The 54,811-nt window shown below is 71.4% G+C and carries 54 protein-coding genes and 2 pseudogenes (3 of these 56 cut by a window edge); 30 read left to right on the forward strand and 26 right to left on the reverse strand.

What is annotated here, in order from left to right; all coding sequences use genetic code 11:
- Nucleotides 1-69, reverse strand: the beginning of a protein-coding gene (locus tag AB0M59_RS14955; RefSeq protein ID WP_364614373.1) for a hypothetical protein. The gene continues 93 nt to the left of window position 1, outside the view; only the first 69 of its 162 coding nucleotides appear in the window; the start codon lies at nt 67-69; the stop codon falls past the left edge of the window.
- Nucleotides 1-302: the 5' portion of a hypothetical protein gene (locus tag AB0M59_RS14960; protein ID WP_364614376.1), read on the reverse strand. It extends 4 nt beyond the left edge of the window; the window shows 302 of its 306 coding nt (coding positions 1-302); its start codon is at nt 300-302; its stop codon lies beyond the left edge, outside the window. The genes AB0M59_RS14955 and AB0M59_RS14960 overlap by 73 nt, the downstream gene beginning before the upstream one ends.
- Nucleotides 303-361: 59 nt before the next feature.
- Nucleotides 362-412: pseudogene (locus AB0M59_RS14965) on the reverse strand (hypothetical protein); the annotation flags it as partial.
- On the opposite strand from AB0M59_RS14965, the gene mftA reads away from it, so the two are divergent.
- From mftA to mftD, 7 genes are read left to right on the forward strand one after another with little or no spacing between them, the layout of a single operon-like run.
- On the forward strand, nt 389-727 hold the full coding sequence (gene mftA, locus AB0M59_RS14970; protein WP_364614379.1) for a mycofactocin precursor MftA: 339 nt from the start codon (nt 389-391) through the stop codon (nt 725-727). The pseudogene AB0M59_RS14965 and the gene mftA sit on opposite strands and share 24 nt — an antisense overlap.
- Nucleotides 717-998 carry a mycofactocin biosynthesis chaperone MftB gene (gene mftB, locus AB0M59_RS14975; RefSeq protein ID WP_364614382.1) on the forward strand — a complete coding sequence of 94 codons (282 nt, stop codon included), beginning with the start codon at nt 717-719 and terminating at the stop codon, nt 996-998. The genes mftA and mftB overlap by 11 nt, the downstream gene beginning before the upstream one ends.
- The gene (gene mftC / locus AB0M59_RS14980) at nt 998-2,164 is read left to right on the forward strand and encodes a mycofactocin radical SAM maturase (protein WP_364614385.1); all 1,167 of its coding nucleotides are present in this window, start codon (nt 998-1,000) and stop codon (nt 2,162-2,164) included. The genes mftB and mftC overlap by 1 nt, the downstream gene beginning before the upstream one ends.
- A gap of 2 nt (nt 2,165-2,166) precedes the next feature.
- The gene (gene mftE / locus AB0M59_RS14985) at nt 2,167-2,856 is read left to right on the forward strand and encodes a mycofactocin biosynthesis peptidyl-dipeptidase MftE (RefSeq protein ID WP_364614388.1); all 690 of its coding nucleotides are present in this window, start codon (nt 2,167-2,169) and stop codon (nt 2,854-2,856) included.
- Nucleotides 2,853-3,647 (forward strand): mycofactocin-coupled SDR family oxidoreductase, encoded by a 795-nt coding sequence (locus tag AB0M59_RS14990; RefSeq protein ID WP_364614390.1) that lies wholly within the window; start codon nt 2,853-2,855, stop codon nt 3,645-3,647. Before mftE ends, AB0M59_RS14990 begins: the two co-directional genes overlap by 4 nt.
- The gene (mftF, locus tag AB0M59_RS14995; RefSeq protein ID WP_364614393.1) at nt 3,644-5,071 is read left to right on the forward strand and encodes a mycofactocin biosynthesis glycosyltransferase MftF; all 1,428 of its coding nucleotides are present in this window, start codon (nt 3,644-3,646) and stop codon (nt 5,069-5,071) included. Before AB0M59_RS14990 ends, mftF begins: the two co-directional genes overlap by 4 nt.
- Nucleotides 5,068-6,264 carry a pre-mycofactocin synthase MftD gene (gene mftD, locus AB0M59_RS15000; RefSeq protein WP_364614396.1) on the forward strand — a complete coding sequence of 399 codons (1,197 nt, stop codon included), beginning with the start codon at nt 5,068-5,070 and terminating at the stop codon, nt 6,262-6,264. The genes mftF and mftD overlap by 4 nt, the downstream gene beginning before the upstream one ends.
- A 43-nt stretch (nt 6,265-6,307) precedes the next feature.
- Here mftD and AB0M59_RS15005 read toward each other — a convergent pair whose 3' ends face one another.
- Nucleotides 6,308-6,937 carry a TetR/AcrR family transcriptional regulator gene (locus AB0M59_RS15005; protein ID WP_364614399.1) on the reverse strand — a complete coding sequence of 210 codons (630 nt, stop codon included), beginning with the start codon at nt 6,935-6,937 and terminating at the stop codon, nt 6,308-6,310.
- Nucleotides 6,938-7,053: 116 nt separating this feature from the next.
- On the opposite strand from AB0M59_RS15005, the gene AB0M59_RS15010 reads away from it, so the two are divergent.
- Together AB0M59_RS15010 and AB0M59_RS15015 are read left to right on the forward strand one after the other, a co-directional pair.
- Nucleotides 7,054-7,971 carry an NADP-dependent oxidoreductase gene (locus tag AB0M59_RS15010; protein WP_364614402.1) on the forward strand — a complete coding sequence of 306 codons (918 nt, stop codon included), beginning with the start codon at nt 7,054-7,056 and terminating at the stop codon, nt 7,969-7,971.
- Nucleotides 7,972-8,084: 113 nt separating this feature from the next.
- Nucleotides 8,085-11,183, forward strand: a complete 3,099-nt coding sequence (locus AB0M59_RS15015) for a DUF4132 domain-containing protein (RefSeq protein WP_364614405.1) — start codon at nt 8,085-8,087, stop codon at nt 11,181-11,183.
- Between the two features lie 59 nt (nt 11,184-11,242).
- Here the strand turns inward: AB0M59_RS15015 and AB0M59_RS15020 are convergent, their stop codons facing one another.
- Complete coding sequence (locus AB0M59_RS15020; protein ID WP_364614408.1) at nt 11,243-12,949, reverse strand: SpoIIE family protein phosphatase; 1,707 nt, start codon at nt 12,947-12,949, stop codon at nt 11,243-11,245.
- Between the two features lie 88 nt (nt 12,950-13,037).
- Entirely contained in the window at nt 13,038-13,454 is a 417-nt protein-coding gene (locus AB0M59_RS15025; protein ID WP_364614411.1) for a DUF6640 family protein, read from the reverse strand.
- Between the two features lie 215 nt (nt 13,455-13,669).
- Here AB0M59_RS15025 and AB0M59_RS15030 point away from each other — a divergent pair, with 215 nt between their 5' ends.
- The 3 genes from AB0M59_RS15030 to AB0M59_RS15040 are packed head-to-tail and all read left to right on the forward strand — an operon-like array spanning nt 13,670 to nt 17,171.
- Nucleotides 13,670-14,191 (forward strand): PadR family transcriptional regulator, encoded by a 522-nt coding sequence (locus AB0M59_RS15030; RefSeq protein ID WP_364614413.1) that lies wholly within the window; start codon nt 13,670-13,672, stop codon nt 14,189-14,191.
- Nucleotides 14,191-14,880, forward strand: coding sequence for an ABC transporter ATP-binding protein (locus tag AB0M59_RS15035; protein WP_364614415.1), 690 nt, complete (start codon nt 14,191-14,193; stop codon nt 14,878-14,880). Before AB0M59_RS15030 ends, AB0M59_RS15035 begins: the two co-directional genes overlap by 1 nt.
- A complete protein-coding gene (locus AB0M59_RS15040) occupies nt 14,877-17,171 on the forward strand; it encodes an FtsX-like permease family protein (protein ID WP_364614418.1) in 2,295 nt (764 codons plus the stop codon). Before AB0M59_RS15035 ends, AB0M59_RS15040 begins: the two co-directional genes overlap by 4 nt.
- A gap of 61 nt (nt 17,172-17,232) precedes the next feature.
- Here the strand turns inward: AB0M59_RS15040 and AB0M59_RS15045 are convergent, their stop codons facing one another.
- Together AB0M59_RS15045 and AB0M59_RS15050 are read right to left on the reverse strand one after the other, a co-directional pair.
- Nucleotides 17,233-18,267, reverse strand: coding sequence for an amidohydrolase family protein (locus tag AB0M59_RS15045; RefSeq protein WP_364614421.1), 1,035 nt, complete (start codon nt 18,265-18,267; stop codon nt 17,233-17,235).
- Nucleotides 18,268-18,298: 31 nt separating this feature from the next.
- On the reverse strand, nt 18,299-19,174 hold the full coding sequence (locus AB0M59_RS15050) for an NAD(P)H-binding protein (protein ID WP_364614423.1): 876 nt from the start codon (nt 19,172-19,174) through the stop codon (nt 18,299-18,301).
- Between the two features lie 5 nt (nt 19,175-19,179).
- On the opposite strand from AB0M59_RS15050, the gene AB0M59_RS15055 reads away from it, so the two are divergent.
- Nucleotides 19,180-19,866, forward strand: a complete 687-nt coding sequence (locus tag AB0M59_RS15055) for a TetR/AcrR family transcriptional regulator (RefSeq protein WP_364614426.1) — start codon at nt 19,180-19,182, stop codon at nt 19,864-19,866.
- Between the two features lie 111 nt (nt 19,867-19,977).
- Here the strand turns inward: AB0M59_RS15055 and AB0M59_RS15060 are convergent, their stop codons facing one another.
- Nucleotides 19,978-20,535 carry a copper resistance CopC family protein gene (locus AB0M59_RS15060; RefSeq protein ID WP_364614429.1) on the reverse strand — a complete coding sequence of 186 codons (558 nt, stop codon included), beginning with the start codon at nt 20,533-20,535 and terminating at the stop codon, nt 19,978-19,980.
- A 393-nt stretch (nt 20,536-20,928) separates the two neighbouring features.
- On the opposite strand from AB0M59_RS15060, the gene AB0M59_RS15065 reads away from it, so the two are divergent.
- From AB0M59_RS15065 to AB0M59_RS15085, 5 genes are all read left to right on the forward strand, one after another.
- Nucleotides 20,929-21,528, forward strand: a complete 600-nt coding sequence (locus tag AB0M59_RS15065) for a hypothetical protein (protein WP_364614432.1) — start codon at nt 20,929-20,931, stop codon at nt 21,526-21,528.
- Nucleotides 21,529-21,531: 3 nt separating this feature from the next.
- Nucleotides 21,532-22,440 (forward strand): CopD family protein, encoded by a 909-nt coding sequence (locus tag AB0M59_RS15070; protein ID WP_364614435.1) that lies wholly within the window; start codon nt 21,532-21,534, stop codon nt 22,438-22,440.
- Nucleotides 22,441-22,470: 30 nt separating this feature from the next.
- Nucleotides 22,471-23,439: a cupredoxin family copper-binding protein gene (locus tag AB0M59_RS15075; RefSeq protein ID WP_364614438.1), complete on the forward strand. Its 969-nt coding sequence runs from the start codon at nt 22,471-22,473 to the stop codon at nt 23,437-23,439.
- 71 nt (nt 23,440-23,510) lie between these two features.
- Nucleotides 23,511-24,077 carry a YceI family protein gene (locus AB0M59_RS15080; RefSeq protein WP_364614441.1) on the forward strand — a complete coding sequence of 189 codons (567 nt, stop codon included), beginning with the start codon at nt 23,511-23,513 and terminating at the stop codon, nt 24,075-24,077.
- Entirely contained in the window at nt 24,074-24,706 is a 633-nt protein-coding gene (locus tag AB0M59_RS15085; RefSeq protein WP_364614444.1) for a cupredoxin family copper-binding protein, read from the forward strand. Before AB0M59_RS15080 ends, AB0M59_RS15085 begins: the two co-directional genes overlap by 4 nt.
- Before the next feature lie 76 nt (nt 24,707-24,782).
- Here the strand turns inward: AB0M59_RS15085 and AB0M59_RS15090 are convergent.
- Nucleotides 24,783-25,208, reverse strand: a pseudogene (locus AB0M59_RS15090) (hypothetical protein); the annotation flags it as partial.
- 785 nt (nt 25,209-25,993) lie between these two features.
- Here AB0M59_RS15090 and AB0M59_RS15095 point away from each other — a divergent pair.
- A complete protein-coding gene (locus tag AB0M59_RS15095; protein ID WP_364614447.1) occupies nt 25,994-28,792 on the forward strand; it encodes a BTAD domain-containing putative transcriptional regulator in 2,799 nt (932 codons plus the stop codon).
- Here AB0M59_RS15095 and AB0M59_RS15100 read toward each other — a convergent pair.
- From AB0M59_RS15100 to AB0M59_RS15125, 6 genes are all read right to left on the reverse strand, one after another.
- A complete protein-coding gene (locus AB0M59_RS15100) occupies nt 28,765-29,181 on the reverse strand; it encodes a S26 family signal peptidase (protein WP_364614450.1) in 417 nt (138 codons plus the stop codon). The two genes, AB0M59_RS15095 and AB0M59_RS15100, sit on opposite strands and share 28 nt — an antisense overlap.
- The gene (locus AB0M59_RS15105) at nt 29,181-30,971 is read right to left on the reverse strand and encodes an ABC transporter ATP-binding protein (RefSeq protein ID WP_364614453.1); all 1,791 of its coding nucleotides are present in this window, start codon (nt 30,969-30,971) and stop codon (nt 29,181-29,183) included. The genes AB0M59_RS15100 and AB0M59_RS15105 overlap by 1 nt, the downstream gene beginning before the upstream one ends.
- Nucleotides 30,971-31,459 carry a hypothetical protein gene (locus tag AB0M59_RS15110; protein ID WP_364614455.1) on the reverse strand — a complete coding sequence of 163 codons (489 nt, stop codon included), beginning with the start codon at nt 31,457-31,459 and terminating at the stop codon, nt 30,971-30,973. The genes AB0M59_RS15105 and AB0M59_RS15110 overlap by 1 nt, the downstream gene beginning before the upstream one ends.
- Nucleotides 31,460-31,471: 12 nt before the next feature.
- Nucleotides 31,472-32,005, reverse strand: coding sequence for a MauE/DoxX family redox-associated membrane protein (locus AB0M59_RS15115; RefSeq protein WP_364614458.1), 534 nt, complete (start codon nt 32,003-32,005; stop codon nt 31,472-31,474).
- A gap of 73 nt (nt 32,006-32,078) precedes the next feature.
- Nucleotides 32,079-32,216: a hypothetical protein gene (locus tag AB0M59_RS15120; protein WP_364614461.1), complete on the reverse strand. Its 138-nt coding sequence runs from the start codon at nt 32,214-32,216 to the stop codon at nt 32,079-32,081.
- Nucleotides 32,217-32,452: 236 nt separating this feature from the next.
- The gene (locus tag AB0M59_RS15125) at nt 32,453-33,106 is read right to left on the reverse strand and encodes a helix-turn-helix domain-containing protein (protein WP_364614464.1); all 654 of its coding nucleotides are present in this window, start codon (nt 33,104-33,106) and stop codon (nt 32,453-32,455) included.
- 50 nt (nt 33,107-33,156) lie between these two features.
- On the opposite strand from AB0M59_RS15125, the gene AB0M59_RS15130 reads away from it, so the two are divergent.
- Nucleotides 33,157-34,284 (forward strand): glycosyltransferase, encoded by a 1,128-nt coding sequence (locus AB0M59_RS15130; RefSeq protein ID WP_364614467.1) that lies wholly within the window; start codon nt 33,157-33,159, stop codon nt 34,282-34,284.
- Complete coding sequence (locus AB0M59_RS15135; RefSeq protein ID WP_364614470.1) at nt 34,284-34,721, forward strand: nitroreductase family deazaflavin-dependent oxidoreductase; 438 nt, start codon at nt 34,284-34,286, stop codon at nt 34,719-34,721. The genes AB0M59_RS15130 and AB0M59_RS15135 overlap by 1 nt, the downstream gene beginning before the upstream one ends.
- Before the next feature lie 404 nt (nt 34,722-35,125).
- Here AB0M59_RS15135 and AB0M59_RS15140 read toward each other — a convergent pair whose 3' ends face one another.
- Complete coding sequence (locus tag AB0M59_RS15140; RefSeq protein ID WP_364614473.1) at nt 35,126-36,073, reverse strand: NADP-dependent oxidoreductase; 948 nt, start codon at nt 36,071-36,073, stop codon at nt 35,126-35,128.
- Nucleotides 36,074-36,166: 93 nt separating this feature from the next.
- Between AB0M59_RS15140 and AB0M59_RS15145 the strand changes: the two genes are divergently transcribed.
- Nucleotides 36,167-36,742, forward strand: a complete 576-nt coding sequence (locus tag AB0M59_RS15145) for a helix-turn-helix domain-containing protein (RefSeq protein WP_364614476.1) — start codon at nt 36,167-36,169, stop codon at nt 36,740-36,742.
- 43 nt (nt 36,743-36,785) lie between these two features.
- On the opposite strand, the gene AB0M59_RS15150 is transcribed toward AB0M59_RS15145, so the two are convergent.
- Nucleotides 36,786-37,343 carry an SRPBCC family protein gene (locus AB0M59_RS15150; RefSeq protein ID WP_364614479.1) on the reverse strand — a complete coding sequence of 186 codons (558 nt, stop codon included), beginning with the start codon at nt 37,341-37,343 and terminating at the stop codon, nt 36,786-36,788.
- A 92-nt stretch (nt 37,344-37,435) separates the two neighbouring features.
- Here AB0M59_RS15150 and AB0M59_RS15155 point away from each other — a divergent pair, with 92 nt between their 5' ends.
- Nucleotides 37,436-38,323, forward strand: coding sequence for a helix-turn-helix transcriptional regulator (locus AB0M59_RS15155; protein WP_364614482.1), 888 nt, complete (start codon nt 37,436-37,438; stop codon nt 38,321-38,323).
- Nucleotides 38,324-38,416: 93 nt separating this feature from the next.
- Nucleotides 38,417-39,379 carry a hypothetical protein gene (locus AB0M59_RS15160; protein WP_364614485.1) on the forward strand — a complete coding sequence of 321 codons (963 nt, stop codon included), beginning with the start codon at nt 38,417-38,419 and terminating at the stop codon, nt 39,377-39,379.
- A 77-nt stretch (nt 39,380-39,456) separates the two neighbouring features.
- Here the strand turns inward: AB0M59_RS15160 and AB0M59_RS15165 are convergent, their stop codons facing one another.
- Nucleotides 39,457-41,049 carry a beta-1,3-glucanase family protein gene (locus tag AB0M59_RS15165; RefSeq protein WP_364614488.1) on the reverse strand — a complete coding sequence of 531 codons (1,593 nt, stop codon included), beginning with the start codon at nt 41,047-41,049 and terminating at the stop codon, nt 39,457-39,459.
- Nucleotides 41,050-41,334: 285 nt separating this feature from the next.
- Between AB0M59_RS15165 and AB0M59_RS15170 the strand changes: the two genes are divergently transcribed.
- Nucleotides 41,335-42,285, forward strand: coding sequence for a helix-turn-helix domain-containing protein (locus AB0M59_RS15170; RefSeq protein ID WP_364614491.1), 951 nt, complete (start codon nt 41,335-41,337; stop codon nt 42,283-42,285).
- Nucleotides 42,286-42,360: 75 nt separating this feature from the next.
- Nucleotides 42,361-43,707 carry an alpha/beta fold hydrolase gene (locus tag AB0M59_RS15175; protein WP_364614494.1) on the forward strand — a complete coding sequence of 449 codons (1,347 nt, stop codon included), beginning with the start codon at nt 42,361-42,363 and terminating at the stop codon, nt 43,705-43,707.
- A gap of 91 nt (nt 43,708-43,798) precedes the next feature.
- Here the strand turns inward: AB0M59_RS15175 and AB0M59_RS15180 are convergent, their stop codons facing one another.
- Complete coding sequence (locus tag AB0M59_RS15180) at nt 43,799-44,386, reverse strand: TetR family transcriptional regulator (RefSeq protein WP_364614497.1); 588 nt, start codon at nt 44,384-44,386, stop codon at nt 43,799-43,801.
- Between the two features lie 96 nt (nt 44,387-44,482).
- On the opposite strand from AB0M59_RS15180, the gene AB0M59_RS15185 reads away from it, so the two are divergent.
- Complete coding sequence (locus AB0M59_RS15185) at nt 44,483-45,517, forward strand: NAD(P)-dependent alcohol dehydrogenase (protein WP_364614500.1); 1,035 nt, start codon at nt 44,483-44,485, stop codon at nt 45,515-45,517.
- A 3-nt stretch (nt 45,518-45,520) separates the two neighbouring features.
- Here AB0M59_RS15185 and AB0M59_RS15190 read toward each other — a convergent pair whose 3' ends face one another.
- Together AB0M59_RS15190 and AB0M59_RS15195 are read right to left on the reverse strand one after the other, a co-directional pair.
- A complete protein-coding gene (locus AB0M59_RS15190) occupies nt 45,521-48,967 on the reverse strand; it encodes a ricin-type beta-trefoil lectin domain protein (RefSeq protein WP_364614503.1) in 3,447 nt (1,148 codons plus the stop codon).
- Between the two features lie 92 nt (nt 48,968-49,059).
- Nucleotides 49,060-49,899, reverse strand: a complete 840-nt coding sequence (locus AB0M59_RS15195; RefSeq protein ID WP_364614506.1) for a helix-turn-helix transcriptional regulator — start codon at nt 49,897-49,899, stop codon at nt 49,060-49,062.
- 123 nt (nt 49,900-50,022) lie between these two features.
- On the opposite strand from AB0M59_RS15195, the gene AB0M59_RS15200 reads away from it, so the two are divergent.
- Nucleotides 50,023-50,868 (forward strand): oxidoreductase, encoded by an 846-nt coding sequence (locus AB0M59_RS15200; protein WP_364614509.1) that lies wholly within the window; start codon nt 50,023-50,025, stop codon nt 50,866-50,868.
- Between the two features lie 31 nt (nt 50,869-50,899).
- Here AB0M59_RS15200 and AB0M59_RS15205 read toward each other — a convergent pair whose 3' ends face one another.
- The 3 genes from AB0M59_RS15205 to AB0M59_RS15215 form a co-directional block, all read right to left on the reverse strand.
- Complete coding sequence (locus AB0M59_RS15205; RefSeq protein WP_364614512.1) at nt 50,900-51,232, reverse strand: helix-turn-helix domain-containing protein; 333 nt, start codon at nt 51,230-51,232, stop codon at nt 50,900-50,902.
- Between the two features lie 830 nt (nt 51,233-52,062).
- Nucleotides 52,063-52,485: a DUF6292 family protein gene (locus AB0M59_RS15210; protein WP_364614515.1), complete on the reverse strand. Its 423-nt coding sequence runs from the start codon at nt 52,483-52,485 to the stop codon at nt 52,063-52,065.
- Nucleotides 52,486-52,565: 80 nt separating this feature from the next.
- Complete coding sequence (locus AB0M59_RS15215; RefSeq protein ID WP_364614518.1) at nt 52,566-53,168, reverse strand: TetR/AcrR family transcriptional regulator; 603 nt, start codon at nt 53,166-53,168, stop codon at nt 52,566-52,568.
- 85 nt (nt 53,169-53,253) lie between these two features.
- Between AB0M59_RS15215 and AB0M59_RS15220 the strand changes: the two genes are divergently transcribed.
- Nucleotides 53,254-53,622, forward strand: coding sequence for a DUF1330 domain-containing protein (locus AB0M59_RS15220; protein ID WP_364614521.1), 369 nt, complete (start codon nt 53,254-53,256; stop codon nt 53,620-53,622).
- The gene (locus AB0M59_RS15225; protein WP_364614524.1) at nt 53,622-54,374 is read left to right on the forward strand and encodes an alpha/beta hydrolase; all 753 of its coding nucleotides are present in this window, start codon (nt 53,622-53,624) and stop codon (nt 54,372-54,374) included. Before AB0M59_RS15220 ends, AB0M59_RS15225 begins: the two co-directional genes overlap by 1 nt.
- Nucleotides 54,375-54,384: 10 nt before the next feature.
- On the opposite strand, the gene AB0M59_RS15230 is transcribed toward AB0M59_RS15225, so the two are convergent.
- Nucleotides 54,385-54,811: the 3' end of a LysR family transcriptional regulator gene (locus AB0M59_RS15230; RefSeq protein ID WP_364614527.1), read on the reverse strand. It continues 506 nt past the right edge of the window; only the last 427 of its 933 coding nucleotides appear in the window; its start codon lies beyond the right edge, outside the window; its stop codon occupies nt 54,385-54,387.

Below are 54,811 nucleotides of genomic sequence, written 5' to 3' on the forward strand. Positions count from 1 at the left end.
GTTCGCGTCGGCTCGCGCTGACCAGCGCTCGTATGCTGCCCGGCAAACCGCGAGTACCGAACGGCCCACGGCCCGCGGGTACAACGAGTCCGCGGGTTGGCCGGTCCGCCGGCCCACGGGCCCACGTATGCGCTGACCGCACGTTCCCACGCGTCGTAGTGGACTGCCGCGCTCGCGCCGAGTTCGGTGACCGTGTTGATGAGGTGCATGCGCATCCGCAGTTCGGGCACGTCCTCCGCCCGGTAGTGGTTCGCGGCCAGCACTGCCTCGCGGACCGCGTCGAGGACGGCCAGGTCGTCCACAGCACGTCGGACTTCGCGTCGTAGTACCGGAAGAAGGTCCGGCGGCTGACCCTTGCGGCCGCGGTGATGTCGTCGACCGTCGTCTGGTGGAAGCCGCGCTCGCTGAACAGGTGGAGAGCTGCGACTTCCAGCTCGCGAGCGCTGGTGCCGGGCGGCCGGCCGCGACGGCGGCTGTGGGTTTTGGTCCGGTCATGCCAGTGCGTTCTCCTGAGCCTTGTTTCTGGCACGGCGTGCCGTTACTGTCATCGATATTCGACACGCTGTGCCGAAACCCGCTACGTGCCAAAGGAGTCACGATGAGTGAGCAGATCGTCGAGCTGTCCGATCGTACCGATGTCACCGCCGCGGCCGGCGAGGAAGCCTTGGTGGCCGAGGATCTGCTGGTCGAGGAGGTCTCGATCGACGGGATGTGCGGTGTCTACTGAGTCCTTCGACCTCGACGCCGGCTGGCGCCTGGACGAGCGGGTCTCGATCCGCCCCGAGCGGTTCGGGGCGCTGCTGTACCACTTCGGCACCCGTCGCCTGTCGTTCCTCAAGAGCCCGGCGCTGCTGACCGTCGTCCGATCGCTGGCCGAGCACCCGACGGCCCGCGCCGCGTGTGCCGGCGCGGGCGTCGAGCCACCCGAGCTGCCGCGCTACCGCGCTGCGCTGGCCGCGCTGGCGGCGTCGCGGATGATCCAGCCGAGGAGTCTCTGATGTCCCTTGTGGACGAATTCCAGTACGGGCTCGACGCCCCCATCTGCCTCACCTGGGAACTCACCTACGCCTGCAACCTTTCGTGCGTGCACTGCCTTTCCTCCTCGGGGCGGCGGGATCCGCGCGAGCTGAGCACCGCGGAGTGCAAGGCGCTGATCGATGAGTTCGAGCGCATGCAGGTCTTCTACGTCAACATCGGCGGCGGCGAGCCGACCGTGCGCCCGGACTTCTGGGAACTGGTCGACTACGCGACCGAGCACCACGTCGGGGTCAAGTTCTCCACCAACGGCGTCAAGATCACCCCCGAAGTGGCGCGTCGGCTGGCCGGGAGCGACTACGTCGACGTCCAGATCTCCCTCGACGGCGCCACCGCCGAGGTCAACGACCACGTCCGCGGCCCCGGCTCCTACGACACCGCGATCCGCGCCATGGAGCACCTGGCCGACGCGGGCTTCGAGAACTTCAAGATCTCCGTGGTGATGACCCGCCACAACGTCGGCCAGCTCGACGAGTTCAAGGCCATCGCCGACCGCTACAACGCCCAGCTGCGCATCACGCGGCTGCGCCCGTCCGGCCGCGGCGCCGACACCTGGGACGAGCTGCACCCGACCGCCGCGCAGCAGCGGGAGTTGTACGACTGGCTGGTGGCCCACGGCGAGAACGTGCTGACCGGGGACTCGTTCTTCCACCTCGCGGGCTACGGCGAGGGCGACCTGCCGGGGCTGAACCTGTGCGGCGCCGGGCGGGTGGTGTGCCTGGTCGACCCGGTCGGCGACGTCTACGCCTGCCCGTTCGCCATCCACGACACGTTCCTCGCCGGCAACGTCCGCGACGCCGGCTTCACCAGCGTGTGGCGGGAATCCGAGCTGTTCACGTCGTTGCGGAGCCCGCAGGGCGGTGGTGCGTGCGAGTCGTGTTCGGCGTTCGACGCCTGCCGCGGCGGGTGCATGGCGGCGAAGTTCTTCACCGGCCTCCCGCTCGACGGGCCCGACCCGGAATGCGTGCGTGGCCACGGCGAACTGGCGCTCGCGGGCGTCACGAGCGCCCCGAAGCCGTCGCTGGACCACTCGCATCGCAAGCGCAAGCCGGTGCCCGTCACGATCGGCATGCGCCGGCCGCCCGACCGGGCCTGCGATGAAAACCCCCTCGCCGGGTTCAGGAACTGACCGTGCGGCTCGCGGACCTGTCCTGGCCGGACGTCGCCGAGCGCGCGGCGGCCGGTGCGATCCTGGCCGTGCCGATCGGGGCCACCGAACAGCACGGCCCGCACCTGCCGCTGTCGACCGACACCGACATCGCGCTCGCGCTGTGCGACCGGCTCTCGGAGAAGCGCCGGGACGTCCTGGTGGCGCCCGCCGTGGCCTTCGGGTCCAGCGGCGAGCACGCCGGGTTCGCCGGAACGTTGTCGATCGGGCAGGAGGCGACCGAGCTCCTGCTGGTGGAGCTGGGCCGTTCGGCAGCGGAGACGTTCCGGCGGCTGCTGTTCGTCTCCGCCCACGGCGGCAACACCGGGCCGGTCGCGCGCGCCGTCGCCCGGCTGCGGGCGGAGTCGCGGGACGTCGAGGTGTTCCAGCCGCGCTGGGACGGTGACCCGCACGCCGGACGGCCGGAAACCGCGCTGCAACTGGCGTTGCGGCCGGGCAGCGTCCGGATGGACCTGGCGGTGACGGGGGACTTGCGTCCGCTCGGTGAAGTGCTTCCGCTGCTGCGTGAAGGAGGGACACGGGCGGTGAGCCAGAACGGTGTTCTCGGCGATCCCACCGGCGCGACCGCGTCGGAGGGCGAAGTGCTGCTGACGGAGCTGACCGCTGCGCTCGAGTCCCAAGTGGACGCTTGGTGTCGGGTCGTGGCCCGATGACCGCCAGGGTCGCGCTCGTGACCGGAGCGGCGCGGGGGATCGGCGCCGCGACCGTGCTGCGGCTGGCCCGGCAGGGCTACGCCGTGCTCGCGGTCGACCGCGCCGCCGATGACCCCGCCCTCCCGTACGCCATGGGCAGCGCCGACGAGCTGGCCGCGGTCGTCAAGGCCGCCCGGGAACACTCCGCCGAGGTCGAGGAGTTCGTCGCCGACGTCCGGGATCCCCGGGCGGTCGCCGGTGCGGTCGCCGAGGCCGAAAGCCGCTGGGGCGGCCTCGACGTCGCCGTCGCGGCCGCCGGAGTCATCGCCGGCGGGGTGCCGTTGTGGGAGGTACCGCCGGAGCAGGAACAGGCGGTGCTCGAGATCAACCTGAACGGCGTCCTCCACCTCGCCCGGGCCGCGGTACCCGCCCTCTTGCGCCGCCCGCGGCCGCGGAGCGGGCGCTTCCTCGCGGTCGCCTCGGCCGCCGCCACCCGCGGCCTGCCCATGCTCGCCGCCTACTGCGCCGCGAAAGCCGGCGTCGCCGGGCTCATCCGCGCACTCGGCGTCGAGCTGGACGACTCCGGCGTGACCGCCAACGCCGTCAGCCCCGGCTCGACCGACACCCCGATCCTGGCCGAGAGCGCCCGGCTCTACGACCTGCCCGAGGCGGCCGCGTTCGCCGGGCAGCAGCCGATGCGCCGGCTGCTCGACCCGGACGAAGTCGCCGCGGTGCTCGCGTTCCTGGCCGGCCCGGACAGCAGCGCGATGACCGGCGCGGTCGTGCCGGTAGACGGGGGACTGGCGCTGTGAAGACCGTTCCGCTGCCCACCGGGTTCCGGATCGAGCTGGATCCCGACGCCCGTCAGTTGTCGGACGGGTTGTGGTTCGGCGGCTCTCCGGCGCGCGTCCTGCGGCTCACCGCGGCCGGGCGGAAAGCCTGGCAGGAGCTCGAAACCGGACCGGTCGCGTCCGCCGCCGCGGGCGCGCTCGCGCGTCGGCTCACCGACGCAGGACTGGCCCACCCGATACCGCCCGAGCTTGACGGCGAGCCGGACGTCACGGTCGTGATCCCCGTCCACGACCGGACCGAACTCCTGGAACGCTGCCTCGCCGGGCTCGACGGCAAGTACCCCGTGCTCGTCGTCGACGACGCGTCCTTGGACGCGGCGGGGGTGGCCGCCGTCGTCGCGAAGCACGGCGCCAAGCTGGTTCGGCGGGAGGAGAACGGCGGTCCGGGCGCTGCCCGGAACTCCGCTTTGGACCACGTCGGCACCGACCTGGTCGCGTTCCTCGACAGCGACTGCGTGCCCACGCCCGGCTGGGCGGACCGGCTCGCCGCGCACTTCGCCGATCCGCTGCTCGCGGCGGTCGCCCCGCGAGTGCGTCCTCTGGCGCCGGATACGACGGCCGGGCGCTACACGCGGGCCGCGGGCAGCCTCGACCTCGGCGACCGGCCCGCCCGGGTCGCGCCGGGCACCCGGACGTCATACGTGCCGACCGCCGCGCTGGTCGCCCGCCGGTCGGCGCTGACCGCGGTCGCCCTCGACGGCGCCGTGTTCGACCCGGCCCTGCGCGTCGGTGAAGACGTCGACCTGGTCTGGCGACTGCACGAGGCCGGCCACCGGGTCCGCTACGCGCCGGACATCCACGTCCACCACCACGAACCGGCGACGTGGCCGGGACTTCTCGGGCGCCGAGCCCGCTACGGCACATCTGCGGCGCCGCTCGCGAAGCGACACCCTGGCTCCTTGGCACCGCTCGCCCTGCACCCGTGGCCGGCCCTCACCGTCGGCGCGCTGCTGGCCCGGCGCCCGCTGTTGGCCGCGGTGGCGTTCGGTGGCTCCATCGGCAGCATGGTCCGCCTGCTGCGCGCCCACGACGTCCCCGCCGACGGCGTGGTGCGGGCGATGGCCTCCGCCGTCGAGCAGACCTGGCTCGGCTGCGGCCGCTACGGCACCCAGTTCGCCGCACCGCTGCTCGCCGCGCTGCTGGTGCGACGCGGGTGGGGCCGCCGCGCCGCCGTGGCGTCATTGCTGCTCGGCCCGCCGGTGACCGCGTGGGCGAAGCAACGTCCCGGCCTGGATCCCGTCCGCTACACCGCGGCGGCGATCGCCGACGACATCGCCTACGGCGCCGGCGTCTGGGCCGGCTGCCTGACCCACCGCACTTCAGAGCCGGTCCGCCCGGCTCTCGTCCGGCGCCCTCTGCGCTTCGACCCGAAGGGGGAACGATGAGCACCACCTGGTTCGAATCCGTTGCCGAGGCCCAGCGGCGCGCGAAGAAACGGCTGCCGGGATCGGTGTACTCCGCCCTCATCGCCGGCTCGGAAAAGGGCCTTACGCTGGCCGACAACGTCGGCGCGTTCGACGAACTGCGGTTCGCGCCGCGCACTGCCGGGCACTTCGGCGAACGCGAGCTGGCCACGCACGTTCTCGGCCGGGACGTCGCGCTGCCGGTGCTGATCTCCCCGACCGGCGTGCAGGCGGTGCACCCCGACGGCGAGGTCGCCGTGGCGAGGGCGGCGGCCGCGCGCGGCACGTCGATCGGCCTGAGTTCCTTCGGCAGCAAGCCGATCGAAGAAGTCGTCGCGGCCAACCCGAACACGTACTTCCAGATCTATTGGACCGGCACCGGTGACGACATCCTGCGACGCCTCGAGCGCGCCCGCGCAGCCGGGGCGGTCGGCATCATCCTGACCTTGGACTGGTCGTTCTCCCACAGCCGCGACTGGGGCAGCCCGCACATCCCGGAGCGGCTGAACTTCCGTGAGCTGCTGCGGTTCGCGCCGGAGGGCCTGACCCGGCCGCGGTGGCTGCTCGACTACGCGAAGACGCGACGGCTGCCGGACCTGAGCGTGCCGAACATGGTCGCCCCGGGGGAGGAGGCACCGACGTTCTTCGGCGCATACGGCCAGTGGATGCAGACGCCCCCGCCGTCGTGGGACGACGTGGCCTGGCTGCGCGCGCAGTGGGACGGGCCGTTCCTGCTCAAGGGCGTGATCCGGGTCGACGAGGCCCGCCGCGCGGTGGAGGCGGGAGTGAGCGCGATCTCGGTGTCCAACCACGGTGGCAACAACCTCGACGGCACCCCGGCCACGATCCGTGCCCTGCCCGCGATCGCGGCGGCCGTCGGCGACCAGGTGGAAGTCCTGCTGGACGGCGGGATCCGCCGTGGCAGCGACGTGGTCAAGGCACTGGCGCTCGGCGCGAAAGCGGTCCTGATCGGCCGCGCTTACCTGTGGGGCCTCGCCGCCGGCGGCCAGGCCGGCGTGGAGAACGTGCTGGACGTCCTGCGCAACGGCATCGACTCCACGCTGCTGGCGCTCGGCAAGGCCGGCATCCACGACCTCAGCCGCGGAGATCTCGTGATCCCGCAGGAGTTCGAGGCGGAACTCGGCGCGATCACCGATGCGAAGGCGGCGTTGTAAGGCCTGGACGATCAATTCCGAGCTGATCAGTGGTCGTGGGCGGTCAGGGAGGCGTCGTGAAGGTCTGTACGTGGTCGATGGCTGCGCGCAGGGCGTCTTTCAACGGGGTGATGTCGCGGGCGACCTGCGCCAGAAGCATGCCGCCTTGGAAAGCGGAGAGCAGCAGATAGGCCAGACGGGTGGGGTCCGCCTCCGCGCTGATGCGGCCGAGCCGCTGCATCCGTTCGAGTCCGTCTCGGAAGATGTCCCGCCACTGCTCGAACGCGTCCGCGAGTTCCGTGCGGACGTCGAGGTCGGACTTGATGATTTCGCTGGCGAGCGAGCCGATGCTGCAGCCTTCCTGGCAGGAGCGCTCGTAGGCGATGTAGAAACTCGCCCAGTCCCGTAGTGAGTCGAGGCTGTCGAAGTGGGTGAAGCGCTCACTGCGGTGGAAGGTGAGGACGCGCTCGGCCTGCCACTCGATGACCGCGAGGACGAGGCTTTCCTTGGTCGGGAAGTAGTGGTTGAGCTGTGACCCGCTGATGCCCGCGGCGCGACGGAGCTGTTCGTTGTTCGTCGCGTGGACGCCCTTGGTGTAGATGAGCTCCGCCGCGTGCTCGAGGATGCGGGCCCGCGTTGCCTGTCCCTTGCCGGTGAGCTTCTGCGGCGCCCGGGCGTCCGTGGTGGCTTCCATGCCTCACACCATAACCCGGATTGGGCTTGACAACCCAATCCGGGTTGGTGTTGACTGACGCTACTGGGCTAGCAAGCCCAAAAGTGATCTGAGCCACCAGACATGCGGAGGCACTGATGAAGGCAATCGTCGCGACGGACCAGGCCGCGGAAGCAGCCGGGATCACCCTCGCGGAGCGGCCCGAGCCGACCCCGGCGATCAACGACGTCGTCGTCGAAGTCCATGCGTCGGGCTTCGTCCCCGCCGAGTGGGAGTGGCCCTCGACCTGGGTCGATCGCTCCGGTCACGATCGAGTCCCGGCGATCATCGGCCACGAGTTCGCCGGAGTGGTTTCCTCCTTCGGCTACGGCACGACGGGACTCTCGCTGGGCCAGCGGGTGTTCGGGATCACGGACTGGCACCGCGACGGCACCCTGGCCGAGTACGCGGCGGTCGAGGCGCGCAACCTCGCGCCGCTGCCGGGGAACGTCGACTTCACCGTCGGTGCGAGCCTGCCGATCTCCGGCCTCACCGCGTGGCAGGGCTTGGTTCAGCACGGTCGTCTGCGGGCGGGGCAGAGCGTTCTCGCGCACGGCGCCGCCGGCGCGGTCGGGTCCGTGGTGACGCAGCTGGCCCGGGAGTTCGGCGCCTACGTCATCGGTACCGGGCGGGAGGCGGACCGCCAGGCGGCGCTCGATTTCGGCGCGAACGAGTTCCTGGACCTCGACCACGACGATCTCGCCGACATCGGCGGGGTCGACCTGGTCTTCGATGTGATCGGCGGGGACGTCCAGCGGCGCTCGGCGAGCATCATCCGGCCGGGCGGGACGCTGGTGTCGGTGGTCGGGCCTGTCGAGGCTCGCCCTGTCGACGGCCGCGCGATCGACTTCGTCGTCGAGTCCGTTCCGGGCCAGCTGGTGGAGATCGTCGACCGGGTGCGGGACGGGCGCCTGCGCACGCACATCGGAACCGTCACGACCCTCGACGACGCCGTCGCCGCGCTCAACCCGACCGAGCGGCGCAAGGGCAAGACCGTCATTCGCGTCCGCCCCTGACCCGGCGACGTGGACGGTCGTCCAGGAGCGGGCCAGTTCGGGCCGGCGGGCTTCGAGTGCGGAGAAGATCGCGCGATGGCCGGCGATCCGGACCGCTCGTGGATGATGGCGTCATGCCTGGTGAGCACCAGATCGACATCCCCGATACGTGGCGTCATGCCGTGCATCCCCGCCGTGGCGGGATGGCCGCGCTCGAGCCACTCGACGTCAAGCACGAAAGCCTCGCGGAGCTCACCGCACGGCATGCCGCTCGTGGCGTGGACCTGGACGGCAAGCGGGAGGGAGTTCTTCACCATGCGGAGACCGATCCCGCGCTTCGCGCATTGGCGCTCTCAGCGGAGCCGAGCGTCGAGGCGGATGGCGTTCGGCTCGCGCTCGCACCGAGCCCGACCCGCGGCGCCATCGCACACAGCTTCTCGATGGCGCCGATCGACGATCTCGTCGCCGTCCGCGGGCTGGCCCATGCCGCTGCCGCGTTCGTGGCGAGCTGCGGCTACTACACCGTCGATCGTGTCAGCGCGAGCGACATCACGCCGCTGCTGCGCCACAGCGACGCGACGGACGCCGTGCACCCCGTGTGGACAGACGCCGCCAGGCAGCTGCGGTCACTGCTGGCCGTCGCGCAGCAGGACGTGTACGACGACGCGGTCGCCCGGTTGGCCGCGCTTCGCGGCGGACTGCTGCGCCGGCGCATCGTCACGTCCTACCTCGTCCCCGCCCGGCCCGAGTGGGCGGCCGCGGACCTCGACGATCTCCCCGGCGACTACTGGGGATCGCCGGAACTGCTCTTCTACAGCATGGCGACGGTCGAGCAGCTGTCCCGATGGCACGTGACCTCGCTGGAACAGTTCGTCACGGCCTTCGACGCGGCCGGCGAGGACGTCGTGCCACTGCTGATCCGCCGGCTGGACCGGTCACGCTGGGAGCCGGACGTCCGGCGCGACGTCCTCGAGGTGCTGACGCGCATCCCGACGGACGCGGCGTTCGGCGGACTGCTGCACCGCATGGATTTCCCGGCCGTGCCGGGTGGGGTGCGCGCCGCGGCCGACAGGTTCCCTCGACGCGCGGCGCGGCTGCTCGGCTCGCATCGGGACGGTGACTTCATCGACGTGTTGTTGCTACGTCAGGTGCGCAGGCACCCGGAAGTCCCTGAGGCCAGGCTGTTCACCCGTCGGCCGGAGGCGCCGCCCGAGGCCGTCCCGAAGCTGCTCGCGTCGCCGCCGTGGGATCGTGAACCGCCGGCCCGGGTCACGGTCGCCCCGGTCGCACCCGAGCCTCGAATCGTCTGGCAGGACGGTGAACAGGAACGCTGGGCGTACGACTGGCGAGCGTTCCGGTCCGAGGAAATGCGCGTGCACCTCCCGCTCGCCGAGAAAGGCGTCGCTCCGCCGGAGTTCTACATCAGAGCGCCGGGCGGCATCGCCCGTCCGCTGCTCGCTCGATGGCAAGCGGAATCGGCCTCGTTCTACCTCGAGAAGCCGCAAGTGGTGGTCGCCAAGTACGAACTTGACGCGCTGGCACCGTTCTTGCGGCTGGCCCGCAAGAAGCCGGTTGTCGGTGCCCCGTTGCTGATGCCTTGTCTCGCCGTTGAGGTCGCCGAGTTGATGGCGGGCTGGCTGACCCGGTCACGCCAGTTCCGCCCGGTCGCGCAAGAATGGTTCACCCGCCACGGCGCCGGCGCCGCCGCACTGCTCATCCCGGCCGCTCTCGGCGCGGCGCGCGCGGAGGCGACTACCGCCGCGCTGGCCCTCAGCCGCCTCGACGCGGACGATGTGCGGGCCGCGGCGAAAGACCTCGGCTGCGTCGAGGCCGTGGAGACGTTGCTCAGCCGCGACCCGCTCGACTTCGTGCCCGCGAAGATCCCGGCCGTGCCGAAGTGGGCGGACCCCGGTCACCTACCGCAGGTTCTGCTGGCCGGTGGCGAGTACGCGTTGCCGGCCGAGCCGACCGCCGCGCTCCTGCGCATGATCGCGATGTCCCAGCTCGACGCGCCCTACGAGGGCCTGCGGGTGATCGCGGGACAATGTGACCCGGCCAGCCTCTCGGCGTTCGTCTGGTCGCTGTACCGGCTCTGGGAGGCCGAGGACAGGCCGTCGAAGGACGTATGGGCGATGAACGCCCTCGGCTACTTCGGTGACGACACCGTCGCAGGCCGGTTGGTCCCGCGTATCCGGGCGTGGCCGTCGGAAGGCGCGGCGCCACGGGCGAAGCGCGGCGCCGACGTGCTGGCCGTGATGGGCACCGACCGAGCTCTCGGCCACCTGTCGGCACTGGCGCGCAACGCCAAGTCCGGGCCCCTGCGCAGCCACGCCGTCGCCGCGCTCGACCGCGTCGCCGCGGACTACGGGCTGCTGCCCGAACAGCTCGACGACCTGCTGGCGCCGGATCTCGGGCTGGACGGTGATCAGGTCGAGTACCGGAACGTGTCGTATTCCATCGACCTCGGCGACACCCGGGAACTCGTGCTGCGGGATCCGTCCGGAGCCAGGCTCAGCGCGTTGCCCAAGGCGGCGAACGACGAGGAAAAGACGGCGGTATCAGCGTGGAACAGCTCGCGCCGCAAGGCGAAGCCGGTGATCGCCGACCAGGTCGCGCGCCTGGAGGAAGCGATGGTCGTGCAGCGCCGATGGTCCGGCGGCGACTTCCGGTCCCGGATCGTGGCGCATCCGCTGCTGGGCCGGTTCGCGCGCGAGTTGGTGTGGGCACTCGACGATCGGACCGCCGCCGTCGACGCCCTCGGCGATCCGGTCGACCCGGATGGCGGGCTGATCGGCGACGGCACGTGGGTCCGGCTCGCCCACCCGGCGGTCGACGACTTCACGCCGTGGGCCGCCTGGCTTGCCCAGCGCGGTGCGCAGCCGTTCGTTCAGGCCGGGCGCGAGGTGTTCGCCGGCGAGGACCCGTCTGTCTACTGGCAGCGGACGGTCGAGGCCGCCAGGCTGTTCGGTCTTGCCCGGCGAGGCTGGCAGTGGGCACCGAGCGGCCACAAAGCGTTGCGGCGTCAGCTGTTCCGGTCTTTCGGCCCGGAAGGGCGGGTGGCGCTGACCACTGACCCGGGAACGTCGGCGATCGCGGACCCGAGAGCGGAGCCCGAGCAGACGATCACCGAGATCACCTTCGAGTCCGCCGCGGGCGAGCTGGGCGTCTTCAGTGACCTGCCACTCGTCACCCGCTCGGAACTGATCCGGTCCCTGCGTTCACTCGACCAGTAGCGCCGTAGGCAGACCGGCTGCCCGGCGGGGATCGATTCCGCATTCGCCCGCGACGCGCCTTACGCGTCGGGGTGCGAGGGGGTCCGGGCGGCGATGAGGGCCACGTCGTCTCGGGTGCTGCCGAGGTCGCGTGCCAGCTGGGCGCACAACCGGGACAGCGGCAGGTTCTGGTGGCCGGCCGTGTATCGGCGCAGCCGGGTCATGCCGGTGTCGATGTCCTGGGTGGGGGATTCGATCAGGCCGTCGGTGTAGAGCACGAGGGTCGAGCCGGCCGGCACCGTCTGGCGGGCGGTGGGGCGGGGCCGGTCGGGGTGGGCGCCGAGGAGGACGGCGTGCGCACCGGCGAGGTAGGTGGCGGTGGTGCCGGTGGTGAGGAGCAGGGGCGGCGGGTGGCCGGCGACGGACCACGTCAGTTCCCAGGACCCGCCGGGTGTGGGGTGGAGGCGGGCGAAGATGACGGTGGCCAGGTCGGTGAAGCCGAGGCGGGACTGGGCGATGTCCAGTCGTTGCAGGATTCGCCCGGGCTCTTCGCCGGGACGGTCCACGGCGAGGGCGCGCAGCATGTTGCGCAGCTCGCTCATGCGGGACGCGGCTTGGATGTCGTGGCCGACGACATCGCCGATGACCAGGGCGATGTCGTCGCCCAGCGGAAAGGCGTCGTACCAATCGCCGCCGACTTCGGCGACGCTGGCGGCGGGCCGGTAGTGGGCGGCCAGTTCCAGACCGGGCACCGTGGGGAGTTCGGTGAGCAGGGCGCGCTGGAGGGTCGCGGCGATATCGGCTTGGGCGGCGTGCAGCCGGGAGTTTTCCAGCCCGAGGGCGGTGCGGCGGGCGACTTCTTCGGCCAGGACCTCGTCGGCCTCGGTGAACGGCGGACCGGCCGCGGCGCGGGTGAGGGTCAGCGCCCCGAACGTGGTCGCCCGCAGCCGCACGGGCACGATGAGCGCGTCGACCGCCTCCACCACACCCAGCAGCTCTTGTGGTGCGTCGGCGACGGCCGAGGGCGTGGAGAGGTGCTGGATCCCGGCACCGCGCAGGACACGTTTCACGGCGGCTTCGTGAGCGGAAGGCCCGCCGGGATCCGTCGTTCTTCGAGGCACCGCGTCACCGACATCGTGGGCCCAGGCGATGCGGTGCAGTTCCCGGCCTTCGGCCAGGTCGATCGCGGCGGCGTCGGCGAGGCGCGGCACGAGCAGCCGCACCAGGCGTTCGAGTGCCTGCCCGGCGTCGAGGGTGCTGACCATGGCCAACGTCACCTCGTTCAGCCAGCTGATCTCCGCCAGGTCGTACTCGGCCTGCTCTCGCATGGTCTCGCTGTGCGCGTAGCGGTCGGCGCGGCGGCCGTCACGTTCGCGCTGCGCGGAGATGTCGTGGAAGACGACCACTGCGCCGGTGCCGTGCCCGGCTTCGGGCGGCAATGGCGCGGCCGACCACCAGGTGGCGAGCGGGGAGCCGTCCCGGCGCATCAGCACCGCGCGGTCGCCGCTGACTCGCTTGCCGAGCGCGACGTCGCGCAGTACGGGTCCCTGTCCGGGGAAGCCGGAGCCGTCACCGGTGTGGGGGTTGAGCACCTCGTGGGCGTTGACGCCCAGCAGCGTGCCCGGTGCGTAGCCCAGCAGCCGTTCCGCCCACGGGTTGCAGGCGATCACCACACCGTCGGCGTCCACGGCGTACACGCCGGCGCCCGCCGCCGCGAAGGTCGCGGACACCAGCGCCTCTGCTGCCCGGGGAGTAGCCGGGCTCTCGGTATCGGGGATGCTTTCCACGCGTTCTCTTCTGCCCCGCGCGGCCGGTTCTCAATCTCCGGCCGGGGAGCACCGTCGTGGTGGGGATGGTCGACGACGGTTGCCTCGATCACCCCGTCGTCGCGTAGCGCTCGGTCAAGTAGCCGAGCAGGACCAGTCCGAGGCTGGGCAGGGTGTACTTGAGCTGCGGCCAGGTGTCTTCGCGGGGCGGGTCGACGCTGGCGGTTCCCGGATAGAAAACGGCGGAGAGCTGGGTGAGCCCGTACAGGCTTGCGATGATCGCCGCGCTGTCCAGCGACTCACGCGACCGGCCTGGTTTCCACAAGTGGTGCAGGGCCGCCAGGGACAGTGCGGCGCCCATGCTCATGGTTTGGGCGTTGTGGAACTTGGCGTGGGGTGGCCACGTCGGGTTGTGAATGTGTGTCTCGTTCCAGTCGGCGACGTACGAGCCGACCAAGGTCCCCGCCGCGGACAAGGAAATGAGCACCTTGCCGAACGGGAACTTCTTGAGGTTGAGATTCGCCATGTCATTCTCCCTCGGGTGAAAGAGCCGAATTCTCGGCAGCCGCACACGGCGAGGTGGTATGTGCCGTGATGTCAGCTGATGACATCACCGTACCACGCCGATGTCATCAGCTGACATCACTCTGGACTACTTCATGGGTGTATACACGCGGGGTATACATCTCCGGTATAGTGATCGTCACTCCCGGATTCCGGGGTCGAGGAGGGGACAGGAGAATGTCGGTTTCGCATACTTTGCTCGCGTTGCTCGAATCCGGTCCGCGGCATGGCTACGACCTGAAACGGGCCTACGACGAGCAGTTCGGGCAGGACCGGCCGCTTGCTTACGGCCAGGTCTATTCGACGTTGTCACGACTGCTGCGCAACGGCATGGTCGAGGTGGCGGGCGTCGAAAGCGGCGAGGGGCCGGAGCGGAAGCGCTACACGATCACCGACGCGGGGGTCACCGACGTCGAGACGTGGCTGCGCACTCCGGAGAACCCGCAGCCGTACCTGCAGAACACGCTCTACACGAAGGTGGTGCTCGCGCTGCTGTCCGGGCGCAGCGCCTCCGACGTGCTCGACGTCCAACGCGGCGAGCACCTGAACGTGATGCGTTCACTCACCAAACGCAAGAACGGGGGCGACCTCGCCGATCAGCTGATCTGCGATCACGCGCTCTTCCACCTCGAGGCGGACCTGCGGTGGCTGGAGCTCACCGCCGCGCGCCTCGGCGAACTCGAGAAAGCGGTGCGCTGATGACCAGGCCGGGAACTCCGTTGCTCGTCGGCAAGGGACTGTCCAAGTCGTTCGGTCGAACGCGGGCGCTCGACGGGGCGGCGCTGTCCGTCTCGGCGGGAGAAGTGCTCGCGATCATGGGCTCGTCCGGTTCGGGCAAATCGACGCTGCTGCACTGTCTCGCCGGCATTCTCCGGCCGGACTCGGGCACCATCGGCTACGGCGGCGCCGACCTCGTCGGGATGGACGACAAGGGACGGAGTGCGTTGCGGCGCACCGACTTCGGGTTCGTGTTCCAGTTCGGACAGCTCGTACCCGAGTTGTCCTGCCTCGAGAACGTCGCGCTTCCGCTGCGGCTGATCGGGAACAAGCGGAAGCAGGCCGAGGCCAAGGCGGCCGACTGGCTGGCCCGGCTGGAGGTCGACGGGCTGGCGAAGCGCCGTCCCGGCGACGTGTCCGGCGGCCAGGCGCAGCGGGTCGCGGTGGCGCGGGCGCTGGTGACGGGGCCGAAGGTGATCTTCGCGGACGAGCCCACCGGCGCGCTCGACTCGCTCAACGGCGAGAAGGTCATGCAGATGCTCACCCAGGCGGCACGGGAAACACACGCCGCGGTGGTGCTGGTGACCCACGAGCCGCGGGTCGCGGCCTATTCCGACCGGGAGATCATGGTGGTCGACGGGCACACGGTCGACCGGGAGCTGGTCGCATGATGCGGGATCTGGCGCTGGGACTCCGGCTGGCCGTCGGGGGCGGCCGGATGTCCGGCGCGGCGCTGCTGCGCCTCGCGATGACCGCGTTCGGGATCGCGCTCGCGGTGGCCGTGCTGCTGCCCGCCGCGGCGTTCCACCACCTGATCGGCGCCCAGGCGGAGCGCAAGGCGGCGATCGCACAGGTCATCGAGCCGCGCGCGGGTGTCAGCCCGTCGCTGGCCTACAACTGGTACCCGTCGGTCGGCGACGACTTCGTGAAGGTCACCGCGATCGCGGCGACCGGGGCGAACTCGCCGGTGCCGCCGGGGCTGAGCCGGCTGCCCGCGCCGGGCGAGCTCGCCGTGTCGCCGGAACTCGCCGCGAAGCTGACCGGACCGGGCGGCGACTCGCTGAGAGCGCAGCTGCCGGGGCACGTGGCCGGCCGGATCGCACGGGAAGGCGTCTCCGATGCGGGCGATCTGACGGCGTACTACGGGGTGCCGGCCGCGCAGATCGAGGCTGCGGGCGACGAGGGCACCACGGTCTACGCGTTCGGAAAGCCCTACACCGGGCTCGGGCTGTCGGCGATCGTGCTGGGCGTCATCCTGCCGATCGCCGCGGTGCTGCTGCTGCCGTTGCTGATCTTCGTGACGACCGCGTCGCGGATGGGCGCGGCACAACGGGAACGCCGGCTCGCCGCGCTGCGGCTGATCGGCCTGGACTCGCGACAGGTCAAACGGGTCGCGGCGGCCGAATCACTGGTCGGGGCCGGGATCGGGCTCGCGGCCGGGATCGGGTTCTTCTTCCTGCTGCGCACGTTCGTCGCCGACATCCTGCCGTTCGGCCTGCGGATCTTCCCCGAGGACCTGGTCCCGTCCTGGCCGCTCGTCGTGGTGATCGTGCTGCTGGTACCCGGGCTCGCGGTCGGCTCGGCGCTGTTCGGGCTGCGCCGCACGATCGTGGAACCGCTCGGCGTGGTCCGCCAGGGCAAGCCCGTGCGCCGGCGGATGTGGTGGCGCTGGGCGCTCACCACGATCGGCGTGCTGCTCCTGGGCGCCACCTTGGCTCTCGGCCGCGGCGAAGGCGACACCGCCGCCGCGGTGGCGCTCGCGGCGGGCAGCGTGTTCCTGTTGGTGGGCGTCGCGGCCTTGCTTCCGTGGCTGGTCGAGCAGCTCGTGGAGCGGCTGCACGGCGGTTCGCCGTCGTGGCAGCTCGCGATCCGGCGGCTGCAGCTGGACAGCGGCACCGCCAGCCGCGTGGTGTCCGGCCTGGTCGTCGTGCTCGCCGGCACGATCCTGATCCAGGGCGTGATCACCTCGATCAGCAGCGGTGCCGACCAGCGGGTCTCGCCGGCCGGCGTGGCCGCCGCCCCGGTGCGGGTGCAGACCACCGCCGCGCACGAGGCCGAGGTCGGCAAGCTGGTGTCGGCCGTGCCCGGGGTGACCGCCGCGCACCCGGCCAGGGCCATGTCGTTCCGGTCCGGGGAGGGGGCGGACTACGGCGTGGTCGGCGATTGCGTGGCGCTCAAGACGCAGGCGAACATCGGCGACTGCTCCGACGGCGACGTGTTCTACCTGGTGCAGGCCGAGGGTGAAGCGGCGCCGTCCGGCAAACGGCAGCTGCAGGGCTATTCCCGCGGCGGGGAAGTGGAGGGTCCGGAGTGGACGGTCCCGGGCACCGTCCGGGTCGTGCGGTCCGGCGACACGGCGAGCGCGGCGGACCACAGCCTGCTGGTCACGCCCGGCGCGCTCGGCGGGCTCGCACTCCCGGACTCGACGGTCGAGGTCTACGTGTCGGGCACCGGCGACCCGCAGGCGCTGACCGACAACGTCGCGAGGGCGGTCAACCCGCTCGCGTGGAACGCCACGGTCAGCACCAGCGACTACCTCGACGATTACCGTGCCCGCGACAAGCAGATGATGGAGAGCTTCCGCTCGGTGCTGATCACCGCGTCGCTGTTCGTCCTCGCGGTGGCCGCGATGAGCCTGCTGATGCTGTCGATCGAGCAGATCAGCGAACGGCGGCGACCGCTCGCGGCGCTTTCGGCGGCCGGCGTGCCGATCGGGGTGCTGGCCCGCGGAGCGCTGTGGCAGACCGGGATCCCGGTGGTGGTCGGCGTGGTGCTGGCGGTCGCGGCGGGGCTGGGGCTGACCGCGCCGATCCTGCGGCTGGCGGACCGGCCGATGATCATCGACGTCCCGGTGCTGCTCGCACTGGCGGCCGCCACGGTGGCGGCGGTCCTGCTGGTGACCGGGCTGACGATGCCGTTGCTGCGGCAAGTGACGCGATTGGACACGCTGCGCTCGGAATGAGCCGGCCGGCGAGCGTCGGTGTGTCGGCATTTTTGTGCCGGCACACCGTCGCGTCCGTCGACTACCCGCCGTTCAGCCGGAAGAGACGCTCCGCGTTCCGGTGGGTGATCTTCTCCCGCTCTTCGGACGTCAGGTCGAGTTCGGCGAGGAACTCCCGCGTCCCGTCGAGGTGCAGGAACGGGTAGTCGACCGACCAGATCACCCGGTCGAGCCCCACCACGGCACGGACGAAGTCGAACTGGGGGCGGTGGAACATCCCGCTCGGGGTGACCCAGACGTTCGAGCGGTAGACCTCGGTGATCGTCCGCGACAGCCCGGTGTCGCCCGGCGAGAGGACGTCGTCCAAGCGACTCAGGTAAAAGGGAACCATCTCGCCCCAGTGGCCGCTGATGACCTGCAGGCCGGGGAGGCGTTCGAAGACTCCGGCGAGGATGAGCCGCAGGACGTGGATCCCCGCCTCGTGGTGCCAGCCCCACGCGCCCAGCGAGAGTTCCGCGCTCACCTTGTCGTTGAACCCCGCGTAGTAGGCCTGCTGGACCTGCGGGATCGGGTGGAAGGGGTGCACGTAGAGCGGCACCCGCAGCGCGGCGATCCGGTCGAGCACGGGCTGGTAGGCGGGATCGTCGAGGAACCCGGCGCCGGGGCGCCCCAGGATCAGGACCCCGCGCAGACCGAGGCCGGTCACGGCGCGGTCGAGCTCGTCCACGGCGGCGGCCGGCTGTTGCCACGGCAACGCCGCCAGCCCTTGAAGCCGATCGGGGTGGGCGGCGACCGCCTCGGCGAGCCGGTCGTTGACCGACCGGCACAGGGCGAGCGCCTGGTCGTCGGGGACCAGCTGGATCGGACTGGTCCAGGAGACGACCTGCAGGTCGATGCCGTGCTCGTCCATCCGCCGGATCCGGTCCTGCCCGAGGTCGGCCCCGAGACGGATCGCTTCCTGGATGTCGACGGCGGGCCGCCGGCCAGGACCTGGCCGCACGGGGGAAGAACTGGAGCTCTGCATGCGCATATAGGGCGCTTCACGGGCGAGAACCGGGCTGGCCGCTTCGGCGATCGACTGGTCGATCGCATGCTCTTCGATACAGATCAGTGTCATGGATCTCACCCTGGTGAAGTGACGGCGCGGCTTATCCGATGACGGCCGGTTTGATGGTTTCTTCGGCGAATTCGCGGAAGGTGGTGGGTGTGGTGTTCTCGGCGGTGCGCGCTGTGGCGTTGGTGATGCCGCGTTCGCCGGCGAGGTCCATGTCCATCATGGACCGGGCGATCGCCTCGGAGAAGCCGCGGCCGACGAGGAACTGTTTCAGGGCCGCGCGGTCCCCGAGCCGATATCGGATGGGCGTGCCGAGAACGTCGGTGAGGATTTCGGCGATGTCCTGGTACGAAAGGTCTTCACCGCCAAGGGACTCGACCGGGTCCTGCCCGGTCCAGGTGTGGTCGAGAAGGTACTCGGCGGCGAGCGCCGCGATGTCCTTCGTCGCGATCCACGGCATCGTGAAATCGCCTGGAAGAGTGCCGGAGATCGTTCCGTTCTTGATCGTGGCCACTTGTCGGAGGATGTTGTCCATGAAGGTGGGCAGCGCCAGGGCGCGCACGTGCGCGCCGGTGCTGCGGAAGAGGTCCTCCATCGCGTGCGACGCGGAGACGTGGCCGGCGTAGATCTGCGATCCGCGCCCGAGCGCGGAGACGATCACGACGCGCGGTACCGCGTGGCGTACGACGGCGTCGGCGCCCGGGATCGAGGCGGTCACGTACGCCTCGTAGGGACTGCTCGCGGTCGCGGCGGCCGGCATGAGCCAGAACAGCGCGTCGGCGTCGACGAGGGCGCGGTCCAGAACGTCGGGATCGCGGTGCGACCCGACGACGATCTCGGCTCGTTCCCGGACGTCGGCGGGCAGCTTGCCCGGGTCCCGGACGATGAGGCGGACGGGCTCACCCCTCGGGAGCAGCCCGGCGACCAGCTTGCTGCCGATCTGCCCGGTCGGGGCGGTAATCACAATCATGGATGATGACTCCCATCAGCACGGATAGCAGAAGTAGACTCTACCGTACCGTATACTTTGAGGTGGGTGCCATGGCCCGGCGCGGGCAAGAGTTGCGCGAGCACATCCTTGACGCGGCGAAGCTCGCGTTCCTGGAGGACGGCTTCGAACGGACCTCCATGGATGCCATCGCGGCGCGCGCGGAAACGTCGAAGCGTTCCCTGTACGCGCACTTCCCGACCAAGGACGCGCTGTTCCTCGCGGTCGTCGAGCGCATCCGTGCCCTGTTCGGTGCCCGGATGCGCACCCCTGCCGAGTACTCGGCGCAACCGGCGGAAGCGGTCGTGCGGTACTGCGGGCGCTTCGTCCAGCTGTTGAGGTGGTCCTCGGTGACGAGGATGCTCCGCCTCGGCATCGCCGAAGCCGACCGGCTGCCGGATCTGGCGGCGAGCCTCTACGACGTCCTCTTCGGGACCACGGTCGGCAGCCTCGCGGCACACTTGGTGACCACGTCCGGGCTCGCGGCCGACGAGGCCGAGGTGGTGGCGGAGGAGCTGATCGGCCTCGTCATCCACCCGACGCTTCCCCGTCTGCTGTTCGGGATCGAACCTTCCGTGGACGAGCTGCCGGAGGAGACCCGCCTGGCGGCGGATGTCGACCTCGACCGGATCGGGCAGCTCTTCCGCATCGTGATGCCGCCGACGGCAGCGTGAGGCGGGCGGCTACTGCGCTCGCTGCCCGGCTGTGCCCGGGCGGGCACTGGCGAATTGCTAAACGTGGGCCGGGGCTGCTGAACCCCATCGATCGTGCCGCTCCGATGACCTTCAGCGATTCGAACTCGTCGACCGGCCGGCCGGATGGGCCAAGCGCCGGGCGACGGCGAAGCCGGTGCCGAGCAGGACTGCGCCACCGGAAATCCACGGCCAGAGCGGCATCGGACTGTCGCCGCCCGGGCTCGCCGTCATCGCGGCCGCCGGGACCGCGGCTCCTGGTCCCGCGACCGTGAGCCGGAACGGGACGGAACCCGAGACCGGATGGCCGTCGGCCGAAGTGACGCGGTACCGGATCGTGTAAGCCCCGGCCGGGCCGAGTGGGCGCAGCGGCGCGGAAACCCGGGCGTCCACAACGGACGCCGGCCCGGCCTCCCAGTGCGAGCCGCCATCCGGCCCGAGGACCGCAAGTTCGGTGAACGAGTTCTCCACCGGTTCGTTGAAGACGAGTACGGCCTCGGCCGGGGATGTGGTGATCGCCGCGTCCTCGGCCGGCGAGCTGGACAGCAGGACGCTGTGCGCATCCGCGACGGGCGCGCCGAGCAGGAGTGCACAGCCGGCGGCCGCCAGCACGGCGGCGATCCGGACGGGAAAAGACAAGCGGGAAGCCATGATTTCCTCGCGTTCTCGGGAATTCGAGCGATTCGCGAACCGTAGCGAGCGCAGAGTGCACGCCGGCGAGTAGCTGTGAAACGGCTGCGTTAAGCAATTCTCACCGCACTTGGTGATCATCGTCCGAAAAACCGACAAATCGGGCAGCTACTCCACTGGTTTGCCGCCATGGCCACCCGAACGGCCCAGTGGAACCGGTGTTCGGCGGAGCGACTCACCGCGCCGCGCCGACCGGAGGCCGACGGACTTTACCTGGCCTTCATGTGGGGATCACGCCCGGAAACGTGACAGCTGGTTTTCTGCTCCCCACATCCCGTTCCTTCCCCATCCCCTCCCGCATTCCGGCATATCCCTTTCCGGCGGGCGGATTCCCGTTCTTTGGAGGACGAAACCGTGCGAGGACCCGCACTGCGCCGTGACCACGTCATCGCCGCGAGCCTGGCCGGCGCGGTCGTGATCGTCGTCGGCTACGCGTCCGGCATCGGCCTGCGCCCCGGTGGCACCGCCGACGCGGCCACCCCACCCGTGGTCGCGGACGGCGGACACCCCGCCACCTCGGAAGCCCCCGGCACGCAACCACTTCCGTCCGCGCTGCCGCCGTCGGACGTCCCGGTGTCCCCGCTGCCCGCCATCCCGGTCGGCGACCAGCCGGCCACGACGATGCCGTCGATGCCCGGCGACGTCGTCGTGGCGCCACCTCTCGACCCCGGGCCCACCGCACCGGCCACTCCACCGGATACGACCCCGCCGCTCCCTCCTCCGGGGACCGACGTACCCGTGTGCGAACCCGGTGCCGCACAACAGGTCCTCGACACCGTCGGCGGGCTGCCGCTCCTGGGCGCCGTGACCACCGGCCTCGGCGTCACCGGCCCGGACGGCCTCGGCGCACTCGTCCTCGGCTACTGCCGCACCCCCGAAGGTGGCCTCGAGGCCGCGATGGTCCCCGCCGGCACCGTCGGGATCCCGCCCGCCACCGTCGCGAATGGACGGTGAGCGGTGGACTCCGTCAAGGCGTGGTACGTCTTCGCGCGCACTGTCGACTACACCGGCCTGACCCTCTTCGCCGGCGGCCTGCTGTTCCTGGCCGTGCTCTGGCCCGCCGGAGCCGGCCACCGCGGCACCCGCGCGGTCCTGGTGACCGGCTGGCTCCTCGGACTGCTCGGCACGCTCGCCGGGCTCGGCTTGCAGGCGGCGTGGGCCGCGCAACGCCCGGCCGGTGACTTCCTCGCCTGGGATCTGCTCGGTCAGGCCCTGGACAGCCAGTTCGGCCGCATCTGGTTCGCCCGGGCCCTGCTGTGGCTGCTCGGCGGAGTGGTGCTGGCCTGGCTGCTGCAACGCGGGCGCGCCGCCGCGACGGCGTTGCCCTGGCGCGTCGGCACCGGCGCGGTCCTGCTCGGACTGCTGCGCACGACCGGCCTGACCGGCCACGCGGTGGAGAGCACCTCGCCGTGGTTGACCCAGCTCGCGGACCTCGCCCACCTCGCCGGAGCTTCCGCCTGGATCGGCGGCCTGGCCGTGCTGCTCTTCGGCGTCCTGGCCCGTCGCGATCCCGACGAGCTCGCCGCGGTGATCCCCCGGTACTCGAAACTCGCCATGACGTCGGTCGCCGTAGTGGTCGCCGCGGGTGTGGTGCTCGCCTGGCAGACCATCGGCAGCATCGGCCGGGTCTTCAGCACCGCCTACGGCCAGACCCTGCTGGTCAAGCTCGGCGTGCTCGCCGTCGTACTCCTCGCCGCGCAGGCCAGCCGCAGCTGGGTCGGCCGCCGTCTCGACTTCGCCGTCGTCCTGCGCGGGGACGCCGGCACCGTCCGCCCGTTCGTCTACTCCGTCGCCGCCGAGACCACCCTCGTCATCGTGGTCCTCCTCGCGGCGAGCTTCCTCGTCACGGCCAGCCCCGGCCGCTGATCACGCAGCACCCTGCGAAAGGAGTCCTCAATGGACAACCCCCTAACCACCCCCGAGCAGCCGGAGGCGGTGCGGCGACGACGGAACTGGCCGGTCGCCGTGGCGATCCTCGCCCTGGCGGCCGCCCTGTTCAGCCTCGCCACCCTCCGCGGCGGACAGAGTGAACAGGCCGCCCCGGCACCGGCCACGAACGTCGACCTCGCCGCGCTCGCCGAGCAAGGCCCCCTGGCCGTCCCGCTCTACCAGGGATTGGCCCAGGAACAGGCCGGAGGCGCCGCAGCCGCGGCGGCACCGTCGACGAAGTCGGTCGAGGCGATGGACTACAAGTTCAGCCCGGCGAGCCTGACCATCTCGGTCGGCGACACGGTGACCTGGACCAACCACGACACCGCGCCGCACAACATCGTCGTCACCGACGGGCCGGAGAAGTTCACCTCCCCGACGCTGCAGACCGGGCAGACCTTCAGCCACACCTTCACCCAGGCCGGGACCTACTCCTACTACTGCGCCATCCACCCGGACATGAAGGCCACCATCACCGTCACGGGCTCGGCGCCGACCAGCGCCCCGCCGACCTCGGCGCCGACGTCCGCGCCGACGTCGGACCCGACCCACTCGATGCCGATGCCCTCCACCCCGGCCGGCGGCGGCTCGTGCGTGCCGAAGGCGGTCCTGCAGCCGATCATCGACCACATCAAGAGCGCGCACCTGGAGACCTCGCCGGGTCAGCAGGTGCAGGACATCCTGAACCTCGACCAGTACGTCAAAACCCACACCGTGTGGCTGGAAACCGTGCTCGCCCCGGCGTTCGACGGGTCGGCGGACAAGGTCGTCACCGACACGCTCGCGCCGATCATCGCGCACATCAAGAGCGCCCACCTCGAAACGTCGCTGGGGCAGCAGGTGACCGACCTGCTCAACCTCGACCAGTACATCAAGACGCACACGGTGTGGCTCGAGACCGTGCTCACCCCGCTGCTGAACCAAGCCAGCTGCTGACCCGCTCGTCATGCGGTGGCCCGGCCGAAGGTTTCGGCCGGGCCACCATCCCACCCGCACGGAGACCTCCCATGCCCGACACCGAAGTCCTGCCCGCCGTCGGAGAACCCGAGGCACCGGCCGACACCGCGTTGCTCCTCGCCGCGACCTACACCTTGCGACGCGACCGCTGCGTCGTCGAACCGTCGATCCGCCTGCTGGGCATCCCTGTGCTTCGAGGCCGCTTGACCGCTTCCAGCGGCCGGTTCGATCTGCTCGACGACCATGAGGACCGGCGCCTCACCTTCGTCCTTGACGCACCATCGCTACGGCCCAGCATCAAGCTGCTGCGCCGAACACTGACCGGTCCCCGAGGCCTGCATGCCGGTGACCATCCCGACATCACCTTCACCAGCGACGACGTCCACCTCGACGCCGACCGCGTCATCGACATCACCGGAAAGGCCGACATCGCCGGGACGGCCCGGGAACTGCGTCTGCGCGGCGACCTGCGCCACGTCGACGACGAACGAATAGTGCTGTGGGCCCAGGGAATCCTCCCTGCTCCACGCCGGAAACGCCGCGGCCTCGGCCCCATCCCGCGGCTGCTCGCGGCCCGCCGGATCCACCTCGAGATCGCTGCCGAGTTCGTCCGATGAGGCGCGCCGTTTCGCTGGCCGCGGTCGGGCTGATCGTCCTGCTCCACGGCGTTCTCGTCGCCGCACCGGCCCAGGCCGCGACGCAGCAGGTCATGATGGCGAACTACGCGTTCTCCCCGGCCACGCTGACCGTCCACGTCGGCGACACGGTCACGTGGATGCAGCACGACCAGGCCCCGCACGACGCGACCACCACCAGTGCGCCCGTCTCGTTCCGCAGCCCGCAACTGTCCCAGGGACAGAGCTGGAGCTACACCTTCCGCACCTCCGGCACCTACGCCTACTACTGCTCGGTCCACCCCGACATGCGCGCCACCGTGACCGTTCTGGCCGCCGCCACCTCCGCGGCCCAGCCGAAACCGACCCAGGCGCCGGCCGCACCGAACCCGGCGAAACAGAAACCGGCGACCGCGACCCGCGCAACGCCCGGCGGCTCGACACCGCCGGCTACTTCGGCAGCCGCCGCACCGCCCAGCGAGGCCGGCCCGTCCGCGGCAGCACCGCCGGCGGTGGTGCAACAGGCCGCGGTCGCCGGGCCCACCCTGGACCCGATGCTCCTCGTCGCCGGCCTGGTCACCGGAGTCGCCATCCTGTGCCTGCTGCTCCTCAGCTCGCGACGCCCGTCATGAGCGATCCACCGTCGTCATCAGGCGGTCGCGGGTCGGCGGAAGCGGCTGCCGGGGAAGCCCGGGCGCGGCAGGGAAGTCAGGGTGCCGCGACCCGGTCCAGGATCAACGGCTGGATCCCTCCTTCGCCGCGGCGATAGCCGGCGAAGTAGAGCAGCTTTGTGAAGAAGGCAGCTCCGAGACCGGGGAGCTTCGCGGTGGTCGTGAACCGCTCGTAGCAGTCCTCGAGCACGGCCGGGGTGAGGGCGTCCGGACGCAGTCCGCCGAGCGCGGCTTCCAGCCGCTCGCCGGCCTGTTCCCGGGCGAGGATGCGGCCGGTCCGGAACGGCCCGTACCCGCGGATCCCGTGCCCCCAGGCCAGCACGCCCGCTGCGAACTGCACCATCGCAGATGCGTCACCCGCGATCGCGCGCACCGCGGGGTCCAGCGAGTCGTGAAGGAGACGCCGGGTAGTGGTGGTGGACTCCGCGCGAGGGAGCGTCGGCGCCTGGGCCGCCAAGCTGTGCCACCGCGGGTGGCGGCGCGGCCCGTAGCCGACCCGTGCGCTGACCGCCGAGCGCCGCCCGCAACGCGCACGTCAGGGCCACGCTCGTGAAGGCACCCAATGGTCGGCGCACCCCGGTTGAGGTGGGTTTTCGCTGGCCTCGGCCCCCCGTCGCGGAGGTTGCCCGACCTGGGGGTCGGCTGCATGTTTCGGGTCAGCGCGAAACGTTTTCGGGTCGGTTGACGGTGTTCGCGCGCCGCTGGCACCGTCGGCACGGCGAGAGCGGCTTCACCCCGCTGGGGGGTACGCAGCGGTGACGAGTCGAGTACTTTCGTTGCTGGGCCGAACTTTTCTGGGGAAGGCGGACGCCCGCATGACGAACCACGACGGACAAAAACGGCAGGACTTCCGATGGCCAGGGGTGCACTGGTGACGGTCGACGACGTCCCCGGCCGCTCCACTCCGGTGCGCCCGCGCTGACGCCCCGCCTTCACTGAGCTCGAATACCGCCCGGTCGCGGCGATCGGCGAGGACGGCCGGTGCGCCCGCGCGTCCTCGAGCTGCGGTAGGGGCCGCGGCCTCATCGTCAACCGTGTCTCCCACGCACTCGGCCTGCGCGAGTTTCGTGCGCCCGCCGAACGCCGCCCAGCACCGTACGACGCAGAAAGGAGCGGCTCTCGCGCACGAACACACTGTGTGGTCGCTACCCGATCGCGAAGCACGCGGGCGGGGGATTGCTGGAAGCCACCGTCCTCGGTCCCGTCGGCGCACGGGTCCGGGGGACATCGGTCCCGGTCAAGGGGCGGTTGGGGCGCACGGTGCTCGCCGCGCTGGCGCTCGCCTGCCGAAAGCCGGTGTCGGTGGAACGGCTGATCGACGCGCTGTGGGGTGAGCTGCCGCCGGCGACCGCGCGGACCCAGGTGCACATCCAGGTGTCCAAGCTCCGCGCCTCGCTCGACCGGGCGGGCGCGGCCGGCGCCGTCGTCACCGTGTCGAGCGGGTACCTGCTGGACTGTCTCGTCGACGTCGACGAGGTGCGACGGCTGCTGAGCACGGCGCGGGCGGCCGCAGACCCCGCGGACACGGCCGGCCTGCTGCGGTCCGCGCTCGACCGGTGGACCGGGACACCGCTGGGCGGGGTGACCCCGCACCTGGCCGGCGCGGAGCTGCCCCGGCTGGACGAGCTGCGGATCTGCCTGGCCGAGGAGTGGATCGACGCGGAGATCGCGTGCGGGCGGGCCGCGCGGCTGCTGCCCGAGCTGACCGCGCTGGTGCAGGCACACCCCCTGCGCGAGGGGCTACACCACCGGCGGATGCTGGCGCTGTACCGCGCCGGGCGGCGGGCAGACGCGCTGGCGGCGTTCCAGGAGGCCAGGCGCGTGCTGCGCGACGAGCTGGGGATCGATCCGTCGCGGGAGCTGCTCGCGCTGGAGGCGGAGATCCTCTCCGTCGAGACGCCTCGGGCGGCGACGGTGGCCGTGGTGCCCGCCCAGCTGCCGCCGCGGACCTCCGGGTTCGCCGGGCGCGACGCGGAGTCGGCCGCGATCAGGGCCGCGGTGGCGCGCCGGACCGACGCGCCACCGCTGGTGCTGGTCACCGGGATGCCCGGGATCGGCAAGACGGCGCTGGCCGTGCACGCGGGTGCGGCGTCGGTGCACGCCTACCCCGACGGGCAGCTCTACGCCGACCTTCGGGGCGCCGACGCGCGACCTGCCGCACCGCACGAGGTCCTCGCCGGTTTCCTGCGTGCCCTCGGCGTGCCGGCGCGGTCGATGCCGGCCAGCGTCGAGGAACGCACGGCCGAATTCCGCAGTCGCACGGCGGGCAAGCGGGTGCTCGTGGTGCTGGACAACGCCGCCACCGCCCGGCAGATCGAGCCGCTCATGGCCGCCGATCCGGGCTGCGCCACGGTCGTGACCAGCAGGTCCGTGCTGCCCGAGGTCGAGTCGGCGGTCCGGGTGCCGCTCGCGCCGCTGTCCGACCGGGTGGCCGGGACGGTGCTGGCGAACGTGGCGGGCGCGGCCCGGCTGGGCGAGGGCGAGGACACGGTCGCCACGGTGATCGAGGCGTGCGGAGGTGTGCCGCTCGCGTTGCGGATCGCCGGGGCGCAGCTCGCCGCGTACCCGAAGCTCAGCGTGGCGGAGCTGGCCGCGCGGCTGTCCGACGAGTCGAGGCGGATGCGGGAGCTGACGGTCGGGCACCGCAGCGTGCGGGACAGTCTCGACGCCAGCTTCCGGTTGCTGGACCGGGACGCGCGCGCCGCGATGTCGGCGCTGGCGGCGATCGGGGCGCCGACGTTCACCGGCTGGCCGCTCGCGCCCGTGCTCGACGTGCCACTGGCCTGCACCGACGAGGTGCTGGCCCACCTGTGCGCGATGAACCTGCTCGACCAGGCCGGGCCGGGGCGCGACGGGGTGCCTCGTTACCGGATGCACGACCTCGTGCGGGCCTACTGCCGCACGGTCGGCCCGTCGCTCGACCCAGGCGCCCTGGACCGGCTGGCCGGGTGGGCGGTCGCGCTGACCAGGCATGCCTACGAGGGCATCCTGGGCACGCCGGCCGGTTACACGGTGCTCGCCGAGACCGCCGCACCGCTCGAGCAGGACGTGGTCGGGCGCGTGGTCAAGGAGCCGCTGCCGTGGGTGGGCGCGGACGTCGACGTCCTGCTCGCCGTGTTCGGCCTGGCCGTGCGCGGCGGCCTGACCCGTCCCGCGACGGCGCTGCTGCTGGTACTGCGCGCGCCGCTCGTGCGGCTCGACCTGTACGGCCACGGCGCCCGGGCGGCCGCGCGGCTGACGACCGTCGCCGGCGCGGACCCGGTGGTGCGGGTGACCGCGGCACTGGTCACGGCGACGGCGAGGATGCACCGCAGCCGGTACGCCGACGTCGTGGCCATCCTGAACGAGGTGCCGCTGCGAGAGGTCGACCTCGCGCTGCGGGCGGAGGTACTGACCAAGCTGGGCGACGCGTACGAGCGGTGCGGTGACGGGCACCGCGCGATCACCGCCGTGCGCGAGGCGGTCGTGTGCTTCCGGAAGTCCGGCAACCTGGCGGGGGAGTCGGGCTGCCACGCCACGCTGGCCGCCCTGTACCGGGACCACCTCGGCGACCTCGGCGCGGCGAGGGCGCACGGCACGAAGGCCCTGCGGCTGGCCGACGCCGCGGGCGAGTGGAAGACCCGCGCCCAGGTGCGGCTCGTGGTCGTGCGCACCGCCCTGGCCTCCGGCGACCCGGCGGCCGCGGCCGGCCTCGCCGAACAAGCCCGCTGCCTGTCGGAGCAGAACGGCGACCCGATCGGCCAGACCTGGTGCCTCACCGCCGAAGCCGACGCCCACCGCGCGAACGGCGACCTGCCCGCCGCCCGAAGATCCGCGGACCGCGCGCTGGGCCTGGCCCGCCGCACCCGCCGCCCGGACGCCGAGTCCGCCGCGCTGCTCGCCCTGGCCTCGATCGAGCTGGCCGCCGGCGACCGGGCCGCCGCCCGCCGCATCGCCCACGCGTCCCTGCGCCTGCAGGACCAGTTCGACAGCCCGGTCGAACGAGTCGGAGTGGAGAAAGTGCTGGCGGAGATCGATTGTCAGCTGCCCTCCGGCGCGGGGCGGTGAGGGACCGCGCCGGCCACGACGGCGAGGTCGATGTAGCCGAGCTGGCGGGAATCCTCGCTGTGGCCGGTGTTGTCGCCGACCACCACCACCCGATCGGCCGGGACGACCGGGTGGTCCGTCTCCAGCCGCGTCCCCAGCCAGGCGGGGACCGGGTCGCCGGCGACCGCGGCGATCCGTTTGATGCGCCACGCGAGGTCAGTCGCCGCTGACTGCGGGCGGAAGACGATGACGTCGCCGACGCGGTAGTGCCGTCGCCGGGTCGCGACCACCCGCTCGCCGTCGTGGAAGGTCGGGGACATGCTGTGGCCCCAGACGCGGGCCACCACGTACCGGCGGCGCAGCACGACCAGCAGAACCAGCACCACCACGACCACCGCGAGTCCGACCATCACGCCTCCGCCATCGCGTATCCCTTGGCCTGCAAGGAGAAGAGGCGGGCGTACTCGCCGCCCGCGGTGAGCAGCTCGTCGTGGGTGCCCTGTTCGATCACCTGGCCGCCGCCGAGCACGACGATCCGGTCCGCGCCGCGCAGGGCGGACAGGCGGTGGGAGATCAGCACGCTCGTCCGGCCGGCCCGGTGGGCGCGCAGGGCCTCGTGGGTCCTGGTCTCGGCGTCGGCGTCCATGCCGGAGCTGGGTTCGTCGAGGATGAGCAGGTCGGCTTCGGCGCGCATGAGCGACCGGGCCAGCGCCACCCTCTGCCACTGGCCGCCGGACAGCGCCGCCCCGGCCTTGTCGTCGACGTCCAGGAACGCCCGGGACAGCAGGGTTTGGTAGCCGCGCGGCAAAGCGGACAGCGCCGGGTCGATCTCGGCCAGGCGGGCCGCCGCGTGAATGCGGTCGAGATCGTCGAGGCGGGTGACGTCGCCGATGCCGATGTTTTCGGTGGCGGTCAGGTCGTAGCTGGTGAAGTCCTGGAACGTGGCGCCGATGCGGGCACGCAACCCGGCCGTGTCACAGGAGCGGATGTCCACGCCGTCCCACAGGATCTGGCCGCGGTCGGGGTCGTAGAAGCGGCACAGCAGCTTCACGAGCGTCGACTTGCCCGCGCCGTTCACCCCGACCAGCCCGACCGCCGCGCCGGCGGGGATCACCAGGTCGACCCCGCGCAGCACCCACGGGCCGGTCGGGTCGTAGCGGAACCACACGTCACGCAGTTCGATGCCGGCCGTCAGCCCGGGCACGGCGTCGGTCCCGGAGGCCAGGTCGGGTTCGGTCGTCACCACGTCGAGGTAGTGCTTGAACAACCCGAGCGAGCCGCCGGCCCGGCCGAGCTGGCCCAGCAGCGCGCCCACCGGTGACTGGATACCGGCCACCGCGGCGGTGAAGAGGGTCACGTCGCCGATGGACAGCGACCCGCGGGCGGCGCCGGTCGCGGCGACCACGAGTGCGACGCCCGCCACCGCCGCCGACACGATCGCGGCGGTGATCCCGGCGACCGCGATCCGGCGCTGCATCGCGCACTCGCCGGCCGTGGCCGTGCGGACCGCGGCCACCATGCGTGACCGGAACAGATCCGCGAGGCCGAAGAGCCGTATCTCCTTGGCCGCGCGGATGTCCGAGCACAGCGAGCGGAACAGGAACCGCTCGCGGTGGGTGGCCATCATCGCCTCGGCCTCCCGCGCGCGCAGGCGGGACAGGGTCAGCTGGGAGATCGTCGCCGCCGCCAGTGACGCGGCGAGCAGCCCGGCCATCGGCGGCCACACGAGCAGGACGGCGCCGCCGAACCCGAGCACGGCGACCACGGTGCGCACCGACTCGACGGTCAGCGCCAGCACCGCGGGCGCGGCCTCCTGCGCGCCCTGCTCGGCCAGCCGCACCTGGTCCAGGAACGCCGGGTCCTCGAGCCGGCGCAGCCCCGGCAGCGCACCGACCGCGCCGACCAGGCGGTCCTCCGCCTCGATCGCGGACTTGGCCCGCACGATCGCGGTGCAGTACGAAGCGACCGCGGTGATCGCGGTCGCGATGGCGAGGCCGGCCGCCGAGCCGATGGCCAGCAGCACGATCAGGCCACGGTCCCGGCCGCCGGCCAGCTCGTCGAACAGCAGCTTCCCCAGCCACGCCGACACCGCCGGCACGGCCGAGGCGAGCACCGCCAGCGCGATCGCGCCGCCGGTGGCCACCCGCGACGCGCGCCAGGCGACGCCGAACGCGGGGCCCGCCGCACGGAACAGGTTCATCAGACGTGCTGCCGGCGCACGGCGTCGAGGTCGTGGCCGGCGGCGGCGATCCGCCGGTCCCGCACGCGGAACAGGGTGGGGGTCACGTCGCCCGCGTTGAACGCGGCCGACACCGGGCTGCGGTCTCCGACGAAGGCGACGCGCACCGCGGGTCCCAGACCGGCCGCGTACTCGACGGCCTTGTCCCGGTCACCGCCGTCGAGCACGAACGCGACGGTCGGCTCGGTGAGCTTGCCGGCGAGGCGCTGGCACGGCCCGCAGGTCGGCGACAGGAACGCGACGAGCGCGTCATCCAGTTCGCGGTCGGTGACGGTCACGCCGTCGGCGTCGGTCACCTCGAACGACCCGATCTCGGTGCCCACCGCCGGCAGCGCGGGCGTCACCGACCGCCGCTGCTCGTTGAGCAGCCTGATGATCGCCGAGGACAGCAGGAGGTTGAGCACCGTCAGCACGGCCAGCACCGCGACCACGGCCACCAGGAACGACATGAGATACCTCTTTCAGCGATGGGCGGTGTCCGCCTTGCCGACCAGGCCGGCCAGGCTGTCCCCATTGATCGCAACTAGTGCGGCGAAAGTGCCGACGAGTGCGGCGGCCGCGCCGGTGTCGAGGCCGAGACCGGGCCCCGGCGGGACGGCGAGGGCCGCGGCGGCCCCCGCGGCGAGCAGCGCGTTGCGCACGAGGTGGGCCCGGCCGAGCACCGCCCCGGAGCGACCGAAGCAGCGGCAGGTGACGCGGCGGCCCAGCCGCATCGAACGGGCGATCGCGGCGCAGAACACGATCATCACCGCCGTCGCCAGCCCGAGCCCGAGCCGGTAGGTGGCGGAGAACGCGACGAGCACGGCGACGGCCAGCTCGACTACGGCGGTCCCGGCGGCGATCGGCAGCCAGCCGACCGGCGACCGGCCGAGCGGCGCCAGCGACGCGGCGAACTCCGCCAGCCGCACCCGCCCGGCGAGCTTGCCGACGGCAGCGACCGCGAACACCAGCCCGACCAGGACCCGGGCGGCGAGCACGAACTGGGCGCCGATCATCGGTGAACCTCCTTTGCGTGGCAACGCCTTTCCCGCCACGAGGGCCGCGGCGGGAAAGGCGTGGGCGCCGCGGTTACTTGCAGTTGCCGTAGCAGTCGTAGTGCAGCGTCTTGCAGACCTGGCCGTGCTCGGGGATGCAGGCGCCGGCCTTCACCTCGCCCAGGAACAGCCCCAGCAACCGGTCACCCAGGGCGTTGATCATGCGAGCCATGATCACTCCTCTCACTAGCGGGAATCGACCGGGAGATCGTGGCTCAGCCTCGCTATCCGTTCGCTATCGAGGAAAACGCTGTCCGGGCGTGGCCCGAATGGCGGTACCGACGATCGCCGACGCCGGACAGTGGCCCGCGGGGAGCGGCACCCGGCCGAGGGAGCCGGGCCGCCGCTGCCGGTCCGGCCCGCTGTCCTGGTCGGCCCGTCCGGCTTGGCGACGTCCGCGCGCGCCTTCTATGCGGATCCGCTTGCTTCGGCTTGACTCGCGTTGCCGCGGTGGTCGATCCGGAGCGCCTCCGCGATCCGGTCCACCAGCCACGCCTCGGCCGCCGGATAGCTCCAGCCGAAGTCGTCGACCAGCCGGCGCCAGGACGGGTAGCCGAGGAAGTACGCCAGGACGTCGATGGCCTCGTCGGTCGATCCCGCTAGCGCGCCCAATTCCTGGAGACGCGTCGCGACCAGACCCAGGCCGCCGCGGAAGCCCTGCTCGGCGCCGGCCGCGGCGGCCGCGGCCCCCTCGTCGGTGCGTCCCGTGGTGAGCATCAGTTCGAAGACGTCGGCGTACTCCTGGGCGCCGAACCGGGCGGCCGCCACGCAGCCGCGGAGGATTTCGGCCGGGTTTTCGGCCGCGGTGACGCGGTCGGCGGCCTCCTGCAGGCGGGTGTCGGCCGCGGCGCTGGTGACCAGCTCGTCCAGCAACCGCGGCTTTCCGCCCACGCTCGCGTACACCGTCGCCGGCGCCACTCGGGCGGCCACGGCGATCTCCTGGACCGTGGTCGCGGCGTAACCACGCTCGGCGAACAGCCGGCGAGCGGCGTCGAGGATGGCCTGCCGCGTCTGCGCGGCGGCTTCCTGGCGGCGAGGCGAGTGGTACGAGGCGGACGACACGGCAATGACTATAAGGCAGCCCAGTTGACAAGAACGCTACTCTGATCAATATGCGAATCCTCTTGTCGACCGTGCCCGCGCACGGCCACCTGTTCCCCCTGCTGCCGTTGGGGCGGGCCTTGGCGTCGCGCGGACATCAGGTCGGCGTACTGACCTCCGGCGCGCTGGCGCCCGCGCTGGAGAACGAGCCCCTCGAGCTGGTGGCCGCGGGCCCGGCGATGGACGCGGTGTTCGCCGAGTCCGCGCGCCGCAACGGTGACGACGGCACGGCGGTGCCCAGCTTCGCGATGGTCGCGACCTTGTTCGCCGACGTCCGGGTCGCCCTGGCGGGAGCCGAATCCCTGCGCGCCGCGGAGCAGTGGCGGCCGGACGTGGTGGTGCACGAAGCCACGGACCTGGTCGGCCCGCTGGTCGCGGCCGCGCTGGACGTCCCGCTGCTCACCCACGCACTCGGTCCTGGGCACCCACCGGAGCTGGTGAAGGCGTTCGCCGAGGCGGCCGCGCCGCGTTACGCCGAGTTCGGCGTCGACGCTCCCGTGGAGGCGGTCGGCCGGAAGTACCTGGACATCTGCCCGCCCGCGCTGCAGTTCCCGGGCTGGCAGCCACCCGCCGACCGGCTGCCGCCGCGTCCCGAGCCGCACACGGTCCTTCCGCCGGCGCCACCGGTCTTCGACGCCCCGGCCGGGGGCCGCGGGCGAGTGCTGGTCACCTTCGGCACGCACTTCACCGCGCCCGAGATCGTCTCGCCGGTGGTGCGGGGGCTGACCGGGCAGGGCTTCGAGGTCGCGGTCACCGTCGGGCTCGGCCGGTCCGCCGCCGACTACGGTCTCGCGGACGACGTGCGGTTGGTCCCGTTCACCCCGATGGCCCGGCTGCTGTCCCATGTGGACGTGATGGTCACGCACGGCGGCGCCGGCAGCGTGCTGTCCGGTCTCTCGCACGGGCTGCCGCTGATCGTGGTGCCCCAGGCCGCGGACCAGTTCATCCAGGCCGAGCTCGTCGCCGCCGCCGGTGTGGGTGTCGCCGTTCGCCCCGGCGAGGATCTCGCTCACGCGCTCGATCGGGCCGCCGATCCGTCGGTGCGCGACCGCGCCCGGGCGGTGGCCGCCGAAATCGCCGCGCTGCCCGACGCGGCGGCGCTGGCCGAGTCGTTCCCCGACGTGGTGGAGGCACTCTGATGGCCGACCGCTACAGCGACCCGGACATGGCGTCGTGGAACGCGAAGATCATGGCCGAGTTCCGCGCCGGCAACGGCAAGGTCGGTGGCGTGTTCGCCGATGTTCCGTTGCTGTTGCTCACCACCGTCGGCGCGCGCAGCGGTCGCGAGTCGACCACTCCGCTGGGCTACCTGCCCGACGGCGACCGCCGGATCGTCTTCGCCACCAACGGCGGTCAGGCCCGCAACCCGGCGTGGTACCACAACTTGCTGGCGCAGCCCCGGGTGAGCATCGAGATCGGCACGGCAACCGGTATCGAGAAGCACGTCTGCACGGCGACCGTGCTGACGGGCGCCGAACGTGACTCGCTGTGGAACGACCAGGAATCCCGTGCGCCGGTCTTCGCCGAGTACAAGAACAAAACGGACCGGTTGATCCCGGTCGTCGCCCTGGTGTAGCCAGGCGGATGGTGTCGTCGGGGCCGTCCCCGACGACACCATCGACGGCGTATCGAGCGGCTGCTGGAAGAAGTGCCGGCGCACCTGCCCGCGCCGAGTTCGGCCGCCTCCGAGCCGGAGCTTCACCGCACCGACGGGCTGCTGAGGAACTGTGCTCGCGGCCTGCTGGGCGATGGACTGCGCCTGACGACCGGTTGGCGTACCCGGAACACCGCTCGGCGGCCTGGGCGTGGCGGAGCGGTTCTATCGGGTCGTGGCTCGGTTCTCACCAGCGGCGACCAGCCGTTCTGGCTCGTGGAAGGCGGCATCACCAACGACGAACTTGCGCCCACCAGAACACCGTCCACCTCGGCATGCCTGGCCTCGACCGCCTCGCCGCCCGCCGTCGCCGCGACGGCCTTGGTCTAGAGGTCGATGACGACCTTGCCGTGTACGTGCCGGCCAGCCTGGAGCTCGGCCGCGCGGCGGATCTGCTCGATCGGGAAGCTTGCCGCGACAGGCACCCGGAGCCGGCCGGCCGCGACCAGGCGGGCGATCTCGTCCAGGGCGCCGGCAGCGGCGTTCGCGCCGTTGGCCGCCGGCACTCCGTCGACTTGCGCGGCGACGGTGCAGATGCGGCCGTCCGGAACGCCGAGTTCCCTTGCGGTGTGCACTGTCTCCGTCCCGTGCAGGTCGATGGCGGCGGTGACGCCGAGGGCTCGGACGCGGTCGGCCAGGCCGTCGCCATAGGCCACCGGCTCGGCTCCGAGGTCGCGCAGGAAGTCGGCCGATGTCGCCGATCCCGTGCCGATCACGCGCGCTCCGGCGATCCGGGCCAGCTGGACGGCGAACACCCCGACTCCGCCGGCGGCGCCGCCGATCAGCACGGTGTCGTCCGGGCCGGGGGAGACCACGGCGAGAGCGGCGGATGCCGTGCGGCCGGCGATCGCGAGGGTGGCGGCGGTGCGGTCGTCCACGCCGTCGGGGGTGTGGTGGGCCTCGTTCGCCGCGATCTCCCCGGCCGCGTCGATCACCACGAAGTCGGCGACCGCGCGGGACAGGGCGCTCCCGAAGACCCGGTCGCCCGGTGCGAAGCCGGTCACCCCGGCACCGACCTGGTCGACCACTCCCGCGTAGTCGGTCCCGAACCCGGCCGGGAGGCTCAGGCCGAACCGGGCGGCGGTGTCCGCGTCGGCGGTCATGATCCAGTCCATCGGGTTCAGGCCGGCCGCGGTGACCCGCACCCGGACCTGTCCCGGGCCTGCCTGCGGAGCGGGAATCTCACGGAGGTCCAGGACTTCGGGACCGCCGAACGAATCGAGCTGGACCGCCCTGCTCCCGGCCGTCGACGGGTGAGCGCTCTGGTGCTGCATGGACGCCTGTCTCCTTGATGTGAGGGAACGCAGCGAAACGGACTATGCTCCGTTTACCTGGATGACCCTAACACAACCGGAGCGTGATCCGTTTTGAGTGAGGCGGAGCTGCGTGAACCGCGGGCGGACGCAGCCCGTAACCGCGACCAGTTGCTCGCGGTGGCGACCCGCATGTTCGTGTCGGCCGACGCCGAGCCGTCGATGCGGGCGATCGCCCGCGAGGCCGGCGTCGGCATCGCCACGCTCTACCGGCACTTCCCGACCCGCGAGTCGCTGGTCGACGCGGTCTACCGGGACCAGGTCGGGCGACTGACGACCGGCGCCCGCGCACTGCTCGACGAGCTGGCGCCGGCCGCGGCGATGCGGCGCTGGATGGACTTGTTCGGCGACTGGATCGCGACCAAGAACGGCATGCTCGACACGCTGCTCGCGATGATCGAGTCGGGCGAGATCGCCCATGCCCAGACCCGGACCGAGCTGCTGGCGGCCATCACCACGATTCTCGACGCCGGCCGCGCGGCGGGCGACCTCCGCTCCGACGTCACCGCCGAAGACATCGCCGCTTCCCTCATCGGCATCTTCACCGTGGCACCCCGGCCCGAGCATGAAGCCAAGGCCGGTCGCCTGCTGAACCTCCTGATGGACGGCCTCCGCCCGCCGCCCGGCTGAGCCGCCTCAAGCCGGGCCGATCCGGCGACGGGTTCCTCCGCACCTACGACCGCGACCCGGAGAAGGCGTCGGGTTGTAGTTCGGCGATCCACTGGGCGAGGGCGGCGAGGGTGGTTTCGGCACTGCCGGCCATGTAGCGGCGGAGAGCGTCCAAGTCGGCGCGGGTGCTTCCCAGGACCGGGTCGAGGCGCAGGAGCTGCCAGGACTGCCGGACGAGAGAGCCTCGGCCCTGGGGCCGGAAAGTCCAGTTCCAGCGCACGATGCCCTCCTCGGCCCCGCCGACGACAAAGCCGAAGGCGGACCCGGGATCGGCTTGGACGACCTGGGATCGAGTGGTCCACTGCTTGCCGTCTCGGCGGTTGGTGCCGCTGAACCAGGCCCCGACCCACGGACCGGCGCCGTCGTCGTAGGAAACGCCGTCGGCGGTGGGGCTCCAGTGGCTGATCGCGGATACGTCGCTGATCAGTGCGTAGACGTGGGCCGGGTGGCGTCGACCCAGGCGCTCCTGGTGAACGCGAAATCGGCTGCGTCGAGCCGGCTGGCGGTGGTCAAGATCGGAACTCCCGGGGTGCGTGCGGTGTGCCGGATCGGCAACCCCCACTTCACCGGCGGGCGGGTGGGTGAACCAGGCCCGCCGTTGCCTACCCCCGGCTGGGGCAGGCTGAGCGAGGCCGAGGACCCGATACTGGAGCCATGACCGGAAAGACGCAGCTCGGAGACTTCCTGCAGGCGCGGCGATCCCAGCTGCGCCCCGAGGACGTCGGCATGCCGACCTATGGCGAGCGCCGGCGCGTGCCGGGGCTGCGGCGCGAGGAGCTGGCCCTGCTGGCGGGGGTGAGCGCCTCCTACTACACGCGGCTCGAGCAGGGGCGGTCGCCGAGTGCCTCCGCCGAGGTACTGGACGCGCTCGCCGTGGCGCTGCGGCTCGACGAGTCCGAGCGGCGGCACCTGCACGAGCTGGCTCGGGCGAACCGGCACCGCCCCCGGGACCGGCGGCCGGCGCCGGAGCGCGTGACCGAGGCGACCGGCCAGCTGCTGGACGTACTCGCGGACGTACCCGCGATCGTGCTCGGCCGGCGCAGTGACGTCCTGGCCTGGAACCGGCTGGGGCACGCGCTGTTCGCGGGCCACCTGGACTTCGACGCTCCGGAGACGCCGGCGCGGCGGCCGAACATGGCCAGGCTCGTGTTCCTGGACAGCCACACCCGCGAGCTCTACGCCGACTGGCCGGCCAAAGCCCGGGCAGTGGTGGGAAACCTGCGTCTGGTGGCGGGTCAGCACCCGGACGACACGGCGTTGTACGCGCTGGTGGGCGAGCTGAGCGCGAAGAGCGCCGAGTTCGCTTCCCAGTGGGCCGATCACCGGATCAAGGCGTGTGCCATCGCCCCTTACGAGATGCGGCACCCGCTGGTCGGAGCGCTGACCGTCCTGCAGCAGACCTTGAGCAGCGGACCTGGTCCCGCCGTCGTGGTCGCGACCACGGAGGCCGATTCGCCTTCTCGAGCCGCGCTGACCCTGCTCGGTCAAGCCATCGACCACCACACCGTCCCGGCACCGCCCAACTCCCGGGTGCCGGTCTGACCTTTCGCCCGGACCACCCGGTCCGGACCGAACTCACCACCCGCGTGCGCGCCGGTGTGTCGCTGACGCGCGCCCGAAACCAGTGAAGGAACCATGTTCGAGAAGCTCTCCAAGTCCGCTGTGTCCGCGACCGTCCTCGTCGCGGCGGGTGTCGTCGCGGTGACCGCCGCTCCGGCCTCGGCCGCGTCCGCACCGCTGTGCGACGCGAGAATCGCCGTGCACTTCGATCTGGCCGCCGGTCAGACACCGGAAAACATCGCACTCAGCCCGGGTGGCGCCTTCGTCACCTTCGCGGAAGGCCGCCAGATCGCCGAAGTGTCTCCCGGCGGAACCATCCGGGTCCTGGCCACCTTGCCCAAGCCCGCCGACGGCGGTGTTCACACCCCGGTGCTGGGCTTCCCGCTGACCGTCGGCATCACCCGAGCCGGCGACGGCACGCTGTATTTCCTTTACGCCACCGGCACGTCCGACCTCACCGGTGTGTGGCGCCTGCGTCCCGGCGGCCGTCCGCAACGGATCGCCGCGCTGCCCGCCGACGGCCTGCCCAACGGGCTGGCGCTGGACCCGCGCTCCGGCACCCTGTACGTCACCGACTCCGTGCTCGGCACCATCTGGCGGGTGCCCGTGACCGGAGGCGTGCCCACCGCCTGGTCGACCGCTCCCGAACTGGCGGCCGGCGGCTTCCTCGGCGTCAACGGCCTGAAGCTGCGTGACGGGGCGATCTGGGCCACCAACCTCGACCAGGGCACCGTCCTGCGCATCCCGATCCGGCGCGACGGCGGTGCCGGCGAGGTGCGGACGGTGGCCACCGGGCTGACGGGCATCGACGACTTCGCCTTCACCGGCCGTGGGGACCAGCTGCTGGCCGCGCTCGACGGTCCGAGCGAAGTCGCGCTCGTCCAGCCCGACGGCCGCCACTCGACCGTGTTGACCGCGGCCGACGGCCTGCAGAACCCCACGTCCGTCGCCGTGCGCGGCAGCACCGTCTACGTGCTCAGTGCCGCCTACGTCACCGCCGAAGATCCGAACCTGGTCGTGGCCCACCTCGGTCGCTGACGTCGCTCACCCACGAGCCCGCGCGGTGTGGTGATCCGGGCAAGCCGGTGTCACCACACCACGCGGGTTCCGGGGAGTCAGCCTCGGTGCCACTTCTGGTTCGCGGTTCCCGCGCAGTCCCACAGGATGAGCGGCGCCCGGTCGTCGCCGTTCCAGGCCTTGATGTCGACGCACTTGCCGGCCTGCGGGTTGACGAGATCACCGGCCGGGGTGAGGACGAACCGCTGGGCGGGGTCGCCGCTGCAGGTGGCGACCTGGATGACCGCGCCCCGCTCCCGGGAACCCCAGGCGACGTCCATGCACATGTTGTTCGGGACCCTCAGCGTTTCGCCGGTGAAGGTCCAGTCCTGGGCGATGGTGTTGTTGCAGGCGAAAGTCTGCAAGTGGACGCCGTCGGCGAAGTTCCGCTTCGGCACGTCGATGCACTTGCCGTTCCAGTCGCTGATCAGCCTGGTGCCGGAGGCGGGGGACCCGCCGCCGGTGAAGCTGTTCAGGGTGATGCCCGCGGCCCGGGGGCTCCCGTCGTTCACCAGGGACTCGAAGTTGCCGACGTCGTCGAACGCGAACGCGTAGGCCTTGCCGTCGGCCATGCTCGCGTGCACCAGTTTCGCGTATTGGTTGGTCGGGTTGTTCTGGTAGAAGTCGGCGTTGTTCCCGCCCGGCTGGGTGTCGATGCGGCCCAGGGTGCCGCGGTTGAGCGCGGCGCACAGCGTGCGGGCGATCGGCCCGACGACCTGGTCGTTGGGCGCGCCGAGGGCGCCGTCGCAGCCCCAGACGTTCGCCGAGGTGGGTTTGGCGAACGAGGCGACCTGCCGGCCGGCGCCGTCGGTGAAGTTCATGACGGTGCCGGCGGTGCGGCCGAAGTACTTGGTGTTCGGCTGGTCGGCGAACGGGACGACGGTGAGCACCTTGCCGGTGTAGGCGTTCCAGGCCGACGAAATGTACGAGTCGAGGTAGCTGCTGCCGAGTTGTCCGGCATCGGCCGCCTTGCCCGGGGCCAGTACGCGCAGCACCGTGCCGTCCTGGCGGGTCTGCACGGAACCGGCCCAGCCGGGCTGGGCCTTGATGCCGTTGATGACGTTGTCGCGGCCGCCCGGAACCAGCGTGCCGGTCGACTTCACGGCACCGGAACCCGTCGTCACGCTCACCGTGTGGGGCACGGCGAACATGTCCACTTGGGAACTGTTCAGCCACAGGCCCGCGTCGTTGTAGGTGAACTCGCTCCAGTCGAACAGGATGTCGCGGTTGGCGTCGCCGCCCGCCCAGGGTGCGGGCTGGACCAGACCACCCGGGGCGAGGAAGAACTTCAGGCGCTCGCCGAGGGAGAAGTAGACACGACCGGAGATGCCGCGGGGGACCTGGACGGTCGTGGTGCCGCCGTTGCCCGGGCCGGGGATGGAGACGTCCGGTGCCGGAACCGGGGGAGTACCACCGGGGCCCCAGGCGGTGAAGACGCCGCCCGCGTTGACGTACCCCAGCTTGCCGGTGCTCAGGTCGACGCCGAGGACGTAGAGGTGGACCGCGTCCGCGCGGCCGGTGTTGTTGGTGATGGACAGCGGGAGGAGAGCGGGGCCGGAGGCCGCGGCCGGGGCAGCACCGCCCCACACCGCCATCGACGCGAACGCCACCAGCGTGACGACGATCGCGGACAGTTTTCTTCGAGTGCGCAACAGTAACTCCTTTCTGGTGGATGGGAACGTAGACACGTACCGCTCGCACGTCCATGGTCCGGACGAAGTTGAGGTCGTCGGTGCACTGCCGCTGCCCGGACAGCCGTAGGGGCGGAGTCACGTTGGGTAGCCGCGGGAAGGCGGAATTCCGCCGGCACATCGCGACGCCTCCGGACCGCGGCGGGTCTACAGTGGAGTGACGGTGATCCGCGGCATGGCCGCTGACCTGCGTCAGGTCGCTCGTCGGAAGCTCGCCGTTTTACCATCCATCGATAGAATGCCGCCATGACCCGGCACCGGATGGTGGTCGTCCTGCTCGAGGACGTCCTGCCGCTCGACTACGCGATCCCGGTCCACGTGTTCGGCCGAGAGGCGTCGGAGGCGTACGACCTCGTGACCGTGTCCGTCGGCGGTGGTGCGGTGCCGGTGGCCGGGGGGACCACGGTGGTTCCGGACGGCGGGCTGGAGCTGCTGCGCCGGGCGGGCACGATCGTCGTTCCGGGCTACGCCGACGCCGTGGATCGCGAGTTGCCCGGCTCACTGATGCGAGCGCTGACGAGCGCGCACCGGCGCGGCGTCCGGATGGTGTCCATCTGCTCCGGGGCGTTCGCCCTGGCACGGGCCGGCATCCTCGACGGGCTGACCGTGACCACCCACTGGTCGTTGTGCGCGGAGCTGGCCGAGCGCTTCCCGGCGATCACGGTCGACCAGTCGGTGCTCGTGGCCGGTACCGCGTCGGTCCTCACGTCGGGTGGCGTCACCGCGGGGGTGGATCTTTGCCTGCACCTGCTGAACGTCGATCTCGGAGCGGCCGCCGCGCGGCACGTCGCGCGGCGCATCGTCATGGCGCCGCGTCCGGCGGACGGCCAGCAGCAGTTCGTGGAGAAATCGGTCGTCCCTCCCGGCGACGACGTCATCGCCCTGGCCCGGCAGTGGATGCTCGTGTCGCTGGAGCAGAACCTGTCGGTCAAGGACCTGGCCACCCGGTTCGCCATGTCGGAGCGGACCTTCCACCGGCGCTTTCGCGAGAAGACCGGTGTGCCGCCGTTGACCTGGCTGCGCGACCAGCGCATCGCCCGGGCCAAGGAGCTCCTGGAGAACTCGGAACTGTCCATCGAGGACATCGCGCGTCGCGTCGGGTTCGGCACGGCGACGAACTTGCGGGTGCAGTTCCGGCGCGCGACGAACGTTTCGCCGCGCGAGCACCGGAAGTCCTTCACCTTCGACCGCGCCTGATGGTGGCAGCAAGCTTTCGATAGTCGGCAGTACTGCCACTGTCCGCCGGGTGCCGCCCGAGTCCAGGCTGAGGGCATGAACCAGCCGACCTTCGTTCTCGTCCACGGCGCCCTGACCGATGCTTCGGTGTGGCGCCGGGTCTCCGTGCGCCTGCAGGATGCGGGCCACCCCGTCATCGCGCCGTCTTTGCCCATGCGCGACTTCGACGGCGACGTCGCCTACCTCAAGCGGTTCCTCGGCTCGCTCACCGGCCCGCTCGTGGTCGCCGCGCACTCCTACGCCGGGGCCGTCATCTCGGCTCCCGACGCCTTGACCGAGGACGTCCGATCGCTCGTGTTCGTCACCGCTTTCCAGCAGGACGCGGGGGAGACGGCCGGTGCGCTCAACGGGAAGTTCCCGGGAAGCCTGCTCATCCCGGAGAACCTGGCCGTGCGGGAGTACCCCGGTGGCACGGAGATCTACCTCCGGCCGGACAAGTTCGGCGAGGTCTACGCCGGCGATGCCGGCGCCCGTGAGCAGAAGATCCTCGCCGCCGCCCAGAAGCCGTTCGACCCGGTCACGCTGGACGGCAGCTTCACGAACGCCGCCAGCTGGCACACCTTGCCGTCGTGGGCCGTCGTGTCCACGAAGGACAACTCCATTCCCACCGAGGTCCAGCGGTGGATGGCCGAACGAGCGGGTTCCACCGTTGTGGAGGTCGACTCCTCCCACGCCGTCCCGCTGGTGCATCCCGAAGTGGTGGCGGAGACCATTCTCAGGAGCGTGCCGATCGTGGCATGCGGCGGCGAGGCATCTGCGATGCTTACCTCCGAGGGAATTGGTTCGGTGCGCCCGGTGCCGCAGACTTCAATCATGACCAGTTACCGGATCCACACCGCCGACACCGCCGACGAAGCCGCGAAGGAGCCGCTCAAGGTTCTTGAAAGCGCTTTCGGGTTCGTGCCCGCCGCGGCCGGCCTCATGGCGAACTCGCCGGCGCTGATCAACACCTTCTTCGCCGCCTTCGGTCACTTCCGGGGCGGGGGCACGTTCGGTCCGGACGAGCGGCAGGTCCTGTTGCTGTCCAACGCGGTCGCCAACCGCAGCGAATGGGCGGTCGCGTTCCACACGCTGGAGTCGCTCCAGGACGGCGTCGAGCCGGCCGTGGTCGAGGCGATCCGCGAGGGCAGGGTTCCCCCGAACCCGAAGATGGCGGCGCTGTCGGCGTTCACCCGGTCGTTGATCGAGAAGCAGGGACACGTCGACGACGCGGAGGTGGTGACGTTCACGTCGGCGGGCTTCACCGAGGAGCAGGTCTTCGAGGTGATCACCGGAGTGGCGATCTCGGCGATGACGAACTACACGGCCAATCTCGCCGGGCCGCCGCTGGAGGATTCCGTGCTGCCGCACGCCTGGAAGACGGGATGTTCGACGGGTGCCTGACTTCTTCCCGATGAACGACGAGACCCGCGAGCCGTTCCTGCACGGGCAATGGTCGCCGACGACGGAGAACTGAACGTCGGGTGCGAGAGGCTCAGCTCGTCATCACCGCGCGCCGGACGGTCTCCCGCAGCAGGGAGCGGCGTCCCTCGTGCTGTTCCGAGGGCTCGTCCGCGGTCGCCGCGTAGACGTTGCTGACCGGTGACCACGCCATCGACATCGCGATGACCACGGCCATCACGTCGAACGGGTCGCCGGGCCGCACCAGCCCGGCGGCCTGGGCCTCGGCGATCGCCCGCAGCTTCCGGTCGTCGAGCCGGTCGGCGTCGGGGACGAGGTGGCCGGCCGGACGCCGCTCCAGGCGGGCCCAGGTCGCCAGGCGGATCAGGTCGGGGCGGCGCAGGTACTCGTCGTAGAGGCGCACGGCCCAGTCCGCGAGGTCGGTGGCGTCGATCGGGACGACGTTCACGATCCGCTCCAGCGAAGCGAAGAAGATCGCGTCGAACAGCTCGTCCTTGCTGCCGAAGTACGCGTAGAGCTGCGCTTTGTTGGTGCGCGCCGTGCTCACGATCCGCTCGATGCGGGCGCCCGCGATCCCGTGCTCCGCGAACTCCCGGGTCGCCGCCTCGAATATGCGGTCGCGGGTCGCGGTGCCGCGGGCGGTCGTGGGGTGGTCGGCCATCGGTCGAGCCTACCAAACAGAACAGTTGGTTTGCTTTTCTGGGAGGCCGCGCCTACGGTGAAATAGACCGAACAGTCTGTTTGAACAGGAGTCGACATGCGGACAACCACGGGATGGGGAGTGGATGGCGAGGCCTCGGCGCTGCGGCGGGTGCGCCTCGAACGGCGGGACCTGCGTCCGGACGACATCGCGGTGCGGGTCGACTACTGCGGTGTCTGCCACACCGACATCCACTCCGTCGACGCTCATGCCGGCGGCCTTCTCGTGCCGGGCCACGAGTTCACCGGAGGGGTGACCGAAGCCGGTCCCGAGGTCACACGGTTCGCCGTCGGCGACCCGGTGGCCGTCGGCAACATCGTCGACTCGTGCGGTGTGTGCGTCATGTGCGAAGGCGGGCAGGAGAACTTCTGCCGCGAGTTCCCGACCCTGACCTACGGCGGTACCGACCGCCGCGACGGCTCGACGACGTCGGGGGCCTACGCCCGCGAGTACGTCGTCCGCGACCGCTTCGCCTACCTCCTCCCCGCCGGGCTCGACCCGGCGGCCGCGGCGCCGCTCCTCTGCGCCGGCGTCACCGTGTGGGAGCCGTTGCGCAGCCTCGGTGTGGGGCCGGGCACGCGGGTCGCGGTCGCGGGGCTGGGCGGGCTCGGGCACCTCGCGGTCAAGTTCGCCGTGGCGCTGGGCGCCGAGACGACGGTCATCAGCAGGTCGGCGGGCAAGGCCGAAGACGCCCGCCGGCTGGGTGCCGAGGGCGTCGTCGTCTCCACGGACGAGGACCAGCTGGCCGCCGCCCGGGACCGGTTCGACGTCGTCATCGACACGATCTCCGCGCCCCATGACCTCGGTCCGTACCTGAGGCTCGTCGCCGTGGACGGAACGCTCAGCCAGCTCGGCCACCTCGGGCCCGTCACCGTCGAGACGATGGATCTGCTCGTGGGGCGCAAGAAGCTGACCTCGGCCGGCAGCGGCGGCCGCCCCGCGACCGCCGCCATGCTGGCCTTCTGCGCCGAGCACGGCGTCACCGCCGACGTCGAAGTGCTCCCGTCGGCGCGAGTGAACGAAGCGCTCGACCGCCTGCGGCGCAACGACGTCCGCTACCGCTTCGTGCTGGACCTGGCGGACCTGAGCTGATGGTCACGACCCGAGCGTGAACCGTTGGGCGGTGGTCGTGTTGCAGTCGTAGATCCGGAGCCGGTCGCCGGGCTTGCCGGCGTTGTCCGGGTCGTCGAGGCAGCGTCCCGAGCCGACGTTGCGCAGCGTCCCGTCCGTGCCCGAGGTCCATTGCTGGGCCGGGCTTCCGTTGCAGTCCCACAGCTGCACGGGCGTGGTGTTCGCCGTACCGCCGTTGACGACGTCGAGGCACTTCCCCAGCGTCCGCAGGGAACTGTCACCCGGTGCGCTCCACCGTTGCGCGTCAGTGCCGTTGCACCCGTACAACTGCACCGCCGTTCCCGACGCGGGGTAGGCGCCGGCGACGTCGGTGCAGAGCCCGGCCGGGCCGGTGACCGGTGCGGGCGGGAAGCGCCACGCCTGGTCCGTGGTGGTGGCGCAGTCGGCGAGGCGCATCCCGTCCCCGGCCGCCGTGGCGGCCAGGCAGCGGCCGGAGTTCATCAGCTTGCCGGCCGTGGTCAGGGTCCACGCCTGCGCGGGCGTTCCGTTGCACGTGTAGAGCTGGACCGGCGTCCCCGCGGCCGTCGAGCCGCCGGCCACGTCGAGGCACTTGCCGAGGACCCGTACCGTGCCGGCGGTGGGCGGGGCGAACTGCTGACCCGCCGAGAAGTCGCACCCGGCCAGCTCCAGCGCCGTGCCGTCGGCGGTCTGTCCGTTGTGGACGGCGAGGCACAGTCCGCCGCGGCCGCTCACCTGGCCCGCGGCGGGGTTGCCGGCGGCGCTGCCGGTCAGCGTGACGGTGTGCCGGGCGTTCGACGGCAGGCTCGCCGTCGTCACCGTGACCGTGCGCGAGGTGGCATTGTACGACCACGCCGTCTCGGGCAGCCGCTGACCGTCGACCGAGACCGCGGCCGGCGCGGCGGAGTTGGCCAGCCGGAGGGTGTAGGCCCGGGCGGGCGCGGTACCGGACGCCGGGTCGACGGTGAGCGTCTTCGCCGAGTCCTGCCAGCCGAACCGGGTGGTCGACGACGCCCCGGCGCCCTCACCGGAGTCCTCGTACAGCGAGAAGGTCCCGTCGGCGCCCGCGGTCACGTTCAGCGTGAGCTGGTCGAGCGGTGCGGCGGCGTTGTCGACGTAGTTCGTGCGGAGCGGGACGATGCCGCCCGCCTTCACCAGCACCGGCATCTCCGACAGCGGCTTGGTGATCGTCGCCGTCGACGGTCCCGTGTAGACGGTGCCGGTGAAGTAGTCGGTCCAGGTGCCCGGCGGGATCCACGCCGTCACCGAGCCGCCGGCCGCGGTGATCGGGGCGACGAGGACGTTGTCGCCGTAGAGGTACTCCTGCGGGTGGGTGTAGGCGGCGTCTTGGTCCGGGTAATTCAGGTAGAGCGGCTGCGTGATCGGCACGCCGGTCTGGTTCGCCTGACGCGCCAGGGTGTAGGTGTACGGGACGAGCGATTCGCGCAGGCGCAGGAACTTCTCCGCGCTGTCGCCCGCCGCGCCCGGGTAGTCCCACGGCAGGCGGTCGCCGTGGTCGGAGTGCAGCCGGTCGACGGGCTGGAACGTGCCCAGCTGCAGCCATCGTGCGTAGAGCTCGTCGGGCAGGTGGCCGCCGTGGAAGCTGCCGATGTCGTGGCTGACGTTGCTGAGCCCGGCGGCCGCTTCGTCCGGCGTGAAGTGGGCTTCGTAGGCGAGCATGTCCCAGCTCATGGGGGTGTCCCCGGTGAACTGGAGCGTGTTCCGGCGCTCCGACCACGGGCCGAGCGGGTAGCTGCTGTGGATGCCGCCTTGTTCGGCGCCGCCGATGCGGCCGAAGGAAAAGCCGCGCAAGCCCTGTGCCGCCGCGTGGTCCGCGTACGCCTGGTTGATGAAGTTGTCCGGTGCGACACCCGGGTCCGAGGCGGTCGAGCGGCCGCAGCCGCTGCAGTAGTCCAGCCACCACGTGCGGACACCTTGGGCGTCGAACGGCTTGTGCAGGTCGAAGTAGGAGCGCAGGTGCGCCGGGTTCGACCAGTCCCAGACGTAGTTCCCGCCGTCGGGGATCAGGCCGCCCGCTGTCGCGTTCGCCGCCGCGAACCGCGGATCGTTGCCCGCGATGGACGTGTGGACGTTCAGCGAGACGGCCAGGTTCTGCTGCTTCGTCCAGTTCAGGAAACCCTGCGGGTCGGGGAAGAGCGCGGTGTTCCAGTTCCAGCCGTTCCACTGCGAAGGTGACTTCCAGTCCGTGTCGACGACCAGCCAGTCGATCGGGGTGAAGGTCGACCGGAACTTCGGCAGCAGCGTCGTGCGGTAGTCGTTGTCGGAGTAGGCGAAGTAGCGGGAGAACCAGACGCCGTAGGCGGAGCGCGGCAGCGGCGCGGTACCCCCGGCGAGCGCGTTGAGGTCGGCCAGGCCGTGCTTGAAGTCCTTGCCGTAGCCGAAGAAGTAGCCGTCCTGGTAGGGCTGCGTGCCGTGCGACGGCCGGTCGGTGATCGTCCGGTCGGCGTTGAGCACGGCGGAGCGGGTGTCGTCGAGCAGGTACCAGCCGTCGCGATCGAGCAGACCGGGGTGTTCCGGCGTCGGGACGGCTTCCGGGTTGTCGAGCGAACGGTCCCAGCCGCCCAGCACGGACTTCGGGCCCGCGCCGTAGGCGGTGGTGAGCAGCGACGTGTCGGCGGTGGGGTAGCCCGCCGTGGCCGTGGTGACGGCGAGGCTGTCGAGGTTGACGTTGCCCGAGTCGCCGGACTTCCGGTCGATGCGGACGGAGTTCGTCCCGGCGTTGAACGGGACCGTCACCGACGCGGTCGCCCAGGTGTTCCAGGAAGACGTCGGCGGCAGCGACAACTTCGGTCCGGGCGCGCCGTTGACCGTGGTCGAGAGGGTGCGCGTGGTGGTCTGGCCGTCGCCGCCCTGGGCGTTCGCGTAGCGGACCGTCAGCTTGTACTGCCCGGCCGAGGGCACGGCGGAGACGTCCTGGGTGAGGGCCGCCCCGGTGGAGCCGAACCCGGCGAGGAACCCCGAACCGGTGTTGCCGGTGTGGTCGTAGGCGGTCGACGCCGAGCCGCCCGGGACGCCGTTCTCGGCTTCGCAAGCCGTGCCGAAGGCGCAGTAGGACGGGAAGAGCGGAGTCGCGGTGACGTTCGTCGTCGTGAGCTGGACGGAGGTGTTGTCCCGGGTGAACGGCCCGCTGTTCTGCCGGTACCGCAGCGTGAGGTTCGCGGTCCGGATCTCGCGATAGCCACCGCTCACCGTGGTCGTGTAGCTCGGCGCGGGGAAGGACCGGCTGGCGGCAGTGAAGGTGGTCTGGTCCTGGAAGTGGTCGTCGCCGGCGTACTCGAGCCGGATCAGCGTCGGCGTCAGCACTTCGAACCGCGCGTGGCCGTCCTGGACGACGACTTGGTCCGCCCGGGCGGCCGGTGCGTCCTGTGCGGCCGCGGTTCCCGCGACCGTGATCAGGATCGCCGTCATCAGGGGGATCGTCTTCAGCGACATGTGCACTCCTCGCCCACGCTCCGAGCCCGGCGCAACCACTGTCAACGTTGTCCACAAGACAAGTCAGCCGCCGAATGCAGCATCCCGCCGCGTCAGCCGGTGAGTTCCTGGGTGCCCAGCACGGCCAGCAGCGCCAGGCGTTCGGCGTCGTCCGAGCCGGGCTCGGCGGTGTAGACCATGATGCGCTGGTCGCTGCCCGCGACGGTGAGCATGTCGCAGTCCAGGCTCAGCGGTCCCACGTGCGGGTGATCGACGATCTTCCGCGCGGACTCGTAGTGGGCGACCGCGCCGGAGTCCCAGAGCTCACCGAACCGGTCGCTGTTCGCGCGCAGCTCGGCGACCAGCCGCCGCAGCTGCCGATCGGCGGGGTAGCGGCCCGCGGCGGCGCGCAGGTCGGCGACGAGGCTGTGTTCCATGGCCCGCCTCGACTCCGGCGTGTGGCGGACCCGGGTACCCGGGCCGAGCAGGTTGCGCCACACGGCGTTGCGTTCGTGCGTCCGCGATCCGGCCTGGTCGCCCATCAGCGCCGCGTAGGGCGGGTTGGCGACCAGCAGCGTCCAGCACGCGTCGAACACCGCGACCGGCGTTCCGGTGAGCCGGTCGAGCAGGCGTTGGACGCTTGGCGTGATGTAGGCGGGCACGGCATCGGGGCCGGGTGGGGCCAGCTCGGCCAGGTGGAACAGGTGTTCGCGCTCGACCCGGGACAGTCGCAGTGTCCGGGCGAGGGTTTCGATGACCTGGACCGAGGGGTGGGACGCTCGCCCCTGTTCGAGGCGGGTGATGTAGTCGGCGGATATCCCGGCCAGCATGGCCAGTTCCTCGCGACGAAGGCCCGCGGCGCGCCGATGTCCGCCGGCGGGGAGGCCGACGGTGTCCGGAGAGACCCGGTCGCGCCAGCGCCGCACCGCCTTCCCGAATTCGGAGTTCGCCATGTCCGCCAGTGTGCGCCGGCCGCGCCGGATCTGCCTGGTACCAGCAGTCCCAGGAAGACCGGACGACTGGCAGCCACCGTTCGCCCGACCGAACCTGGTGCCAGGGAGACGAAAGGAATTCTCATGACACTCACCGGATCCCCGGTCTTTTTCATCACCGGCTGTTCGACCGGCCTCGGTCGCGCACTGGCCACGTACGTGCTGGAGCGCGGCTGGCGGGCGGCGGTCACGGCCCGCGATCCGAAGACGGTCGCGGACCTCGTCGGCCGCCACGGCGATCGCGCGGTGGCGCTGTCCCTCGACGTGACGAGCCCGGAGCAGGTCACCGACGCGGTCAAGCGGGCGGAGGAGGTCTTCGGCCGGATCGACGTCCTGGTCAACAACGCCGGGTACGGTTACCTGGCCGCCGTCGAAGAAGGTGACGATGCCGAGGTCCGCGCGCTGTTCGACGCGAACGTGTTCGGTCTGGTCGAGGTCACCAAGGCCGTGCTGCCCGGCATGCGTGCCCGGCGCTCCGGCCACGTCGTGAACATCTCTTCGCTCGGCGGGCTGGCCGGGTTCGGCGCGACCGGTTACTACCACGCGACGAAGTTCGCCGTGGAAGGCTTGTCGGAGTCCTTGGCCGCCGAGGTGGCCCCGCTGGGCATCGGAGTGACCATTGTGGAGCCCGGCGCGTTCCGCACCAACTGGTCCGGTCCGTCGATGAAGCAGTCCCCGATCCGTATCGACGACTACGCCGAGACCGCCGGCAAACGCCGTGACGCGACGTTGGCCACGTACGGCAGCCAGCCCGGCGACCCGGCCCGTGCCGCCGAGGCCATCGTCACCGTGCTCGAGGCCGAAGAGCCGTCGTTGCGGCTGGTGCTCGGCACGGCCGCGCTGAAGGTCGCCCGCGGGAAGCTCGATGCCCTGCAGCGCGACTTCGCCCGCTGGGAAAACCTCAGCGAGAGCACGGAAGTGCCCGGATGACCATCCTCGCCGGCCGGCGGTCGGGTCGAGCTCAGCCGGCGGGTTGGGGATGGGTGTTGTGTCGTTGGGCTTCGTGGAGTTGGTCTTCGAGGGTGATGATGCGGCATGCGGCGTCGATGGCTGTGCCTTGGTCGACGAGGTGGCGTACGCGTGCGGCGGTGCGCAGTTGGTGGCGGGAGTAGCGGCGGTGCCCGCCGGTGGAGCGTTGGGGTTGGATCAGGCCGGCTTCGTCGAGGCTGCGCAGGAAGTTCTGGGTGACGCCGAGCATGTCCGCGGCCCGGCCTGTGGTGTAGGCGGGGTAGTGCTCGTCGTCGAACTTGCCGGCCGGTCTGGGGGCGGCCGGGTGGTGTTGGTCTGGGATCATGTGGCCTCCACAGCATGAGGGACCCCGGGTGCCGCGCACGGCACCCGGGGTCCCCGGGGTTGGGTTTCACCATTGTCGACCGGCGCGACCGCCGGCTTCGTGTACTCGCGTCGTCCGGTCGAGAGGTGGACGAGGCAAGGATCGCTTATTCGTAACCGAGAACCACCTGCCAATCTGATGGGACTGCGGTACCCGCGCGGCGTTGCTGCTCGGCCGCTGCGGGCGATCCAATGATGTGCCCTTTCCCTTCTCTTCGGTGTGTTCTTCTTGCTGGGTGCTGCTGTCGCGGTCGTCACCGGCGGGAGCCCTTTCACCGATCGGCCCCAGCGCGCGTGCTACCGCGGGCCACTGCCCGGAACCCCTTACTGTGATCGGTCCCGGCCACCTGGCTTTTCTACTGCCTACTGCGATCTGTTCAACTGCGGGTACTGCTGATGTTGCGGACTACCTGGTTACTGCGTACTTCCTTGCTCTCGCGGGCATTCGACCTGCGCCCACGTCGTGCACTGCTCCGGTCACCAGCCGGGACCTGTTCACTGATTGGCCCCGTGCTGCCTGACCGCTTGTCTCACTTCGCGGGTAGTTACGTCTTCTCCCGCGCCTGTTTGACGTTGTCTCTCTCGGTACGAGGAGAACTCTACACACACCCGGCCCCGAATGTCTAATCCGGCCGCCATAGATTTACTGCTTGACCCGAACGAGGTGCGTCACCTTGCGGAGTCGCAGGTGAACGCCCGGACTACGCCGAGCCGCGGCTCGGCCACCGGCCGGCTCCGAGCAGGTGGTGCCGGGGTGTCCGCCGCCGATGACGACCACTTCGGCGGTCCCGGTCACTGCGGTTGCGGGAGGTAGGGCTTCAGCCGCTCGGCCAGCGATTTGCGGGTCGCGGCGGCCACCGGGCCGGGGTCCTCCTGGCCGACGTGGCGTCCGGCGACGGTGTCGGCGACGAACCGCGCTACCGCGTCGGGGGCCGGCACGAGGTCGTCGCCGCCTTGGTGCGCGATGACGACCAGGTCGTCGGTGGGGTCGGTTTCGACGGCGAGCGACCACCCGCGCCGTTCGCTCCACACCAGCATGACGTCGTGGTCGGGCCGGTCGAGCCAGCGCCGGGGCAGCCCGAGGTAGGCGGTGGCGGTGTCGCTGATCTCGACCGTGGTGCTTTCGTCCGGGACGCCGACTGCGGCCGCGACTGCCCGCGCGTATTCGCTCAGGCCGCGTTCGAGGGTTCGGGTGTCGGGTTCGGGGTGTTCCATGCTCGCCACGCTAGAGGGCCTCCGATCGGCGTGCCGGGCGGCCGGCTGGAGCGGATCGTGGGAGGTCGGCGCACGAAGAGTCACCTCGGGCTGAGGGCCCGGCGCCAGTAACCCGTGACACTGCGGCGCAGCCGCTCGGTGTCGACGATCTCGGGGTCGAGCAGCCGTTGCAGGGCGATCCCGCGGAGCTGGCCGACGACGGCGATGGCGACTTCGGCGGGGCTGACGCCGGGGTCGATGGTGCCGTCCGCGATGCCGGCCTCGACGTCGTCGCTCAGGTCGGCGCGGAAGGCCGTATCGCGTTCGCGGAAGATCGGGGCCAGGTCCGGCTGGGTGGCCGCTTCGGTCCACAGCAGCAGGAAAGCCCGGTTGAACACGCCGATCCGGCCGAGTTCGCCGAGGTAGCCGTCGATCAGCCGCAGCAGGCGGTCGAGGCCGGGCGGCAGGTCGTCGAGGCCGGGCACGAACCCGGCCTGGGTGGCGCGGGCGAGCCGTTCGACCAGCGCCTGCTTGGCGCCGAAGTGGTGGGTGACGATGCCGCGGCTGTAGCCGGCGCGCTCTCCGACGCGAGCGAGGGTCAGTGAGCGCACGCCTTGTTCGACGACCAGTTCGGCGGCGGCGGTCAGCAGTGCGGCTTCGGCCTGGTCACGGCGTTCCTGCTGGGTGCGGCGGGTGGTCGTCATGGACCGAGTCTAGCAAAGTAATTTGCGTGTCGGCCAACAAGTATGTGTAGTGTGGCGTCAGTCAACTCGACCTGTGGAGGTTCTGATGATCGAAATCGACGACCGCGAGCTCGACGCCCTGCTCGCCGACGACCCGGGCGGCCCGGTCGTGATGCTCAACCTGCTGCGGTTCCGCCCGGACGGCGGCCGCGAAAGCTACCAGCGCTACGCCGAGGCCCTCGGCGGTGCGATCAACGCCCGCTACGGCTTGGCGGTGGAGTACCTCGGCAACGGCGGCCGGGCGCTCGTCGCCGAGGACGGGCAGGCCTGGGACATGGTGGTGCTGGTCCGCTACCCGGACCGGAAGGCGTTCGCGGACATGATCCGCGACCCCGAGTACCAGGCGGTCGCTCACCTGCGCAGCGAAGCGCTGGTGGAGTCGGTCCTGCAGCCGACCACCCCGGTCGGGCTCTGATGCCCGCGGTCTTCGTCCACGGCAACCCCGAGACGGCGGCGGTGTGGGAGCCGCTGCTGGCCGAGCTGGCTGCCGTCCGGTCCGACCTGCTCTGCCTTTCCCCGCCCGGCTTCGGCGCGCCGCTGACCGCCGGGTTCGGCGCCACCCACGCGGACTACCGGGACTGGCTCGTCGAGGAGCTGGTGGCGTTCGGCGAGCCGGTCGACCTGGTGGGTCACGACCTGGGTGGCGGGCACGTCGTGAACGTGGTACTGAGCCGCCCGGAGCTCGTCCGCAGCTGGGTCAGCGACGTGCTCGGGGTCTACGACCCGGGGTACGAATGGCACGAGCTGGCTCGCCGGTGGCAGACGCCGGGTGTGGGCGAAGCCGACGTCGCGGCCCGGTTCGGCGGGACGGCCGAGCAGCGCACGGCGGTGCTCGTGGAGCGGGGGATGAGCCCGCCGGTCGCCGCCCGCGTCGCGGAAGGTCAGGACGAGGCGATGGGCCGCACTGTGCTCACTCTTTACCGATCGGCCGCCGAAGCCGGCGTCCCCGGTCTCGGGCTGGAGCTGGAACGTGCGGCGGCCCGGCCGGGACTGGCCATCCTGGCCACCGCCGACCACGTCGTGGGCACCGAGGAGCAACGCCGTCGGGCGGCCGCACGCGCGGGCGCACGGGTGGCGGTGCTCGACGGTCTGGGTCACTGGTGGATGACCGAGGATCCCGCCCGCGGCGCCGCGGCCTTGACCGAGTTCTGGCGGACGATCCGCTGAGCCCTCATCCTCACCGGTTCAGGGCGGCCTGATTTTCGACCGACGCGAGCTGCTGTGCGACGTCTTCCGGTACACGTACGCCGGAGCTGCGAAGGTCGTCGATCAGCTGGGTGACGAGGGGGTCGCGGGGGCTGGTGGTCATGGCGACGAGGCGGCGCGTCCAGCGAGGGTCGAAAGGCCGGACCACTCCCGGGAATCCGGCGGCGATGGCACTGATGGGGACGACGGTGACGCCCAGTCCGGCCGCGGCCAGCTGGGGCGCGTGGGTCGTCACCGCGGTGCGGACCACGACCGAACCGCGCAGGTCGAGGCCTTCGAGGCGGCTCTCGATCCACCCGCCGAGACCGTTTTCGGGGGCGAAGGCCACGAACGGCTGCCCCTGCAGATCCGGTGTCCGGATGGCGTGGGCGGCGACGAGCGGATGCCGGGGTGGGAGG

Origin of the sequence: Amycolatopsis sp. NPDC051371 (assembly GCF_040682155.1) — a bacterium.
In the GTDB taxonomy this organism is placed as follows: domain Bacteria; phylum Actinomycetota; class Actinomycetes; order Mycobacteriales; family Pseudonocardiaceae; genus Amycolatopsis.

Bases quoted from the DNA above. Each gene is read 5' to 3' on its own strand.
- mftC (WP_364614385.1), top strand. From the start codon at position 998: ATGTCCCTTGTGGACGAATTCCAGTACGGGCTCGACGCCCCCATCTGC.
- AB0M59_RS14990 (WP_364614390.1), top strand. From the start codon at position 2,853: ATGACCGCCAGGGTCGCGCTCGTGACCGGAGCGGCGCGGGGGATCGGC.
- mftD (WP_364614396.1), top strand. From the start codon at position 5,068: ATGAGCACCACCTGGTTCGAATCCGTTGCCGAGGCCCAGCGGCGCGCG.
- AB0M59_RS15005 (WP_364614399.1), bottom strand. From the start codon at position 6,937: ATGGAAGCCACCACGGACGCCCGGGCGCCGCAGAAGCTCACCGGCAAG.
- AB0M59_RS15010 (WP_364614402.1), top strand. From the start codon at position 7,054: ATGAAGGCAATCGTCGCGACGGACCAGGCCGCGGAAGCAGCCGGGATC.
- AB0M59_RS15015 (WP_364614405.1), top strand. From the start codon at position 8,085: ATGCCTGGTGAGCACCAGATCGACATCCCCGATACGTGGCGTCATGCC.
- AB0M59_RS15025 (WP_364614411.1), bottom strand. From the start codon at position 13,454: ATGGCGAATCTCAACCTCAAGAAGTTCCCGTTCGGCAAGGTGCTCATT.
- AB0M59_RS15030 (WP_364614413.1), top strand. From the start codon at position 13,670: ATGTCGGTTTCGCATACTTTGCTCGCGTTGCTCGAATCCGGTCCGCGG.
- AB0M59_RS15035 (WP_364614415.1), top strand. From the start codon at position 14,191: ATGACCAGGCCGGGAACTCCGTTGCTCGTCGGCAAGGGACTGTCCAAG.
- AB0M59_RS15040 (WP_364614418.1), top strand. From the start codon at position 14,877: ATGATGCGGGATCTGGCGCTGGGACTCCGGCTGGCCGTCGGGGGCGGC.
- AB0M59_RS15045 (WP_364614421.1), bottom strand. From the start codon at position 18,267: ATGACACTGATCTGTATCGAAGAGCATGCGATCGACCAGTCGATCGCC.
- AB0M59_RS15050 (WP_364614423.1), bottom strand. From the start codon at position 19,174: ATGATTGTGATTACCGCCCCGACCGGGCAGATCGGCAGCAAGCTGGTC.
- AB0M59_RS15055 (WP_364614426.1), top strand. From the start codon at position 19,180: ATGACTCCCATCAGCACGGATAGCAGAAGTAGACTCTACCGTACCGTA.
- AB0M59_RS15060 (WP_364614429.1), bottom strand. From the start codon at position 20,535: ATGGCTTCCCGCTTGTCTTTTCCCGTCCGGATCGCCGCCGTGCTGGCG.
- AB0M59_RS15075 (WP_364614438.1), top strand. From the start codon at position 22,471: ATGGACAACCCCCTAACCACCCCCGAGCAGCCGGAGGCGGTGCGGCGA.
- AB0M59_RS15080 (WP_364614441.1), top strand. From the start codon at position 23,511: ATGCCCGACACCGAAGTCCTGCCCGCCGTCGGAGAACCCGAGGCACCG.
- AB0M59_RS15085 (WP_364614444.1), top strand. From the start codon at position 24,074: ATGAGGCGCGCCGTTTCGCTGGCCGCGGTCGGGCTGATCGTCCTGCTC.
- AB0M59_RS15100 (WP_364614450.1), bottom strand. From the start codon at position 29,181: ATGGTCGGACTCGCGGTGGTCGTGGTGGTGCTGGTTCTGCTGGTCGTG.
- AB0M59_RS15105 (WP_364614453.1), bottom strand. From the start codon at position 30,971: ATGAACCTGTTCCGTGCGGCGGGCCCCGCGTTCGGCGTCGCCTGGCGC.
- AB0M59_RS15110 (WP_364614455.1), bottom strand. From the start codon at position 31,459: ATGTCGTTCCTGGTGGCCGTGGTCGCGGTGCTGGCCGTGCTGACGGTG.
- AB0M59_RS15115 (WP_364614458.1), bottom strand. From the start codon at position 32,005: ATGATCGGCGCCCAGTTCGTGCTCGCCGCCCGGGTCCTGGTCGGGCTG.
- AB0M59_RS15120 (WP_364614461.1), bottom strand. From the start codon at position 32,216: ATGGCTCGCATGATCAACGCCCTGGGTGACCGGTTGCTGGGGCTGTTC.
- AB0M59_RS15130 (WP_364614467.1), top strand. From the start codon at position 33,157: ATGCGAATCCTCTTGTCGACCGTGCCCGCGCACGGCCACCTGTTCCCC.
- AB0M59_RS15135 (WP_364614470.1), top strand. From the start codon at position 34,284: ATGGCCGACCGCTACAGCGACCCGGACATGGCGTCGTGGAACGCGAAG.
- AB0M59_RS15140 (WP_364614473.1), bottom strand. From the start codon at position 36,073: ATGCAGCACCAGAGCGCTCACCCGTCGACGGCCGGGAGCAGGGCGGTC.
- AB0M59_RS15155 (WP_364614482.1), top strand. From the start codon at position 37,436: ATGACCGGAAAGACGCAGCTCGGAGACTTCCTGCAGGCGCGGCGATCC.
- AB0M59_RS15160 (WP_364614485.1), top strand. From the start codon at position 38,417: ATGTTCGAGAAGCTCTCCAAGTCCGCTGTGTCCGCGACCGTCCTCGTC.
- AB0M59_RS15170 (WP_364614491.1), top strand. From the start codon at position 41,335: ATGACCCGGCACCGGATGGTGGTCGTCCTGCTCGAGGACGTCCTGCCG.
- AB0M59_RS15175 (WP_364614494.1), top strand. From the start codon at position 42,361: ATGAACCAGCCGACCTTCGTTCTCGTCCACGGCGCCCTGACCGATGCT.
- AB0M59_RS15180 (WP_364614497.1), bottom strand. From the start codon at position 44,386: ATGGCCGACCACCCCACGACCGCCCGCGGCACCGCGACCCGCGACCGC.
- AB0M59_RS15185 (WP_364614500.1), top strand. From the start codon at position 44,483: ATGCGGACAACCACGGGATGGGGAGTGGATGGCGAGGCCTCGGCGCTG.
- AB0M59_RS15190 (WP_364614503.1), bottom strand. From the start codon at position 48,967: ATGTCGCTGAAGACGATCCCCCTGATGACGGCGATCCTGATCACGGTC.
- AB0M59_RS15195 (WP_364614506.1), bottom strand. From the start codon at position 49,899: ATGGCGAACTCCGAATTCGGGAAGGCGGTGCGGCGCTGGCGCGACCGG.
- AB0M59_RS15200 (WP_364614509.1), top strand. From the start codon at position 50,023: ATGACACTCACCGGATCCCCGGTCTTTTTCATCACCGGCTGTTCGACC.
- AB0M59_RS15205 (WP_364614512.1), bottom strand. From the start codon at position 51,232: ATGATCCCAGACCAACACCACCCGGCCGCCCCCAGACCGGCCGGCAAG.
- AB0M59_RS15210 (WP_364614515.1), bottom strand. From the start codon at position 52,485: ATGGAACACCCCGAACCCGACACCCGAACCCTCGAACGCGGCCTGAGC.
- AB0M59_RS15215 (WP_364614518.1), bottom strand. From the start codon at position 53,168: ATGACGACCACCCGCCGCACCCAGCAGGAACGCCGTGACCAGGCCGAA.
- AB0M59_RS15220 (WP_364614521.1), top strand. From the start codon at position 53,254: ATGATCGAAATCGACGACCGCGAGCTCGACGCCCTGCTCGCCGACGAC.
- AB0M59_RS15225 (WP_364614524.1), top strand. From the start codon at position 53,622: ATGCCCGCGGTCTTCGTCCACGGCAACCCCGAGACGGCGGCGGTGTGG.